Source organism: Myxococcus qinghaiensis, from assembly GCF_024198215.1.
GTDB classification, from domain to species: Bacteria; Myxococcota; Myxococcia; order Myxococcales; family Myxococcaceae; genus Myxococcus; species Myxococcus qinghaiensis.
The window spans coordinates 461,374-517,834 of the sequence record NZ_JAKCFA010000004.1; the positions used below are offsets into that span (position 1 = coordinate 461,374).

The 56,461-nt window shown below is 65.5% G+C and carries 44 protein-coding genes, 11 tRNA genes and 2 pseudogenes (1 of these 57 cut by a window edge); 10 read left to right on the forward strand and 47 right to left on the reverse strand.

The features are described 5' to 3' along the window. The 7 genes from LZ199_RS09475 to LZ199_RS09505 all read right to left on the reverse strand — a co-directional run. Window positions 1-414, reverse strand: the 5' portion of a protein-coding gene (locus LZ199_RS09475; RefSeq protein ID WP_253993314.1) for a DUF5063 domain-containing protein. The gene continues 57 nt to the left of window position 1, outside the view; only the first 414 of its 471 coding nucleotides appear in the window; the start codon lies at window positions 412-414; its stop codon lies off the left edge, out of view. 130 nt (window positions 415-544) lie between these two features. Then, the gene (gene rimO / locus LZ199_RS09480; protein WP_256568981.1) at window positions 545-1,942 is read right to left on the reverse strand and encodes a 30S ribosomal protein S12 methylthiotransferase RimO; all 1,398 of its coding nucleotides are present in this window, start codon (window positions 1,940-1,942) and stop codon (window positions 545-547) included. Window positions 1,943-1,974: 32 nt separating this feature from the next. After that, complete coding sequence (locus LZ199_RS09485) at window positions 1,975-3,087, reverse strand: DOMON domain-containing protein (protein WP_253993316.1); 1,113 nt, start codon at window positions 3,085-3,087, stop codon at window positions 1,975-1,977. 8 nt (window positions 3,088-3,095) lie between these two features. Further along, on the reverse strand, window positions 3,096-3,593 hold the full coding sequence (locus LZ199_RS09490; protein ID WP_253993317.1) for a YajQ family cyclic di-GMP-binding protein: 498 nt from the start codon (window positions 3,591-3,593) through the stop codon (window positions 3,096-3,098). A gap of 24 nt (window positions 3,594-3,617) precedes the next feature. Continuing rightward, the gene (locus LZ199_RS09495) at window positions 3,618-5,258 is read right to left on the reverse strand and encodes a ribonuclease J (protein ID WP_253993318.1); all 1,641 of its coding nucleotides are present in this window, start codon (window positions 5,256-5,258) and stop codon (window positions 3,618-3,620) included. 90 nt (window positions 5,259-5,348) lie between these two features. After that, entirely contained in the window at window positions 5,349-5,648 is a 300-nt protein-coding gene (locus LZ199_RS09500) for a hypothetical protein (RefSeq protein ID WP_253993319.1), read from the reverse strand. A 202-nt stretch (window positions 5,649-5,850) separates the two neighbouring features. Continuing rightward, window positions 5,851-8,616 (reverse strand): serine/threonine-protein kinase, encoded by a 2,766-nt coding sequence (locus LZ199_RS09505; RefSeq protein WP_253993320.1) that lies wholly within the window; start codon window positions 8,614-8,616, stop codon window positions 5,851-5,853. An 82-nt stretch (window positions 8,617-8,698) separates the two neighbouring features. Here LZ199_RS09505 and LZ199_RS09510 point away from each other — a divergent pair, with 82 nt between their 5' ends. Beyond that, window positions 8,699-8,944: a hypothetical protein gene (locus LZ199_RS09510; RefSeq protein ID WP_253993321.1), complete on the forward strand. Its 246-nt coding sequence runs from the start codon at window positions 8,699-8,701 to the stop codon at window positions 8,942-8,944. 1,056 nt (window positions 8,945-10,000) lie between these two features. Here LZ199_RS09510 and LZ199_RS09515 read toward each other — a convergent pair. Beyond that, window positions 10,001-11,221 carry a polysaccharide deacetylase family protein gene (locus tag LZ199_RS09515; RefSeq protein ID WP_323389412.1) on the reverse strand — a complete coding sequence of 407 codons (1,221 nt, stop codon included), beginning with the start codon at window positions 11,219-11,221 and terminating at the stop codon, window positions 10,001-10,003. A 207-nt stretch (window positions 11,222-11,428) separates the two neighbouring features. Here LZ199_RS09515 and LZ199_RS09520 point away from each other — a divergent pair, with 207 nt between their 5' ends. Further along, window positions 11,429-12,001 carry a hypothetical protein gene (locus LZ199_RS09520; protein WP_253993323.1) on the forward strand — a complete coding sequence of 191 codons (573 nt, stop codon included), beginning with the start codon at window positions 11,429-11,431 and terminating at the stop codon, window positions 11,999-12,001. 322 nt (window positions 12,002-12,323) lie between these two features. Next, window positions 12,324-16,379 carry a CARDB domain-containing protein gene (locus tag LZ199_RS09525; RefSeq protein ID WP_253993324.1) on the forward strand — a complete coding sequence of 1,352 codons (4,056 nt, stop codon included), beginning with the start codon at window positions 12,324-12,326 and terminating at the stop codon, window positions 16,377-16,379. Window positions 16,380-16,443: 64 nt separating this feature from the next. Here the strand turns inward: LZ199_RS09525 and LZ199_RS09530 are convergent, their stop codons facing one another. The 14 genes from LZ199_RS09530 to LZ199_RS09595 all read right to left on the reverse strand — a co-directional run bounded on the left by LZ199_RS09530 (window position 16,444) and on the right by LZ199_RS09595 (window position 21,987). Continuing rightward, window positions 16,444-19,263, reverse strand: a complete 2,820-nt coding sequence (locus tag LZ199_RS09530; protein WP_253993325.1) for an AAA family ATPase — start codon at window positions 19,261-19,263, stop codon at window positions 16,444-16,446. A 221-nt stretch (window positions 19,264-19,484) separates the two neighbouring features. Next, a tRNA-Ser gene (locus LZ199_RS09535) sits at window positions 19,485-19,569 on the reverse strand. A 255-nt stretch (window positions 19,570-19,824) separates the two neighbouring features. Then, the gene (locus tag LZ199_RS09540; RefSeq protein WP_141646017.1) at window positions 19,825-20,367 is read right to left on the reverse strand and encodes an HNH endonuclease; all 543 of its coding nucleotides are present in this window, start codon (window positions 20,365-20,367) and stop codon (window positions 19,825-19,827) included. A 20-nt stretch (window positions 20,368-20,387) separates the two neighbouring features. After that, a tRNA-Leu gene (locus tag LZ199_RS09545) sits at window positions 20,388-20,461 on the reverse strand. 55 nt (window positions 20,462-20,516) lie between these two features. Continuing rightward, window positions 20,517-20,590: transfer RNA gene (locus LZ199_RS09550), tRNA-Leu, on the reverse strand. Window positions 20,591-20,694: 104 nt separating this feature from the next. Beyond that, window positions 20,695-20,765: transfer RNA gene (locus LZ199_RS09555), tRNA-Met, on the reverse strand. A gap of 19 nt (window positions 20,766-20,784) precedes the next feature. Then, window positions 20,785-20,859: transfer RNA gene (locus LZ199_RS09560), tRNA-Arg, on the reverse strand. Window positions 20,860-20,880: 21 nt separating this feature from the next. Then, window positions 20,881-20,954: transfer RNA gene (locus tag LZ199_RS09565), tRNA-Arg, on the reverse strand. A 6-nt stretch (window positions 20,955-20,960) separates the two neighbouring features. Then, window positions 20,961-21,032, reverse strand: a tRNA-Ala gene (locus tag LZ199_RS09570). Between the two features lie 26 nt (window positions 21,033-21,058). Further along, window positions 21,059-21,132, reverse strand: a tRNA-Thr gene (locus tag LZ199_RS09575). 107 nt (window positions 21,133-21,239) lie between these two features. Beyond that, window positions 21,240-21,312, reverse strand: a tRNA-Phe gene (locus LZ199_RS09580). A 10-nt stretch (window positions 21,313-21,322) separates the two neighbouring features. Then, window positions 21,323-21,392 (reverse strand) — tRNA-Cys (locus LZ199_RS09585). 254 nt (window positions 21,393-21,646) lie between these two features. Next, window positions 21,647-21,732 (reverse strand) — tRNA-Tyr (locus LZ199_RS09590). A 96-nt stretch (window positions 21,733-21,828) separates the two neighbouring features. Further along, on the reverse strand, window positions 21,829-21,987 hold the full coding sequence (locus LZ199_RS09595) for a hypothetical protein (protein WP_253993326.1): 159 nt from the start codon (window positions 21,985-21,987) through the stop codon (window positions 21,829-21,831). 580 nt (window positions 21,988-22,567) lie between these two features. Between LZ199_RS09595 and LZ199_RS09600 the strand changes: the two genes are divergently transcribed. Beyond that, a complete protein-coding gene (locus LZ199_RS09600) occupies window positions 22,568-24,136 on the forward strand; it encodes a hypothetical protein (protein WP_253993327.1) in 1,569 nt (522 codons plus the stop codon). A gap of 196 nt (window positions 24,137-24,332) precedes the next feature. Next, window positions 24,333-25,600, forward strand: a pseudogene (locus tag LZ199_RS09605) (IS3 family transposase). 460 nt (window positions 25,601-26,060) lie between these two features. Here LZ199_RS09605 and LZ199_RS09610 read toward each other — a convergent pair. From LZ199_RS09610 to LZ199_RS09620, 3 genes are all read right to left on the reverse strand, one after another. Further along, window positions 26,061-27,218 carry a hypothetical protein gene (locus tag LZ199_RS09610; protein ID WP_253993328.1) on the reverse strand — a complete coding sequence of 386 codons (1,158 nt, stop codon included), beginning with the start codon at window positions 27,216-27,218 and terminating at the stop codon, window positions 26,061-26,063. A gap of 158 nt (window positions 27,219-27,376) precedes the next feature. Then, window positions 27,377-29,032 carry a DUF262 domain-containing protein gene (locus LZ199_RS09615; protein ID WP_253993329.1) on the reverse strand — a complete coding sequence of 552 codons (1,656 nt, stop codon included), beginning with the start codon at window positions 29,030-29,032 and terminating at the stop codon, window positions 27,377-27,379. 196 nt (window positions 29,033-29,228) lie between these two features. After that, entirely contained in the window at window positions 29,229-29,696 is a 468-nt protein-coding gene (locus tag LZ199_RS09620) for a hypothetical protein (RefSeq protein WP_253993330.1), read from the reverse strand. A 156-nt stretch (window positions 29,697-29,852) separates the two neighbouring features. On the opposite strand from LZ199_RS09620, the gene LZ199_RS09625 reads away from it, so the two are divergent. Then, window positions 29,853-31,145, forward strand: coding sequence for an exodeoxyribonuclease VII large subunit (locus LZ199_RS09625; protein ID WP_253993331.1), 1,293 nt, complete (start codon window positions 29,853-29,855; stop codon window positions 31,143-31,145). Between the two features lie 84 nt (window positions 31,146-31,229). Here LZ199_RS09625 and LZ199_RS09630 read toward each other — a convergent pair whose 3' ends face one another. From LZ199_RS09630 to LZ199_RS09635, 3 genes are all read right to left on the reverse strand, one after another. Beyond that, window positions 31,230-31,460, reverse strand: a complete 231-nt coding sequence (locus LZ199_RS09630) for a DUF2188 domain-containing protein (RefSeq protein WP_253993332.1) — start codon at window positions 31,458-31,460, stop codon at window positions 31,230-31,232. 499 nt (window positions 31,461-31,959) lie between these two features. Then, the gene (locus LZ199_RS46945; protein WP_407667183.1) at window positions 31,960-32,247 is read right to left on the reverse strand and encodes a transposase; all 288 of its coding nucleotides are present in this window, start codon (window positions 32,245-32,247) and stop codon (window positions 31,960-31,962) included. 1,065 nt (window positions 32,248-33,312) lie between these two features. Then, window positions 33,313-34,176, reverse strand: coding sequence for a GIY-YIG nuclease family protein (locus tag LZ199_RS09635; protein ID WP_253993333.1), 864 nt, complete (start codon window positions 34,174-34,176; stop codon window positions 33,313-33,315). Window positions 34,177-34,846: 670 nt separating this feature from the next. Here LZ199_RS09635 and LZ199_RS46950 point away from each other — a divergent pair. Next, a complete protein-coding gene (locus tag LZ199_RS46950; protein ID WP_407667184.1) occupies window positions 34,847-35,887 on the forward strand; it encodes an HNH endonuclease signature motif containing protein in 1,041 nt (346 codons plus the stop codon). A 177-nt stretch (window positions 35,888-36,064) separates the two neighbouring features. Here the strand turns inward: LZ199_RS46950 and LZ199_RS09640 are convergent, their stop codons facing one another. Further along, window positions 36,065-37,522: a hypothetical protein gene (locus tag LZ199_RS09640; protein WP_253993334.1), complete on the reverse strand. Its 1,458-nt coding sequence runs from the start codon at window positions 37,520-37,522 to the stop codon at window positions 36,065-36,067. A gap of 184 nt (window positions 37,523-37,706) precedes the next feature. On the opposite strand from LZ199_RS09640, the pseudogene LZ199_RS46955 reads away from it, so the two are divergent. Continuing rightward, window positions 37,707-37,916, forward strand: a pseudogene (locus LZ199_RS46955) (hypothetical protein); the annotation flags it as partial. Here the strand turns inward: LZ199_RS46955 and LZ199_RS09645 are convergent. The 6 genes from LZ199_RS09645 to LZ199_RS09670 form a co-directional block, all read right to left on the reverse strand. Further along, window positions 37,904-38,656 carry a hypothetical protein gene (locus tag LZ199_RS09645; protein WP_174465578.1) on the reverse strand — a complete coding sequence of 251 codons (753 nt, stop codon included), beginning with the start codon at window positions 38,654-38,656 and terminating at the stop codon, window positions 37,904-37,906. The pseudogene LZ199_RS46955 and the gene LZ199_RS09645 sit on opposite strands and share 13 nt — an antisense overlap. A gap of 750 nt (window positions 38,657-39,406) precedes the next feature. Next, window positions 39,407-39,637 (reverse strand): hypothetical protein, encoded by a 231-nt coding sequence (locus LZ199_RS09650; protein ID WP_253993411.1) that lies wholly within the window; start codon window positions 39,635-39,637, stop codon window positions 39,407-39,409. A 5-nt stretch (window positions 39,638-39,642) separates the two neighbouring features. Then, the gene (locus LZ199_RS09655) at window positions 39,643-40,032 is read right to left on the reverse strand and encodes a gamma-glutamylcyclotransferase family protein (protein WP_253993335.1); all 390 of its coding nucleotides are present in this window, start codon (window positions 40,030-40,032) and stop codon (window positions 39,643-39,645) included. Further along, the gene (locus tag LZ199_RS09660; RefSeq protein ID WP_253993336.1) at window positions 40,029-40,469 is read right to left on the reverse strand and encodes a gamma-glutamylcyclotransferase family protein; all 441 of its coding nucleotides are present in this window, start codon (window positions 40,467-40,469) and stop codon (window positions 40,029-40,031) included. Before LZ199_RS09660 ends, LZ199_RS09655 begins: the two co-directional genes overlap by 4 nt. Window positions 40,470-40,555: 86 nt before the next feature. Beyond that, complete coding sequence (locus tag LZ199_RS09665; protein ID WP_253993337.1) at window positions 40,556-41,509, reverse strand: amidoligase family protein; 954 nt, start codon at window positions 41,507-41,509, stop codon at window positions 40,556-40,558. Window positions 41,510-41,799: 290 nt separating this feature from the next. Then, on the reverse strand, window positions 41,800-42,138 hold the full coding sequence (locus LZ199_RS09670) for a hypothetical protein (RefSeq protein ID WP_253993338.1): 339 nt from the start codon (window positions 42,136-42,138) through the stop codon (window positions 41,800-41,802). A 360-nt stretch (window positions 42,139-42,498) separates the two neighbouring features. Here LZ199_RS09670 and LZ199_RS09675 point away from each other — a divergent pair, with 360 nt between their 5' ends. After that, a complete protein-coding gene (locus tag LZ199_RS09675; protein ID WP_253993339.1) occupies window positions 42,499-42,735 on the forward strand; it encodes a hypothetical protein in 237 nt (78 codons plus the stop codon). A 105-nt stretch (window positions 42,736-42,840) separates the two neighbouring features. Here the strand turns inward: LZ199_RS09675 and LZ199_RS09680 are convergent, their stop codons facing one another. The 5 genes from LZ199_RS09680 to LZ199_RS09700 all read right to left on the reverse strand — a co-directional run bounded on the left by LZ199_RS09680 (window position 42,841) and on the right by LZ199_RS09700 (window position 46,665). Beyond that, window positions 42,841-43,470, reverse strand: a complete 630-nt coding sequence (locus LZ199_RS09680; protein WP_253993340.1) for a DUF2924 domain-containing protein — start codon at window positions 43,468-43,470, stop codon at window positions 42,841-42,843. A gap of 105 nt (window positions 43,471-43,575) precedes the next feature. Beyond that, the gene (locus LZ199_RS09685; RefSeq protein WP_253993341.1) at window positions 43,576-43,800 is read right to left on the reverse strand and encodes a DUF6900 domain-containing protein; all 225 of its coding nucleotides are present in this window, start codon (window positions 43,798-43,800) and stop codon (window positions 43,576-43,578) included. Window positions 43,801-43,871: 71 nt separating this feature from the next. Then, window positions 43,872-44,168, reverse strand: a complete 297-nt coding sequence (locus LZ199_RS09690; protein ID WP_253993342.1) for a hypothetical protein — start codon at window positions 44,166-44,168, stop codon at window positions 43,872-43,874. Between the two features lie 138 nt (window positions 44,169-44,306). Next, entirely contained in the window at window positions 44,307-44,744 is a 438-nt protein-coding gene (locus LZ199_RS09695; protein ID WP_253993343.1) for a hypothetical protein, read from the reverse strand. Window positions 44,745-44,754: 10 nt separating this feature from the next. Continuing rightward, on the reverse strand, window positions 44,755-46,665 hold the full coding sequence (locus LZ199_RS09700) for a hypothetical protein (RefSeq protein ID WP_253993344.1): 1,911 nt from the start codon (window positions 46,663-46,665) through the stop codon (window positions 44,755-44,757). Window positions 46,666-47,101: 436 nt separating this feature from the next. Between LZ199_RS09700 and LZ199_RS09705 the strand changes: the two genes are divergently transcribed. Beyond that, window positions 47,102-48,826, forward strand: a complete 1,725-nt coding sequence (locus tag LZ199_RS09705; RefSeq protein WP_253993345.1) for a hypothetical protein — start codon at window positions 47,102-47,104, stop codon at window positions 48,824-48,826. A gap of 178 nt (window positions 48,827-49,004) precedes the next feature. Here LZ199_RS09705 and LZ199_RS09710 read toward each other — a convergent pair whose 3' ends face one another. From LZ199_RS09710 to LZ199_RS09740, 7 genes are all read right to left on the reverse strand, one after another. Then, entirely contained in the window at window positions 49,005-50,342 is a 1,338-nt protein-coding gene (locus tag LZ199_RS09710; protein ID WP_253993346.1) for a phage tail protein, read from the reverse strand. Between the two features lie 9 nt (window positions 50,343-50,351). Then, entirely contained in the window at window positions 50,352-50,747 is a 396-nt protein-coding gene (locus LZ199_RS09715; RefSeq protein WP_253993347.1) for a hypothetical protein, read from the reverse strand. A 4-nt stretch (window positions 50,748-50,751) separates the two neighbouring features. After that, the gene (locus LZ199_RS09720; RefSeq protein ID WP_253993348.1) at window positions 50,752-51,447 is read right to left on the reverse strand and encodes a hypothetical protein; all 696 of its coding nucleotides are present in this window, start codon (window positions 51,445-51,447) and stop codon (window positions 50,752-50,754) included. Between the two features lie 7 nt (window positions 51,448-51,454). Further along, the gene (locus LZ199_RS09725) at window positions 51,455-51,985 is read right to left on the reverse strand and encodes a hypothetical protein (protein ID WP_253993349.1); all 531 of its coding nucleotides are present in this window, start codon (window positions 51,983-51,985) and stop codon (window positions 51,455-51,457) included. A gap of 1 nt (window position 51,986) precedes the next feature. Continuing rightward, on the reverse strand, window positions 51,987-53,516 hold the full coding sequence (locus LZ199_RS09730) for a baseplate J/gp47 family protein (RefSeq protein WP_253993350.1): 1,530 nt from the start codon (window positions 53,514-53,516) through the stop codon (window positions 51,987-51,989). Between the two features lie 120 nt (window positions 53,517-53,636). Continuing rightward, a complete protein-coding gene (locus LZ199_RS09735) occupies window positions 53,637-55,196 on the reverse strand; it encodes a hypothetical protein (protein ID WP_253993351.1) in 1,560 nt (519 codons plus the stop codon). Then, complete coding sequence (locus LZ199_RS09740; protein WP_253993352.1) at window positions 55,193-55,978, reverse strand: hypothetical protein; 786 nt, start codon at window positions 55,976-55,978, stop codon at window positions 55,193-55,195. Before LZ199_RS09740 ends, LZ199_RS09735 begins: the two co-directional genes overlap by 4 nt. Between the last annotated feature and the right edge of the window lie 483 nt (window positions 55,979-56,461).

Consider the following 56,461-nt stretch of genomic DNA (forward strand, 5'->3'; position numbering starts at 1 on the left):
TCCCCAGTGCGACGTGAAGCCGAAGCGGAAGAGCCAGAGAGCTTCGGCTTCGCCGGCAGTCTCCCAACAGGTGACGACGGCTTGGATGTCCTTCACGATATCGACGAGGTCATCGAGCGCATCACCCACCACGAGCGGTGATTCACCCACGCGCTCGGCAAGCTCACTCGCGACGTTGTAGTAGCCGAGCCCGGGGAAGAGCGGCGCGATACGCGCGCGTAGGCTGTCGTCAGCGGGGTGGGGTGGGCTCCACGATGCACTCCTCCCGTCGAGGGGCGCTTCAGCGAAGTGCGAGGCCAGTGCGAGCCGGTCGAGCGCCTCTCTAAGCACCACCTCTCGGTGCTCGGGGCGCAGGGAGCGCTCAATCACCGAGAGGAAGCTCGTCATGGCTCCCAGAATCTCGTCGCGTGTCACGGGCGCTTCTCCCAGATACGGGGGGAACGGCGCGTGAGCTTCGCGCGGCGAATGTGCCTGGGCTCAGCTCGACAGGCACGAACTCCCGGGCCGCGCTCAAGACACACGGGCGGCGGCCCGGGAAGAACCCCTACTCCAGCCGAGTCACCGGCCGAGGCGCGGGCACCAGCGAAATCGGCGCCGGGTGCGCGTCACGCGCGGTGTGCTGACGCTGCTTCGGGTCCGGGCGCTCCACCACGCGAGCCACCAGGTCGTAGTCGTGCGCCTCCGTCACCTCCACGGTGACCAGCTCACCCGGGTACGCCAGGCCGTCGTTGATGTAGACGAGCCCGTCGATGTCCGGCGCCTGTCCCTGGTGCCGACCCACGAGCAGGTGCTCCGTCTCCGGCGCGGGGCCTTCCACCAGCACCTCCAGCCGCTTGCCGACGAGCTTCTTGTTCTGCTCGCGGTTGATGCGCTTCTGGATGGCCATCACCTCGCGCCACCGGCGCTCGATGGTCTTCTGCGGCACCTTGTCCGGCAAATCGAACGCCGCCGTGCCTTCCTCGTCGGAGTACTGGAAGACGCCCAGGCGCTCGAAGCGCTGCGTCTTCACGAACTCCTTCAACATCTCGAAGTCCTCTTCCGTCTCGCCCGGCAGACCGACGATGAGCGAGGTGCGCATCACCAGCCCCGGCACGCGCTCGCGCAGCTTCGTCAGGAGCCCCTTGAGGAACTCCGAGTTGCGGCCACGCTTCATCGACAGGAGCAGCTTGTCGCTGACGTGCTGCACCGGCATGTCCAGGTAGCGGGCAATCTTCGGCTCCGACGCCATCACGTCGATGAGCTCGTCCGGGAACACACGCGGGTAGGCGTAGTGCAGCCGAATCCACTTCACGTCCACCTGCACCAGGGCCTTGAGCAGGTCGTGCAGCTTCGGCCGGCCCGGCAGGTCATGCCCGTACGCCGTCAGGTCCTGCGCGACAAGATTCAGCTCCTGCACGCCGCTGTCCGCCAGCCGCCGGGCCTCGATCATGATGTCGTCGATGGGCCGCGAGCGCTGTCCACCGCGCAGCGTGGGGATGATGCAGAACGCGCAGGCGTTGTCGCAGCCCTCGGACACCTTGAGGTACGCGGTGTACTTCGGCATCGAGTTGATGCGCGGCGTATTCGAGTCGTGGATGTAGTCAGGGTCCGGAATCACCTGACGCGGAGACGCCTCGGCCGCCAGCAGGTCGCCAATCTGGGCGTAGGCGCTGGTGCCCAGGAAGTGGTCCACCTCCGGCATCTCCTTCGCGAGCTCCTCGCCGTAGCGCTGCGACAGACACCCCGTCACCACCAGGGTGCTGCAGCTGCCCGACTTCTTCAGCTCGGCCATCTCCAGGATGGAGTCCACCGACTCCTGCTTGGCGGGACCGATGAAGGCACAGGTGTTGACGACGATGACCTGGGCCTCGGACGCTTCCTGCACCAGCGTGTAGCCGCGGTGCTTCAGCGTGCCGAGCATCACCTCGGAGTCCACCCGGTTCTTCGGGCAGCCGAGGGTCATCATGTACAGGTTCTTGGTTGGTTCCACCGCGTCTACCTATTTCCAAGCTCGGTTCGCGTGAAGTGGTCACCACTCCAGGCAAAGTTCATGGTCGCGCCGTTCGAGTAACGGATGGTCAACCCGTCCTCTTCATCCAACTCCACCGAGGAGGCTCGCCCCAGGGCGCACGTAGCAGCCGGCCACTCGAGCACTCGAGCCGCCGTCTTCCCCGTCACGATGTAGAACCCCAGTCGAAGCTCCTTCTCGGCGTCACATTGACCCGCGACGGCATAGGGATTCTTCCCAGAGAGCACCGTAACGACCGGTCGCCCGTCCGGCAGGCTCAACGTGTCAGGCACGTTCACGTTCACCGACGCGGCCTCCAGCGCGTCCGTCACCACCAGCTTGCGCAGTGACTCCGGCGTCAGGTCCTCATCACCCTGAGCCCAGGCCGGATAGCTGAGCAGGTCCCAGCCCAGCCAGCCCGTGGCCGCGGGCTCCAGCGCGGTGACGTGCTCCGGCGGCTTCAGCTTGAGCGCCTTGCGCGGCTCGTCCGGCAGTCTCAGCGCGTCACCCACCATGGTGCCGCTCTGGCAGTTGGAGACGGGCACCGCCTTGGTGCCCGCGCCGTCCTGGTCCTCGTAGGTGATGCACACGTCCATCACCATCGGGTCCCGAGCCGGGAAGCGGGGCAGCGCGCGCACGGGCACCGCGGCCACCAGCGACAGCGTGTTGCCCCGGCGCTCCACCGCGCCATTGACCTTCTGCTGCGCGAACTCCGGCGTGCCGCTGTCCGCGCCCGACGCGCGCTTGCCGTCGAAGCCGAAGCGCCACGTGTAGCCCGTCGTCAGCGGACCGGTGTCCGGGAAGTAGACGGACACCGTGAGCACGTCGCCCGCGAGGAGCTGATCATCCTTGGCGTCCACGCCCACGTAGAGCGTGTCCTTGCGGAAGCCCACCTTGGCGGTGAAGGACGCGCTGGCGCCCTCGGTGTCCAGGGACTTGAGCGCCAGCGGCGAGGTGAAGCCCTTGAGGCCTCCCTGGAAGCGCGGCGGCTTGGTCATGTTGGGCACCGGCCGTGAAGGACGGGGCGCTTCTTCCTGGGCGGAGGCGACGGCCGGAACGCAGAACAACCAGCAGAGGGACAGGGCAGCAGCGGCTCGCATGGGCTATTTCAATCGCGGAAGTTGGTGAACTGCATGTCCAGCTTCAGTCGGTCCTGCTCCCCACGGAACAGGGCGATGGCGGCCTGGAGGTCATCCCTGACCTTGCCGGTGACACGGAGCTGGTCGCCCTGGATGGACCCCTGCACCTTCATCTTCGAATCCTTCAGCAGCTTCACCAGCTCCTTGGACTTCTCCACGGGGATGCCCTGCTGGAGCTTGATGACCTGCTTCACGTTGTGCAGCCCCGTCTTCTCGATGTCGCCGTACTCGAGCGCACGCAGGCTGATGTTCCGCTTGGCCAGCTTCACCAGAAGCACTTCCTTGGCGGCCTGGACGCGCTCCTCGCTGTTGGCCTTCACGGTGATGGCCGTGTGGTCCGGAGCGACGAGGACGTCCGCCTGGGCGCCCTGGAAGTCATAGCGGGTGCTGAGCTCCTTCTTGGTCTGATTGACCGCGTTGTCGAGCTCGGCGAGGTCGATTTTCGAGACGACATCGAACGAGGGCATGGGCAGCAGCGGCCCTTAACATACCTACACCCTGACGACCATGGGCACCACCAGGGGGCGCTTGGAGGTGTACAGCCGGAACGCACGGCGGACCACCCGGGTGAGTTCCTCTCGCACCAGGGCGTCGTCCCCCCGCAGCTGGATGGACAGCTCCTCGAAGAGCGCCCGGGCCTCCTGGGCCACCCGGGGGAGGATCACCTGCTCGTCCAGGGACAGGCCCTGTCCGGAGAGCTGCGGGCCCCCCACCAGCTTCAGGGTGTCGCGCTGGAGCACGATGACGGCGGCCACCAGGCCCGTCTCCGACAGGCGCACCCGCTCATGGAGTGTGTCCGCCGTCACCATCCCGCCTCCGAAGCGGTCCTTGAAGATGCGCCCGGAGGTCACGCTGCCGGTGAAGCGGCCGCGCCCCTCCTCGAAGCCGACGATGTCTCCGTCCTGGGCCAGCAGGCACTGCGCGGGCTCCATCCCCGACTCCCGGGCGGTGGCCAGATGTCGGTGGAGGTGGCGGCCTTCGCCATGGACGGGGATGAAGTGGCGCGGCTTCACCAGCTCCAGCACGCGCTGCTGCTGGGGGCGGCTGGCGTGGCCGGACACGTGGACGCCGGGCTCCACCTGCGCGTAGGCGACGCGCGCGCCGCGCCATTGGAGCTGGTCGATGAGGGCGCCCACGCCGCGCTCGTTGCCGGGGATGGCTCGGGAGCTGAGGACGACCAGGTCTCCCGGGCCCAGCTTGAACGGGCCGTCACCGGCGGCGAGCTGGGACAGGCCCGCGCGCGGCTCGCCCTGGGCTCCGGTGGTGAGGACCAGCACGCGCTGCTGCGGCAGCTGCGGCACCGTGTCCAGGTGCACGAAGAGCGAGTCGGGCACGTCCAGGTAGCCCAGCTCGCGCGCCATCTCCACGTTGCGCACCATGCTGCGGCCCTGGAGCGCGACCTTGCGGCCCAGTCGCTCGGCGATGGCCAGGAGGTGCCGCACGCGGTGCAGGTTGGAGGAGAAGAGGGCGACGACGATGCGGCCGGTGGCGTCCTTGAAGAGGCGCTCGAAGGTCTGCTCGACGACGCGCTCGCTGCCCGTCTCCTCCGTTACTTCGGAGTTGGTGGAGTCCGACAGGAGGCACAGCACGCCTTCCTCGCCCGCCTCGCCCCAGCGCTCCAGGTCCGTGCGCAGCCCGTCGATGGGGTCGGGGTCCAGCTTGAAGTCACCCGTGTGGATGAAGGTGCCCTCGGGCGTGCGGATGATGAAGCCCACCGCGTCCGGCACGGTGTGCGTCACGCGGCTGGCCTCGACCTTGAACATGGTGCCGACGGCGAAGGGCTCGCGCGGCTCGATTTCGCGAAGGTCCGCTTCGATGCCCAGCTCGTTGAGCCGGTGGCGCGCCATGGCCAGCGTGAAGCGCGTGCCGTAGACGGGGACGTTCACCTCGCCGAGCAGGTAGGGAAGCGCGCCCAGGTGGTCCTCGTGGCCGTGGGTGAGCACCACGCCCTTGAGCTGGGCGGCGTTCTGCTTCAGGTGGGTGAAGTCGGGGATGATGATGTCGACCCCGGGCATCCCCTCCGAGGGGAACATCAGGCCCGCGTCGATGAGCAGCATCTCCCCGCGACAGGCGATGACCAGGGAGTTGAGGCCGATTTCTCCCAGGCCGCCCAGGGGAATGACTTGAAGCATTGGGGAGAGTCTAAAGACTCGCCCCGTCTCGCGCGGTGGAAAGTTGCGCGGTGACCAGGTGGGTGGGGTCGGTTGACCCCGAACGGCTCGCTAGGTGATGCGGATGGGCAGGCCGCAGCCCATGGACGCTCCCCGGGGACAATGGGGCCCCCGGAAGATGTCCGGGCGATGGAGCCAGGGCTTGGTCTGGGTGCCGTTCCAGGGCTCCAGCTTCGTCTTGGGGACCCAGGGCTCGAGGGGCAGCCACGGCGACGGCGAGGGACACCGGCCGGTGATTCGGATGGGCAGCCCCGCGCCCTTCGCCCTGCGCGCGTCGAACTTGTCGGCCTGCGGGAGGTCCCGTTGTTCGCCTGGCTTGGGAGCCGCCGTGCGGGCTGACGGCTCGGACACGGGCGAGGCAGGACGCGAACCGGCTCTGGCGGCGGACTTCGGTGGAGACTCGATGCGCATGACACCCCCGGGCGCGGGTCCGACTTGAAAAGGCCCGCACCTGGAGTATCGGCCGCTGCGGCGAGAAGGTGCTTCGCCCCAGACGTGAGAGGGAGGTCTCGTACGGACGGGCGGTATGACGCGGAGCGTCCTGGGTGGGGCCTCAAGGAGACGGGGTGGTGCGCCCGCTCATCCACGCCTTGACGCGCTGGGCTTCGGTGGACCAACCGGCGGGCTCCGCGCCGTAGAAGCCCAGGGCCTGCTGGGCGAGGGCACGTGCGCGGGAGACCTCGTTGGAGGGCAGGGCGCGGGCCAGGGCGAAGCGGGTGGCCGCGAGTCCATCTCCCGGGCCGGGAGTGGCGGTGCGCAGGGCCAGCGCGCGCTCCAGGGTGGCGCGAGCCTCGCGCGGTTTGCCCAGGGCGAGCTGGGCGAGTCCGAGCGTGGTGAGCGGCGTGGCCTGGTCGGGATGACCCTTCTGGAAGGTCTCGTAGGCCTGCGCGCTGCGCAGGGCCAGGTCCACCGCGTCGCGGGTGCGGCCCTCGCTCAGGGCCAGCTGCGCCAGCAGTGCCCAGTCCGATGCGGTCTCCGGATGCGCGGGGCCATGCGTCTGGAGGTCCAGCGCCAGGGCGCGCTCGCGAAGCTTCCGCGCGTCGGCGTAGCGGCCGAGCGGTTCCAATGCGCTGGCGAGATTGTTGAGGGGATAGCTGAGCGTCGCGCTGTTCGCACCCATCGCCCGCTCCTCCAGCGCGATGGCCTGTTCGAGGAAGGGAATGGCCTCCTCGAAGCGGCGACTGGTGGTCAGGTGGTAGCCCACGGCGTTGGCGGCCATCGCCGTCTGGGGATGGTCCGGCCCCATGACCTCCTTCGTCGTCTCCAGCACGCGGCGCAGCAGGCGGGCGGTGTGCTCCGTCTCGGGCGTGCGGGAGAGGGAGGCGGCCTGATTGCGCAGGGACTCGAGCGTGAGCAGGTGCACGGCTCCGTGGGCCTGCTCACGCAGCGTCGCGGAGCGACCGAAGGCCTCGGCGGCCTGGGCGTACTGGCCCCGGAGGAAGGCGTTGCGCGCGAGGCTCGTGTGGAGCAGGGCCTCCAGGTCCGGGGTGCCACCCGCGCGCTCGATGCAGGACTTCGCCTGCGCGATGCTCCACTCCTCCAGCGCGGGCGACTGGGACAGGGTGGTGACCAGGCGCGCGGCGGCGCGTGCGGCCACCTCGTCGTGGCGCGTGGCCTGCGCGGTGAGCAGGGCCTCGCGCAGGGCCTTCTGCGCGCGAGCCTCGTCACCGAGCACCAGTCCGAGCCGGCCTTCCAGCTCCAGGGCCTCCGCGAGCACCGGGCGGTAGTCGAGCGCCCGAGCCTGCTCCAGTGTCGCCGTCAGCTCCTCGTTGGCCTGCTCATAGCGGCCGGCGTCCACCAGCGCGGTGGTGCGGTCCAGGCTGGCGCGGAGCTTCTCCACGCGCTGGCGCTGCTCGGGAGATTCAGGGAGCCCCATGCGCAGGGCGTCCACGTTCGCGCAGTCGGTGACGGAGGGCAGGCGCTGGGCCGCGTCCAGCGAGGTGGTGAGGGACTCCGCGTCGGTCTGCGCGAGCACGCCCACCACGGCATCCAGCGTGGAGCGACGGCGCTCCAGGCAGGCCATGCGCAGGGACAGCACGGCGTCCGACTGGTGGCCGTGCACCCGCGTGGCCTCGCAGGCCTCCTGGTGCATGCCGGCCCACTCCTGGGCGAAGGTGTCCAGGCTCTGCGCCACGCGCGAGAAGAACTCGGGGGCCTGGGGCTTGTTCGTGGCGGCGAAGGCCCGGCTCACGGTGTCCTTGCGCGAGGCATCCCAGATGCCGGCCAGTCGCGCCTCGGGGGCCAGGCAGGGGGCGTGGCGACGGTTGCCCATCCACCAGGTGACGCCCATGAAGCCGTAGATGAGGAGGAAGCCGGCGGCCAGGATGCTCCGGCGTCGCCGCGCCACGGACGGGTCCTTGCCGAGCTCCGCCAGCAGGGCCTCCATGGAGGGGTAGCGCGCGTCGGGCGTGGGCGAGAGGCCCCGGGTGACGGCGCGAAACAGCCAGGCGGGGACGCGGCTGCCGCGCGGGGGTTGGCGCACGCGGTTGGCGAGGGACTCCTGGAGGTAGGCGGTGGCTTGCTTCCCTTCGAAGGGGAGCTGGCCGTAGAGGGCCTCGTAGAGCGAGGCGCAGAAGCTGAACTGGTCGCCGCGCGCGTCGGTGCGGCCGTCCTCGTGTTGCTCGGGCGGCATGTACGCGGGGGTGCCCATGACGAGGCCGGCCTCGGTGAGGGGCGATTCGAGCAGGTCCTCCTCGCGCAGCGCGAATCGTGAGGGCGTGGTGGGACGCCCTTCCTCCATGGCGTCCTGGTCCGCGGTGTTGCGTGCGAGGCCGAAGTCCGTCACCTGGGCGCGGCCGTCCCGGTTGACGAGCACGTTGGCGGGCTTGAAGTCGCGGTGGACGAGCCCGGCGGCGTGGGCGGCGGCGAGTCCTCGTCCCGCCTGACGGAAGAGGTCGAGGACCTCGCGCCAGGAGCGATGTTCAGCGCGGAGCCAGTGACGGAGGGACAGGCCCTCGACGAGCTCCATGGTGATGAAGACGCGACCGGCGAAGGTGCCCGCGTCGTAGACGGAGACGACGTTGGGGTGGGAGAGGCGGGCCATGGCCTGGGCTTCGCGCAGCAGGCGAGAGGCGCCGTCGGTGCGGACCACGGTGTTGGCGTCCGGGTGGAGCAGCTTGATGGCCACGCGACGATGGAGGTCCGGGTCATAGGCGCTGTAGACGACGCCCATTCCGCCAGAGCCCAGCTTGTCGAGGATGTGGTAGCGCCCCACGGTGGCGCGCGATGCCGTCTCCCTCGCCTCGCCCTTGCGAGCGGCGCCATTGTCGGGATGACGGGAGCGCCCCTGCGCGTCTTGCGCGGGAGGCGGGACACGCACGCTGGTGCCCAGCGGAGGGGCGGGAGGAGGCGCCGCCCAGGTGCCCCCGCCCGCGGGTGGTTGTGGCGGAGGCGCAATCAGGGTGCCCACGTCAGGGGGAGGTGGGCGTGAGCCCGCCGCGCTGGCCGATGCAGAGGAAGGAGAGGACTGTGGCGGCTGTACGCGTGCGCTCGCCCCGATGGATGGCGAAGGTGGCGGCGCGGGCTGTGCGGATGCGCTCGCGGGTGGCTGGACGCGCGAACTCGCCCCGCTGGATGACGCGGGCTGTGCGGATGCGCTCGCGGGTGGCTGGACGCGCGAACTCGCTCCGCTGGATGACGCGGGCTGAGCGGCCGTAGTCGCGGGCGACTGTGCGTGCGAGTTCACACCAATAGATGACACAGGGACTGCCGGCTGAGCGCTCGCGGGTGGCTGTACGCGCGAACTCGCCCCGCTGGATGGCGCAGGCGGCGCTGGTGGTGAGGTCGTGCTGGAGGACGCCTCGGGTGTCTTGATGCGCGGACTCGCTGTGCCGGACGAAGGCTGGGAGGGGACGCTCGACTTGCCCGTCGCGCTCGCGGAGGGTTGCGGAGTCGCTGCGCGCGCACGTGCCCCGACGTCCGGTTGAACTCGCGGTGACGAGGCTCCCGCGCCAGCCAGGGATTGCTGCGCGTCCTCTTCGCCTGGACGACGTGGCAGAGGCGCAATCAGCGTCCCAGCGTCCGGGGGCGCGTCCTCCGCCGACTCGCTCGAACCGTCCGCGACCGCGAGGGATTGCGGCCCGCCCTTGTGACTCGTGCTCGCGCGCAGCCTCGACTCCAATGCCATATGGAGGTCGGAGTCCAACACGGTAGGGGCCCTGGGATTCGAAGTCAGCGGGTACGCGGAGGCATCCGTGTGTTGCTCGGCCTCCACGGGGACCGCTGGAGCACCAGGCTTGTGCGAGGACTGCGGAGGCGCCTTGGCTGACGCTGAGCTGTCATTGGAGGCCCGAGCGGCCTTGGCGGTCCGGACGGGCTCGGTGGGCAACTCGAGGTCCAACGCCTCTCCCAGAAGCGTGGCTCGGGGAATGGCCAGGTCCGTGGCCTCTTCTTGCACGACCGTGACTCGACGAGCGGCCGTGCCGGGTGGCGTCACACGGGCCAGGAGCGCCGCGCATTGACGGCAGCCCTCCGCGTGGCGCCGAAACCGCTGTGCCTCCACGGCGGAGAGCATTCCGGTGGCCAGCGCCCGCGCGGTCTTCTCATCGAAGCAGGACACGAACCGGGATGTTCCACCACGTGACAGGTTTCTGAGAAGGGGGCCCCGTCAAGAAGCCCGCAAGGTCTTGGCCTGGGCCCGCGAGTGTTCAGTCGGAATCGGGCGCGGCGCGGCGGAATCCCTCTCCGCCACGTCTCGAAGCCCTTCACCTGGGAATGAGCGAGATGTCGTCCAGGTACACCGCCGCCTGGTCATCCCCGGAGTCGTCCTGGAAGTACAGGTCGCGCAGCGTGCCCGACGTCGCACCCATCGCATCGAGCGACAGCGTCACCTTCCGCCACTCGCCGGCGACCAGCGGTCCGCCCAGGGCCTCATCCAGCCGCATCGTCCCGAGCACGTCGGTGCCGTCATGCAGGACGACGCGCACCGCTTGTCCCCCGGTGGTGCCGCCATGGACCCACAGCTCCAGGGACTGGTACCCCGCTACCTCCACGCCCGAGTGATGCAGGAGCACTCCTGCCCACGTGTCCGGCTCGAAGCGGATGGCGGCCGAGCCCGCGTGGACGATGCCCGTCTCGTCGAGAGAGTGCTCCGCCCAGCTCCAATCCGCGAACCCGCTCTCCAGCGCATCGCCGTAGACGGGCAGGCCCGAGGACGGCTCCGGGTCCGTGCGGCCCTCCATCAGCGCCAGCCCCTGGGACAGCGTCACGGTGCGCGCGCCGCGCGTCTGGAGGTGGTTCAGGATGGCCGTGAAGTTCGACGTCCGGTACTGCGTGTCGCGCGTGGGCGTGCCGTCCACGAACTCGTGGAACACGAGGATGAGCCAGCTCTTCTCCGCGAGCGCCTGGTCAATCCAGCCGCGCACCGTGCTCACCGGCACGGTGCGCGCCACGTCGTTGCCCCGCAGCTCGTAGACGATGGTGTCGCGGAAGTTGCGCCCGGCGTTCACCGTGCGGCTGCTGCCGTAGTGCTGTCGGATGGCCGCGAGCACGTTGGCGTCGTAGAGCCCATAGGGGATGACGAAGTCGGGCACCGACGTCAGCCCCAGGTTCGTCACCAGCCAGTCGCGCGAGTCCCCGAGCTCCGACTGCAGCTCGGGCGCGGACAGCGTGGTCAGGTCCGGATGGGTCAGCGTGTGGCTGGCGATGCCGTTGCCCTCGGCGACCAGCGTCTGCGCCTGCGCGATGCTCATGTAGCCACCCCAGCCCTGCGCGAGCGCCTGGGTGATGAGGGCATACGTGGCGGGGATGTTCCGCGCGTTGAGCGCGGGCCGGGCCTTTGTGTACTGCGTGGCCCACCCGTCATCCAACGTGATGGTGACCATTCCCTGTTCGAAAGGCTGGGCGGCGAACGCGGACGAATTCAGCGTCCCCAACAGCAGCGTGGCAATGAATGGCAACTTCCGGAACCGCTCAATCATGGACATCCCCCGCGCGCGCTCCGAGGCGCGGGCGAGGCGATAGCAGACGCGGTGCTGCCGAGCAACCGAGCGCGCGCGCAGGAGTCGTGTGGCCTGGTGAGCGGGTGGCCCATGGAGCCACCGGTGGATGTCGCCAGGGATTCGGGCCGGAGGCGGTGGTGTTCGTAGAAGCCGTCGCACCCATCACAGCGTCTTTTGAAAGGACACGTTCACATGAGGAAGTTCGCCGCGCTCGTAGGTCTGCTGGGCGTCCTGGGAGTCCTGCCCGCGCATGCCGCTGAGCTGAAGGACGTGTTCGGAAAGGAAGTCCCTATCGGGAAGGGGCGTCCCACCGTGGTGCTCTATGCGAACAAGGGCACCCGGGATGAGCTGAAGGAGCACGCCTACAAGTTCGTGTACGACGTGCGAGCGGTCAAGCCCATCGTCGTGGTCCGCGTGGACCTGCGCGACGTCCCGGGTCTCTTCAAGGGCATGGCGAAGGGAGAGATTCGCAAGAGCCACGCGGAGTCGCTCGACCTCATGCGAGACCTCTTCCAGCGGCACGGCGAGTCGCCGCCCCCTGAGCTCGACTCCTCGCTCTTCATGGTCGCCGACAGCAAGGGCGAGCCTCATCAGTCGGTGGGCCTGAAGAAGGGCTTCAAGACTGTCTATGCGCAGGTGCTGGACCCGGCGGGGCACGAGCTGGCGCGAGGCCCCTTCCCCCAGAGCGCGGGGACGCTCGGCAGGGCCGTGGCCGTCTCTCCCTCCGCGCCCGCGCCCGCGCGCCTGGCGGGCGTGGTTCGCTGACCCGTCCGTGAAACATCGCGGAGTCAGCACGCGACGCCCGACACATTTGGAAACAGTCAGGTGTCGACATCGCCCCGTTTGTTTCATGAAACCTCAAGCTCCGAGAGGCGGCTTGGGTTTGCTGGAGTCTTTTCAGACTTCATGAGGCTTTCCTGGGAGCAATACCTCCCAGGCACTTCGGTACTTTCAGTCTTCCTGCTACGCACTTAGAGCGCGTGCCTGGAGTCTGGCCCGGCGTCCGCCGTGTCACTCCGCATGTCATGCAACGGGAGACTTCATGAAGAGGCCGGAGTGGAGCGCGACCGCCACGAGGTGGCTGGTCATGGGCTTGTTTGTCGGAGTGAGCACGGGCTGTTCGGGCGGAGAGCCCGCACAGGAGCAACCCGCGCTGGAGATGGCGTCGAGTTCCCTGAACACGGGGCCGGACCTGGTGGTGACGGACGTACGAGGCCCCGCGAGTGTCACCTCGGGGAGTTCGTCGTTCCCCACGACGGTGACGGTCTGCAACCAGGGCACGGCGCCCGCGTACCGGGGCTCCACCGTGGCGGTGTTGCTGTCCTTGGACAACGTGTTGTCTCCGCTGACGACGATGCCTCCTCCGTCGGACCAGTCCCTGGCGGGGCAGGAGACGCTCCAGCAGGACCTGTCGGTGGGCCAGTGCGCGGATGTCCGTGTGCTCGGTACGGCCTGGCTGCCGCCCGCGGCGCAGGGTGACGGTGCCTACTTCCTGGGCGCCATCGTCGATGCGAATCAGTCCGTGGCGGAGCTGAACGAGACCAACAACACGCATGCGCAGACGCGCATCGGCGTGGGCAACCGGCCGGACCTCGTCATCACCGAGCTGTCGAGTCCTCCCAGCGTGCCGCAGGGCGGGTACTTCACTGTGGCGGTGACGGTGTGCAACCAGGGCACCGTGAGCGTCCCCTCGGTCCGCACGCAGCTCTTCCTGTCGACCGACACCGTGCTGACGCCGACCGGCCCGGGCGCTCCTCCCACGGACCAGTCGCCGATTGGCGAGGTGCTGACCCAGACGACGCTGAACGCGGGCGCCTGTGTCCGCCGCAGCGTCTCCGTCTTCGCGGCGCAGCCTCCCGCGTCGCCGGGCCCTGGGGCGTTCTACCTGGGCGCCATCGTCGATGACCCCGCCTCGGTGCAGGAGCTGCGCGAGGACAACAACGCCTATGCGAAGGAGCGCATCGGCGTGGGCAATCGGCCGGACCTCATCATCACCGAGCTGCGCGGCCCCGCCAGCGCGTCGGAAGGTCAGAACGTCGAGGTCCAGGCGCGCGTCTGCAACCAGGGGACGACCTATGCCAATGCGACGTCCGTGCGGCTCCTGCTGTCGCTGGACACCGTGCTGACGCAGATGGGCCCGGGTGCGCCCCCCACGGACCAGCGGGACGTGGGCATGGTGCAGGTCCCCCTGCTGAACCCGGGGCAGTGCGTGACGCGCACCGGTTCCGCCCAGGCCTGGCTGCCTCCCGCGGGCGTCAGCCCCGGCGCCTTCTACCTGGGGGGCATCGTGGACGACGGAAACTCCGCGCAGGAGCTGCGCGAGGACAACAACACCTACGCGAAGGAGCGCATCGGCGTGGGCAACCGACCGGACCTCATCGTCACCGCGTTGACGTCGCCGGCGAGCCTGAACTCGGGACAGTCCGCTCCGTTCACTGTGACGGTCTGCAACCAGGGCACGGCGCAGAGCAGCTCGACGATGGCGAACCTGTACCTCTCCCTCAACGCGACGGTGACGCCCATGGGGCCCATGGGGCCTCCTCCGAGCAGCCAGTCGCCGATGGGCTACATCTCGATTCCGGGTCTGTCTCCCGGCCAGTGTGTGACGCGCGGAGAGAACCTCTGGGCCTCGCTTCCTCCGTCGCCCACGGAGGCCACCGCGTTCTACCTGGCCGCCATCGTGGATGACCCGAGCTCCGTGCAGGAGCTGCGCGAGGACAACAACGTCTTCGTGAAGGGGCTCATCGGCATGGGCAACCGGCCGGACCTCATCGTCACGGACGTGAGCGTTCCGCCGACCCTGTCGCCCGGTCAGTCCTTCCCCGCGTCGGTGACGGTGTGCAACCAGGGCACCACCCCCAGCTCCTCGACGAACGCGCAGCTCTATCTGTCGACGGATACGACGCTGACGCCGATGTACCCCGGCCCTGGCGGCTCTCCTCCGACGGACCAGGCTCCGTTGGTGATGATTGGCCTGCCCTCGTTGAGCCCGGGGCAGTGTGCGACTCGTGGCATGAATGCCTGGGTGAGCTTCCCCATGGATGGGCAGGGAGAAGGGGCCTACTACGTGGGGGCCATCGTGGACGAGCCGGCCTCCGTGCAGGAGCTGCGTGAGGACAACAACGCCTTCGTGAAGGGCCTCGTCGGCGTGGGCAACCGCGCGGACCTCGTCATCACCGCGATGACCGGACCCGTGAGCTTCAACTCCAGCCAGAACTTCACCGCGACGGTGACGGTCTGCAACCAGGGCCTCCAGTCCAGTCCTTCGACGAACGCGCAGCTCTACCTGTCGACGGACACGACGTTGACGCCGCTGTCGTCCGGCCCTGGTGGTCCGCCGACGGACCAGCTGCCGCTGGGCTCCCTGCCCGTGCCCTCCCTGAATGCCGGAGCGTGCGTGACGCGCAGTGGCTCGTTCTATGGCAGCCCTCCGCCGCCGGATGGGACGGGCGACGGTGCGTACTACCTGGCGGCCATCGTGGATGACCCGAGCTCCGTGCAGGAGCTGCGCGAGGACAACAACGTCTTCGTGAAGGGGCTCGTCGGCGTGGGCAGTCGGCCGGACCTCGTCGTCACGGCGCTGAACGCGCCGCAGGCCCTCCAGAATGGTCAGTCCTTCACCGCATCGGTGACGCTGTGCAACCAGGGCACCACCGCCAGCACCTCGACGCAGGCGCAGCTCTACGTGTCGATGGACACCGTGTTGACGCCGATGCCGTACGGGCCCGGCGGCTACCCGGCGACGGACCAGTCTCCGCTGGGATACGTCTCCGTGCCGTCGCTGAATCCGGGACAGTGCGCGACGCGCTCGACGACGGCGTGGGTCGGACTGCCGCCCGATGCGCAGGGAAACGACGGGGCGTACTACGTGGGCGCCATCGTCGATGACCCGGCCAACGTGCAGGAGCTGCGCGAGGACAACAACAGCTTCGTGAAGGGCCCCATCGGCATTGGCAACAAGCCGGACCTGGTCATCACCGCGATGACCGCGCCCACGAGCGCGTCCATCAGCCAGCCGTTCACCGCCGGCGTGACGGTGTGCAACCAGGGCACCACCCCCAGCACCTCGACGCAGGCTCGCTTCCTCCTGTCGGTGGACACCGCGCTGTCGTCGATGTCGGGCCCTGGCTATCCCCCGGGAGACCAGACCGAGGTCGCGAACGTGAGCATCCCCGCGCTGACGGTGGGGCAGTGCGCCACGCGCTCGGTGAGCGCGACCGCGTGGCTGCCGCCGGATGGGACGGGCGACGGGGCGTACTACCTGGGCGCCATCGTGGATGACCCGGCCTCGGTGCAGGAGCTGCGCGAGGACAACAACAGCTTCGTGAAGGGCCTCATCGGAGTGGGTAGCCGCGCGGACCTGGTCATCACCGCGATGACCTCTCCCACGAGCGTGACGCAGGGACAGGCCTTCACCACGACGGTGACGGTGTGCAACCAGGGCACCCAGCCCAGCGCCTCCACGTACGTCGAGGTGGTCCTATCGCTGGACGACGTGCTCTCGCTGTCGACGTCGCCCACGGTGGCGGACCAGGTGATGATTGGCTCGGTGTCCGTGCCGTCGCTGCTCGCGGCCCAGTGCATGGCGCGCACCGCGAGCGTCAACGCGTACACGCCGCCCGGCGGTCAGGGGATGGCCTATTACCTGGGCGCGCTCGTGGACTCGAGCGGCGGGGTGCAGGAGCTGCGCGAGGACAACAACACCTTTGTGAAGGGCCTCCTCGGCGTGGGGACGAAGCCGGACCTCGTCGTCACCTCGCTCACGGGGCCTGCCTCCATCCTCCAGGGGAGCACCTTCTCCTCGACGGTGCGCGTGTGCAACCAGGGCACGCAGGCGAGCCCCTCCGCCTGGGTGTCGCTCTACACGTCCCTCGACGCGAACCTCTCCCCGGAGCCCTCCATGCCGAGCCCTGGGAACAACCCCAACTCGGACCAGCGGGAGCTGGGAGGCGTGAATGTCATCGCCCTGAACCCGGGTGACTGCATCACCCAGAGCCTGAGCGTGACGGCCTGGTTGCCGATGGATGCGATGGGGCAGGGCGGCGCCTGGTTCCTGGGCGCCTACGTGGACCCGTACCAGTCGCAGTCGGAGCTGCGCGAGGACAACAACTCCCGCGCCATCGCGCTCCAAATCAATCAATAGCGCGCTGAGGTCTTGATGAGGGGACGGGGTGGAATGGCCCGTCCCCTCACTGCTTTCCGTCGGCTCAGCTCCCCAGCGGGGGCTCCGACGGCGGGCGCGAAATCCACGCGGCGATGAACACATCCAGCTCGCCGCGCAGCACGTCCTTCACTCGAGGCGTCCCGGCTCCGGTGCGAGGGTCCTCCACGCGCGCGCTGCGGCCCAGGTAGTAGCGTCGCACCTCGTCCGTGCTTCCGCCCTGTCCGGCCACCACGCGAGTGGCGATGTCCTTCAACTCGTCCAGCTCGCCCGCGCCAGTGAGCGTCAGCACGCGGCCGGTGGACTCGTCCTTCACCGTCACCTCGGTGCGCACGCGCTGGAGGTAGGTGCCCTCATGGCTCTTCACGGGCCGGCCCAGCACCTCCAGCAGCTCCAGCTCCTCCTCGGAGAGAGCGCCGCCCCGGTGCACGCGGACATAGGCGCGCTGGCGCTTCTCGTCCTCCAGTCGTCGGTGCATGCCCGCTTCGCCAGCGAGGAAGCCGTAGGCCCCGGGGCCGGCGATGCGCACCACGACGCGAGCCGGCTCGTCGGCCTCCGCCACCGCCACCGCCTCGTAGCCGCGCCGCTGCGCCCAGCCCAGGTACATGGTGGCCAGCTCCTGCACCCACGCCTCCTGCGTCTCCGCCGAGTCGCTCGCGCAGATATCCACCAGGGCCTCGTTGTCCAGAGTGGTGGAGCCGGAGGCATGGAGCGCCTCCGCCATCTGTACCTCTCGCGCGACGTCCTCGACCTGCCGGGCCGCGGAGGCGAGCTGCACTTCGTTCTTCGCCTCACGCACCAGGCGCCGGCCGAAGAGACACGCGGCCTCCAGCCGCTCCAGTTCGTTGAGGTGGGCCTCCACCGTCCGGAAGGCCCGGATGACATCCGCCGCGTGCGTGGGGTCGTCCCAGAGGTTGGGCGCCTGCGTCTCCGTCAGCAGGGCCGCGCGGCGCTCCTCCAGCTCCGGCCGCCCCGCGGAGGCCGCCAGCGAGCGGGCCTTGCCCACCAGCCGGTCCATCTCGACCAACAGCGACTTGCGGTCCAGCCGCCGCTTCACCGGCGTCGCGCGCGCGGACGGCAGCAGCAGCTGCGCGGTGGGCGAGGGCAGCGGCGCGGCGGGCTCGGCCACCGCGATGACCCGGCCACCAGGACGTGCTTCCACGCGCACGGGGGTGCCAGGGGGCAGCGGCTTGCGAGCAATCTCCACGGCCAGCGCGGCGGTGAGCGTCTTCTCGATTTCCCGCTGGAGATAGCGCGCGCCGAACTGGGGCGAGTAGCCGCGCTCCACCAGCCGGTCGACGACCTCGGGCGTCACTTCGACGTCCAGGGAGCGCGCGCGGATGCCCTCTCGCTCCAGCACGCGGCCCACCTCGCGCTGCGCGATTTTGCGGATGTCCACCTTGGACAGCGGCTGGAAGTGACAGATGGCGTCGAAGCGGTTGAGGAACTCCGGGCGGAAGGCCTCGCCGATGCGGCGGTCGACCTCCGACACCATCTCGTCCGCGCGCTTGGTGCCCGCGAAGCCCATGGCGGGCTCCCGGTACACCTCCGCGCCCACGTTGGACGTGGCGACGATGAGCGTGTTGTTGCACGAGACGACCTCGCCCGCGCCGTTGACGAAGGTGCCCTCGTCGAAGAGCTGGAGGAAGCGGTCGTGCACGCTGCGCGCGGCCTTCTCGAACTCGTCGAGCAGCAGCACGGAGAACACCTTGCCGTCCAGGAGTGCGCTCAGCTCTCCGCGACGCGTCTCCAACGCCGGGGCCCAGGACGCGCCGAAGGGCACGCTCTCGTCGCCGTCGTTGGGGTAGTCCGCCATGTTCAGGCGCACCAGCCTGTCCGCCGAGCCGAAGAGGTACTCCGCCAGCAGCTTCGCGAGCTGCGTCTTTCCCACGCCCGTGGGGCCCGCGAACAGGAACACGCCCAGCGGCCGGCGCGGGTCGTTCAGCCCCGCCTTGAGCAGCGCCACCGAGCGCAGCACCGCGCCCACCGCGTCCGTCTGGCCGAGCAGCCGCTCTCCGAAGAAGCGCTCCGTCTCCTCCAGGTCCAACGGCATGGCGTCGTCCACCACGAAGCGCGGCAGGCGCGTGGCGGAACAGAAGCGGGTGAGCACGTCCTCGGGACCGACATGGTCCTTGGCCGCGCCCGCGGCCTCCGCCGCCGTCTCCTTCAAGAGCTCGATGGCCTTGCGCGGCATGCGCTGCGCCAGCAGGAACTTGGACGACAGCCGCAGGGCCAGATCACACGCGGCCGGGTCAATGGGCAGGCGCAGCTCACGCTCCAGCTCCTCCGCCACGCGGCCCAAGACCCAGCGTGCCTTCTCCAGCGGAGGCTCGTGCAGGGGGAGCAGGTGCAGCCGCTCCGCCAGCGCCTCGTCGGAGCGCAGCAGCTCCTGCACGCGCTTGGGTTCCGTCTCGAAGATGAAGCGCAGGCCGCCGGTGCGCAGCGCGCGCACGGCCACGGGGGCCAGGGGCCCTCCCAGCGCCGCGGGCAAATCCCGGATGTAGACGATGGGACAGGGGTGCCGCGCCAGGTGGGCCAGCAGCTCCTCGAAGCTCTCCGCGGCCTGTCGCTGAGTGCTGCGCGCGAGGATGTTGGCGACGGACACCTCCACCAGGCGCGACTGCGTCAGCTCGGCGTCAACCCGTCCTTCGGCGATGCGGCGCGCCACCTCCTGCACGAGCGCGCTCTTGCCCACGCCGGGGTCTCCCGCCAGCAGCGGGTGCTTGCCACCGCGCGTCAGCAGGCCCAGCACCTCCGTCACCGCGGCGTCCACGCCGTGCGCGGCCGGCAGCCGACCCTCTCGGGCCAACGCGGTCAGGTCCCGGTCGATGAGTCGCTCCTGGTCCTCGCTCTTCCTCGTCGCCATGTGTCGTCAGCCGCCCCCTCGCCGGAGCACGCACTCTAACCGCTGAACCGCCGAGGTGAGCGCGCAATCCCGGCGAGTGGCCGGAATCTCCTGGCCCAAGGCCGGAGGGAAGCGGAAGTCGGAGGACTCGAACCTCAAGCCGGCAAGCCGGCTCGCACCCGGTAGCAGCGGGGCCTGGCGCCATCGCCAGTCCAACTTCCAAACAGTTGTTGTGAAGCGAGCGGAACACGGTGGAGTCGAACCACGAGCCTCGAAGGGCCCTCCTGGTTTCCAGCCAGGCGGCCGGCCACCCGGCCTGCATGCTCCAAGACACAGCGGAAGACAGGGGACTCGAACCCCGAGCGCGTCATGCACCCGCACCGTTTTCGAAACGGGCCGCCGGCCTCCGGCGTCGGTCTTCCAGGAAAGTCGCCGGCAGCAGCGCACCCGCCTGCCGGCTCGCGGGGAGGTCCACGGGCGGGAGGCCGCCTCTGGCGGACCTCCTCATCCCCTCCAGGCGCACCGTCCTGGGACGGGCGGGGACGGGGGCCACCTCTGGTGGACCCCCTTCACCTCAGGACCTCATGCCTCCAGCTCGCCATGCCAGTACGCCACGTCCCTGAGGAACTTGGCCCACGACATGGGCATGCCCTGCTCGAAGACGAACGTCAGGTGCATCGCGTCCGGCAGCTTCTTGGGCTTCACCGGGGCGCAGCGCAGCGCCATCTTCGCGTGCTCCGGAGTCCGGTTGCCCTTCCTCTGGTTGCAGGGCACACACGCGATGACGACGTTGTCCCAGGACGTCCGGCCACCCTGGGCGCGGGGGAGGACGTGGTCATACGTCGCCTCCGCGCGCGACACCTTCAAGCCGCAGTACTGGCAGCGGCAGCGGTCTCGCAGGTAGACGTTCTCCCGGCTGAACTTCACGCCCTTGGGGCCCTTGCGCAGCCCGCGGAAGAAGCGAATGACGGAGGGCATGCGGATCTCCACCGTCACCGAGCGCACGAAGCGGTCCTCGTACTCCTCGACCACCTCGACCTTGCCCTGGAAGATGAGCATCACCGCGCGCTGCCAGGGAATCCGCGCGACGGGCTCGAAGGACTGACTGAGAACCAGCGTCTCCATGACGCAACGCCTTTCGGTTGTATCCGCGGCGAGAGTCGAACTCGCACTGTGCCGGGTTTGAGCCGGCGGCCTCTCCCGTTTGGGCTACGCGGACGGACTTCGGGATGTCCTGCTGACTTGCGACTGCGGGCTACGGACTGCGACGACAGTGCCGGTGGCGGGAGTCGAACCCGCATCCTCCAGGATCTCGACCTGGCACCTCTACCAATTGGGCTACACCGGCAATACTGACTGCGGCGATACGAGTGCACGCCCCGGGGATCGAACCCGGCGAAAACGGTGTGTGGGACCGTCGCCGTCTCCAGCTGGCTCGGCGTGCAGGAGAAGTTGCGGAGCAGGGAGTCGAACCCTGGAGGCCAGGCTTATGAGGCCCGGTGAGGCACCAGCCCCTCCCCGCAGAAAAGTGTGAAACGTGTGTGCTCCCGGCAGGATTCGAACCTGCGACCTCGCGCTTAGGACGCGCCTGCTCTGAATCCACTGAGCTACGGAAGCGGATGTCACCGCTGAAACGAGTGCCCCTGGCAGGGATTGAACCTGCGACCTCACGGTTCGGAACCGTGCGCTCTCATCCACTGAGCTACAAGGGCATGGAGTGGATCCGCCGGGACTCGAACCCGGAACCCCTCGGGTGCAAACCGAGTGCTCTCCCATTGAGCCACGAACCCATGTGACGACTGCGTGTTGCGTGAAGTGCCCCCGGTCGGGTTCGAACCGACAACCCCCGGTTTACGAAACCGGTGCTGCTACCAGTTGAGCTACAGGGGCGAAACGAGCAGGCCGCCAGGGAGTTGAACCCCGCGCGCTCGGATTTGGAGTCCAAGCTGCTCCCGGAGCGCGGCCTATGAAGTGAAACAGTGAAACGTGCTGTGAAGTGCCGACCCTCGGAATCGAACCGAGTCCTCCCGCTCTTCAGACGGGCGCGCGGACCACCTACGCCAGGTCGGCAATGAAAGTGAGGCCAATACGGGAGTCGAACCCGTCCCAAACGGTTTTGCAGACCGTTGCCACCCCGGGCGGAACTGGCCAGTTGCATGTGTTGCAAGCTCCCCGAATGAATCTCTGGGCGAACTCGTTCTCTGTTTTTCTCTAGAGAACTCGAACTCTCTGAGCGGCAAAAGGTGAGTGAAATTAAGTGGTTCAGGGGCGGGGCCTGCGGTTGTCCTTCGATTGGGGTCCGATTGGTGCTGTGAACTTCGGCCAGGGAGCCGTCTCTAAACGGAGTCTCTGCACGGGGAGAAGATGGTGCGCCTGCCTGGTGACGGACGAAGCTCGTGCTGCATGGGGACGCTGGGAGTTGAACCCAGCGGGCCCTGTCGGGCTCGGGCTCTACAGGCCCGCGCGCCTCCCCTAGCGCTCTACGTCCCCCGGGGGATTAGGAGCCCTGAAAGCCGAGAGGCCAGGTCCCCTGGATGGGAGCCCGGCCTCTGCGTGGCTTGGCGCGCCGATGACGGAGCGCGAGCTTCAGCAGGGTACGGGCGGAGAGCCGCCAAGCCGGTCAAAGCCCACGGGGGACTTCGAGGCGAAGCTCACAAGGGAGCAGGAGGCGGCGTCGAACTGGGGCCAGAGGCTGTTGCGATAGCTGCGCTTCATCGGGTTCGTCCGCACGGTCAACGTCGTCATGGTCGCTGCTCCTTTCGGGGAGACTCTACGGCGGGTGGTTTTCGTTCCTGACAAGGCCCGACTATTTGAGCTTCCCTGCTGGGGTTCGTGTGCCAGTGGTGGGGGGCGCTTGTGACAGGGATGCTGCCGCCCCTGAGGTGGCCGCCTCAGTCGCAGTGCAGCGCGGTTCGACGGGTGGGCGCCTGGGGTTTGAGGACGCGTAGACTGGCTCGGGATGAGTGGTCCCACCTCGCGCATCAGCTGCGGCCAGCGGGCCTTCGCGGCTTCCGTCATGTCGGACACCGTCCCTGACTCTTCCTTGGTGTACCGATGCGGATCAATCCCACGGCGGAGCGGGGGGCAGGTACCAAGGCCCGCAGGGGCCTCGCTGCGCCGCCGTGGGGGGCGACTGCCATGCCCCGGGGCGACGCCGGTTAACTGGCTGCGATGGCCTCCAGTGCCCCGCAGTCGTCAGCTTGAGGGCGACCTAGCGTCTTCTTGGGTTTGCTCATTAGAGGTACTGTCAGACGTAGCGACCAGTCCGCCAACCCGCGAGCGCCAGACGACTTGCGATGGGTACTTGAAGCGGCAAGGGGCGACGATGAGCGATGATGAGGACAACGCGTCGGACAACAAGACCAGGGGAGATTCTGGAGTCGCCGGACGGAGCATCCAGTTATCTCCGGGATTGGTGGAGAGGTTCGAAACGAAGGGCGGATCCATTCGCCTGCAGCTCTCGCCCGAAGCAGCGCGGGCGATTGAGCGGATTGCAGCCATTCGATTTCAGCTCTCACCTGAAGCCGCGCGGGCGATTGAGCGGATTGCAGCCATTCGCCTGAAGCTTGCGGCCGAAGCCGAGCGGGCGATTGAGCGGATTGCCGCCTCAACACAAGGCCTCGTCACCGCGCTCGGGCACTCCATCGAGTTTTCGGGTCAGCCGTTCCAGCCCGTGTTTCGCCCAGAGGTGGCCGAGGGCTGGGCGAGAACGGTTCGCGCCTTCGCTGAGGGGGTGAAGAGGGCCCAGGACCTCCTAGCCCGGTCCGAGGAGATGGGCAAGGCGGGCTGGACGTTGCCAATGAATGCGAGCTTCGGGGAGTACCTCAACCTCCTGAGCGAATGCACAAACCCGACCTCGGCGGACCGCGCGTTCAGGGCCTACTACGAAGCCAACGAGCGGAAGAACGAGGTGGAACTCTTCAACGTTCTATTGACATCCCCCCCGCTCGCTCATTTCGAGCCCTTACTGGAAGAGGTGCGCTTCTGCTTGATGAACGACAGGTGCCGCGTCGCTGTCCCAGCGCTCTTTACGCTGCTCGAAGGGGCGCTCCGAATCGCCTGGCACGATGATGCGTGGAACAGCGCAGGCCAGAATGCCTTCATCGAGGCACGGCTCGAATGCCACGAGCCCGGCGACCTTGAGCACATGTACTGGACGGCCATGCGGGTCTTCCTGAGAAGGCTCTATGCCCCTGCCGGCCCGACCAAGCCGCCTGCACTAAACCGGCATTGGATCATGCATGGACGCGAACCAGCGGACGCCGACCGAATCGATTGTCTGCGCCTCTTGCAGGCTGTCGATACAGTTCTGAGGCTCGCTGAGAGGCTTGCTGAGACTGAGAAGGTTCTTCACACGCTTGCCCTTGAGACGGCAACGGTCGATTCCACCAAATCCGCAGGGGCCTCGCAGGATGCGGGCATACACAGCGATGTGCGCCTTCTCGCGACGAGGCTTGCTGAGCTGCGCCTTCTCCGCCGAGCATCCGCAGACAACGGTGAACTGAAGAATGCGCTTATGCTAGCTGATGTGGCCCTGACTCCTTTCTTGCTTGAGCGACTACTTCGAACGCAGGTTCCCGACGCTTCCGAGAACGTGTCCGTACAGAAGCTGCTTGAGCAGGTCGCCAAGCCCAACGGTCCGTTGCCCGTACCGTACCCAGAAAGGAAGCGCGGGTCGGACGCCTACCGTGCGTTACGTGCATTTCTGGGGCGGGGTGCTGCTGAGCTCAGCGTGGTTGGAGGGATGGATGTCGATGCTCGCCTTGAGGCGGAGGTCGACGCAGTGTGTCGGTTGGTTGCCAAGCTCCTTGCAAAGCTGGCCCCTGACCTGGCGGAGGCTGTGCTGCCGACAATCCGAGGTTTGGCCGGTGGGGACGAAGGCCCCGCCGCCTAGGCTGCCGAAGCGCCGCGGGAGCAGCTTCACGCACGAGCCCAGAGACGCCGAGCCCTCGTCAGCGAGCCGGGAGTGGCGAAGTTCGAGTCTGTCCGCCTGGCTCGGGGCCAGACTTGGCTCTTGAGGAGGGCGAAGCCGTTGTGGTGTAGCCCCCATTTCGAACGGACAGGTCCCTACCGCAAGGACCCGCCTATGAATGGATACGAAGGCATTCGAAGTAGAGGTCATCCCCCGAGTCCGCCCTGGTCGCCGTCGGAGGTTCAGCGCGGAGGAGAAGAGGCGGGTTCCTGGCCGAGGCGGAGGTGGCCGGGCAGAGCATCTCCTCGGTGGCCCCTCGCTAGGGACTGTCGGCGAGCAGGTTGTTCCACTGGAGGCGACTGGCGGAGGAAGGGTCGATGTCCAGCCCAGGGGTCGACGAGGGGGTAGTGCCGGAGTCCGAGGTGAAGCGGCTGCAGGCGCAGGTGAGGGCGTTTGAGCGCCTGCTGGGCAAGAAGACGCTGGAGAACGAAATTCTGAAGGAGGCGTTGGAGCTGGCCCACCCCAAGAAACGGACGTCGCTGCCCGGCTTGCCGCCCAAGGTCGGTACCCGGTGAAGGCGGTGGCCGAGGCCCTGGACGTCTCCAGGGCAACCTCGTGCTCCGGGGGCAGTCCTCGGGCTCAGAGGCCCCTAGCAAGCCGCGTGGCCCCTATTTCAAGCGCACCGACGAGGCGCTGCTGGCGAGGATTCGCGCCGTCACCGACGAGCGGGCCAGCTACGGCTACCGCCGCGTCACGGCCCTGGTGAACCGGCAGCTCGTCTCCGAGAATCTGCCGCGGGTGAACGCTAAGCGGGTGTACCGAGTCATGTAGGCCGCAGGGCTGTTGCTGGCCCGCTACACCGGCAATCTGACGCGCACCCACGATGGCAAGGTGGCGACGCTCAAGAGCAACCTGAGGTGGTACTCGGACGCCTTTGAGATTCGCTGCTGGAACAGAGAGAGCGTCCAGGTGGCCTTCTCCCTGGATTGCTGCGACCGCGAGCCCCTGGGCTTCGTGGCCACCTCCAGAGGCCTCACCGGCGAGATGGTGCGCGACTTGATGGCCGAGACGCTTGAGGGTCGGTTCGGCGCGGGCTGCCGCCGGGTGCCGCACCCGATTGAGTGGCTCACCAACAACGGGCCGGCCTTCACGGCCCACGAGACGCGCGAATTCGGGGCGAGCCTGGGCTCCTCATCCGCACCACGCCGGCCTACTCGCCGGAGAGCAACGGCATGGCCGAGTCCTTCGTGAAGAGCTTCAATCGTGAAGAGCTTCAATCGCGACTACGTGTACCTGGCTCGCCTCGACAGTGCCGAGGCGGTCCTCCAGCAACTGCCCCGTTGGTTCGACGACTACAACGCCGTGCACCCGCACAAGGCCCTGAAAATGCGCTCCCCTCGCGAGTTTCGACTCGCGAACTCACCCCACTGGCCCTGTCCGATTTGACGGCTCTCCCGCACTTTGTGTGGAGGGAGTCCCGAGGAGGAAGCTGCGCGAATGGCCGTTCTGCCGCTCGCTCTCCGAGGGGAGCGTCAGCGGGGCGTGGATGACGACAGACCCAAGACCAGATTTCCCTGCTGGATGGGTCTGGTTGGCGGCTCGCCGTGTCTTCCTTTCGCCTTCGAGGGGAACCACACGAAGTGCGGGAGAGACGATTTGACGGGGGCAGCTCCAGCGCTTCGCTTGCCTTGCCATGCTACGGAACGCAGGGCTTGCACCTACATGTCGAGGCGGTCGCGTTTGCTGAGCACAGGGAGTCATGCTTTTTTGTGAACTCCTTTCATCTCGAGGAGTCGTGAGACGGCTAAAGTGGTTTGCAGTAATGACGACTTGCCGCTCCGTAGTGGCCATGTTGACTGAATGGCCGTCCTTGCTGCGTTGCTCGTCTGCGCGGCATCATGGATTGCTAGTCAAATCTATATCGTGGGGCAACCTCGACACGCGCTGTGCGGAGGATGGGGGATTCGCGCAGTGCTTGCTCCAGATCTGGGTCTGGCGCCCAAGGGAATTCGAGAAAGCAATGAGACATGTCGAGATAGGGCTTGTTGTATGAGATCGCGGTGCCGACTTCACGAGTCATCCTGTCTTCATATTTTGCGGCATGTGTGATTGAAATCAGGCCGGGCAGAGGGTTGTTCCTGTGTTCGGCAGGGACAGGGATGAAAACGAAGCCACAGTTCGTTCGCGGCACTGCGATGCGACTAGGCTTGGTGGCGTCTCCGGATTTGCAAGTTTCTATGCACCAAAGAAGGCGTTCCTTGAGTGCTCGCAGATCGGCTCTGTTGAGCTGCGCGAATTCTCTTAGGAACTTATAGTAGTCGAACTCGCCTTGTGTGGCGCCCTGGGCTGGCGTCAAGCGTTCGTGGAGTCCATTGAGGAATGGCATGACATTGAAGCTCTCAATGTCGTTGGCGTGGGACGTGAGGTAGGACTCGTAGTGGGCTTCAGGCCAGAAGTCCAACTCTCCTGAGAGGAACTGCCCAACCAATGCTTGCTCCCTAATGCGCGCGGTCCTCTCCGGCCATTTTCGAATGGCAGTTTCGCGAAAAACAAAATACTCCCATATCTCGGCGGGGGTAATGAGGTTCTGGCAGATGCCAATGTAGTCAATGATGTTGATTATGTGAATGAATCCCGAGGTTGAACTCTCGAGGTGCTTTGTGTCCCTGAATTCTCGCGGCGGATCGTAAGGGACTGCGTATAAGATGATTTTTGCTATTTGGGTGACTTGGTCTTTGGAGATTGTGAACGAGTGGTTTCTTTGGTTCTTGATGGCGATGCTGGTGTATGAATTCAGGTAGTTGAGTGTGTCTCGGATTTGCGTCTTTGCTTTCTTTAGCACCTTGTTCTGAAACCACCGAATCTCGGTCTCTTCGCTCATGGGGCCATCGGGGATTCGCTCCTTGAGTTGGTAGATGATGATGTGGTCTTTGATCCAGACGATGTGGTCGGCTAGTTCGAGAGACTTGTCTGGCTGAGGGGAGAAGTTGTTCTGGGCAAATGAGAATTCCTTGAGGAACAAGTTGGCGTTGGTGGATTCTAGAAATGATTCAAGTGTTTGCATGATGATGTCAGCTTGGCCGAGTAGAGATGGACGTTTGGGTCAGGCGCGACCGATGTGCGAGGCGGTCGCGCGTGCTGCATGTGAAGCAAGACGATTCGGACGGTGCGGTGCCTGACAATAATGGACGGGGCTGTGGCGGGCCTCATCCAGGGAAGGCATTACTCGGCAGGACGCGGCCAGATTTCCTTTGTCTTGGCGAAGACCAACTCCGTTCTCTCGCGGAGTTCGACTTCCGTCCACTTCTCCCTGCCCGCGATCCATTTGTTCATCTCGAAGTGGCTGTCGCTCAGTAGCTGCTTCTTCGTTGGAAATGGCGAGTTCGAGAGTTCACTGTTGTAGCCGGTGAGCGTCAGGTTCCCGAGAAGGTCAACCCATTGCTCGTGAATATCCGTCACGTTGTCGCCAAGCATCGAGCGCCACTCATCGGTCAGAGTCTGTGGCATCACATGCTCGATGGTGGCATTCACGAAAGCTGCTGGTTCCTTGTGGCCGTGGTGTTCCTCAATGCTCTCCAAGAGGAATTTGCAGCGTGCCGTCGGCTGCGCGTAGGCACGATATCGGAGGAGAGCGTCCTTGAACTCGTCGTCCTTCGGCCACCTCCTGCCACTCGAACCAGAGGCCAGCGTTTTCGACAGCCACTGCGGAATGCCCGAGGCGGGCATGTCCTTGGTAATCGACAGGAATATGCGCTTGAGCTGGTTTGTGGGAACGGCGCAGACGGCTCGGCGCACCACGAAAGACTCAATGAGCGCGATGGACGAGGCTACATCGGTCGTGCTGACTTCCGCCCTGGAGTGAGCCAAGAGTAGCTTTAGGATGAATGGATTGGCCGTTGCGATGTCCCAGCGTTGAAGTCGCGCCAGCCCTTTTCCGAGGGTTGCATCCGTCGGCGCGGTGAGGCCGACGATGTTGGCATACAGAACCGAGGCCTTTTGCATGCGGAGCAACTCGCCTGCGATAGCCGAGTCCTGCACATCGAGGAGCCGCTTCTTGAGGACGGTGTAGATTGCGGACTTCGCGACCTCCTCTCCGTTCATCATCAAGTACTGACGCATGAACTCGGTCAGGTGCTCGCCGGGCAGAGCCGCTTGCATTGGCAGCCAAGCCTCTTCATAGGCCTTTTGCTGCGCGTTTGAGTGAAGCCGTAGAAGGAGGTAGTTGCGAACGAGATCAGCTTGGGTGAGAGGGGTGCCCTTGGCGTTGAGACTTTCGAAGATGAGGTAAGGGTCGTCCGTGTCGCCGAGGTGGATGGCGACAACAGTGAGGCGGCTTTGAACCGCGGTTGCGAGTCGTTCAGAGTTAATTGGCGCTCCATCTGAATCGGTGCCGGCCAGCTTCTTCTGAAAGAACTCGAAGGCGTGGGTGAAGCGCGTGTCAGCCTGGGGCGTCGCTGCGATGAGGGCCTGAAACGCCGCTCGGTCGGGCTGTGTTGGGAGCAGTTTGAAGTGGTCGAGGCCATCGTCGTCCTCATTGACGAGGAGCCGGGTCAGCTTCCGGTACTCCTTCGTCCCGGGCTCGAAGAGGCTGCGCATCGCACAGATGAGGATGGTGACGGTCGTGAGCCGCTGCTGGCCATCAATTACCAGGTACTTCGAGACGCCCACCGGAACGGACCGTGCAGGAGCCGTGACGATGGCCCCCGTGAAGTGACTCGCGACGGATTCCTCCTCAGTGCGCTCGTACTGCTCAAGAAGGTCGGCCCAGAGGGTCTCCCATTCGTTGGGGCCCCACTCGTATGGACGCTGGAAGAGCGGCACGAGCATTTGCTTGGTGCCGTTGAAGAACTCAAGGATTTGGCTCGGGCGTGCTTCCATCGCAACCTCCGGACGTCGAAGGTAGGGAGGATGGCCAATCGCAGGGTGGTGCGTCCAGCGTTGTCACGTCCTCAACGTCCTGAGGTGTCCAGCGACATCCTTTGGGAGGAGGTCGCTGCCCATAGAGGCCTCGAATTGGAATGCGACGGCCCCCCGGACAGGACATGCTTTCTGCCCTCACGGGCGGCCCGTACTCCTACGGAATAACTTCCCAGCCGACCCGCCGATTCAGGATGTCGCGGAGGGCGCGCGCGTCCTCTGGCGTGGGTTTCCATTTGTACTGCTGGGCCTGGAACCGCGAGGTGGCATCCACCACTGTTTGTGGCTCAGTTGGAGTTTTCTTGCCGGACCACGAGTCGCCCATCTTCGCCCAGACGCCCTGCATGGTGACTCGCATCTCGACCAATTTCAGCTCTTCGCTGTGGACACCACGCTCGTCCACGCGGGACTTCCAGAAGTCCATCTGCCCGAGGCGCGCGACGTTCCGGTTCTCGCCCCACGCGATGACACTGACAAACCACACGAAGCCATCTTCACTGGGGGGCAGGGACGCCTTTCCGAAAACCCAGAGGTCCCACTTCTTGGTGGGGACGGGGTGAAGTTCACCTGGGGCCGAGCGACGGTAGATCCAGATTCGCGGGCGGAGCTGGGCGGTGTCGGTCACTGCGGGGGTGTACCAGCACAGGCCGGGCACGTCTGCTGAGGACTCACAGCACATATTTGGGGTTGTCACGACCCACCTCGCAACGTCATGTCAGCCCTATCTGGCATACCCCCACCCACAAGTCGGGTATATGGTGCCCGATGCGAGGGAGGGCGCATGCAGCAGGGGCTTCGAAAGCGGAAGGCGCAGCACTTCTCCATCCGGGCGGTCATCCAGCTCATCTCCGACGACGTTCAGCCGGTGGCGCGGAAGGCCCTGCCATCACGGGAGATGATTCTGGTGGGCGAGGTCGTGGAGGTTCGGGGGAGAAGGGTGTGCCTGGCAGACACTTTCAGCTTCGACAAGAGGGTCTGGGTGGTGTTCCCAAAGGACTGCACCTGGCGCCCCGGGTTGGGGCACATGGTGGAGTTCCAGGGCAGCACGCAGGCCTTCGTGGACGAGGAGCGCGGCGCCATCGACGTGCGCTTCATGGCGAAGAGCTGGGCGGACCGTGGCCCCTCAAGTCGGTACGTCCGGCAAAAGGCGGAACTCGACGCGATAGACGCTGGGCGCCTTGCTCCGCCTCCGAAGGTCTCCGGTCCCTTCACGCGCGTGGTGCTCGTCACGTCCGAGGGGAGCGAGGCCGTGGCGGACTTCTGCGGCCAACTCGAAGACACCGTCGGGACTCGCGTCCAGGTGGAACTCGTTCCGGTAGGACTTTACGACGAGAAGTCCATCGCCGAAGGGCTAGGCCGGGCGCAGGACTGCAGTGCGGAGCTCGTCGTCCTGGCCCGAGGAGGCGGCTCCCGCGTTGACCTGCAGCCCTTCAACTCGCCGGTGGTTGCCCGAGCGCTCAGTCGGCTGACGAAACCGTGCATCGTGGCCGTGGGGCACGCCAGGACGAGAGTGGAGGCGCAGCGCTTCACTGCCTATGGGGCGAGAACACCCTCCGTAGCTGCTCATCTTGTCGCTCGGTTATTCCGGCGAGGCGAGCCGCGTCCGAAGCAGGCCGGACCAGTGCGTCTTGTCACGCCGCTGCCTGCCATGGCTCAGGTTCCTGCTGCCCCGAGTCCTGTGGTCGGCTTGCCTGTTGATGCAGTCTCGCGCCATCCAGGCCCTGCAGAGGCTCCACGCGTGCGCAAGTTGTCCGTGCAGCTACCCCCGGCACCGCTGCACCATGAGGAAATGCGGGGTACGTCCCGATGGCTTGGGACTGCGAAGCGAGTGGCCTGGAAGGTCTACTGGGGACTCCTGGTAAGTCTCGCGCTCGGCCTTGCCTTCGTTGTGGGGTGGAAGGGGGCCTCGCGATGGGACTTCCTCGCTCGGCCCGAGGCTCGGTCAGTGCCAGTGGTTGGTTCCCCGGCAGTGGTTTCTCCTCCCGCCACGCCGGCTGCCGAGCCCGTGAAGAAGGAAATCCCGAAGCGCAAGCGGCGTTCAGCTCTGGCGGAGCCGGCAGGGGGCCGCGAATAGACGCAGTGACCGAGCCTTGGGTCGAGAGAGGCTGCTCGCGGCAGTGGGGGCGAGCCGCCCAAGGCCTCTGGTTGGGAGTGCCTGCTACCGCTTGTCCTTCGGCGGGTGAGGGTCATTCCCGTAGCTATTCTTCTCCTGAATCTTGCCGCCCTTGTCGTGAATGACGTGCTCGGACTCGTTGGTCCGTGCGGTGGACCTTCCCTGTTCGACCGCGGTCTCCTTTTTGTGGTGATGGCTGATGACCTCACCGTTGACCTTGTTGTCCCACCCCGAGCCTCCACTGGACGGGACGGTATGGACATTCTTCTTGGTCATTGCGGGCTTCCTTTTCCGGCCTAATTGGCGCGGAGAAATGGGTTCCCCTCATAGGTAACCAGGGCTGGAATACGCGTCAACCTGCTGGATTCGCTGCCATTTCTGCCATGTCAGACCCGCGTGGTAGGGGCGGACGCTCACCACGAGACGGCCGCTCTGCACATGATTGGCTTCGTGTCTAGAGCAGAGCTCGCAAGGGAGACTGCACACATTCTTGCACGCGAGCCCTTTCGTATTGAGCAGGTGCAGGAGTTGGTTGCGTGCTCTTGCGTGGGTCGGCACCGCATACTTGCGAGACTGCGGTGCGGGGAGCCAGCGATGATGGGGTAGGGAGCCCAACCCCGCCGTGTGCATGTCCTCATCGAGTGGATGCGACCCCAGGAGTGCGTGGGCGGAGGCTCAAGGCGGAATAGCCTCCTTGGTAGGTTCTCCCCTTCCGAAATGTCGATACAGGAGGCCGACGACCGTGCGCGCCTCGCTCATTCGCAGTGGCGCACTGTCACTGATGCTCTTGGCGTGCCCATGAGGCAGCGACCGAATATTGGGTGGGCACATCCCTTTTGGCTCCCGGACGGACGAGGAGGCAATGGAGGCGTGGGAGAAGTCTACCTTGCCGTGGCGGCCCAACTCGTTCCCAGGGGATGCCGTTCTGGAGCACGACCACGATGGCCTCCATCGCCGCTCGGTCGTCTGCCTGTGGGCGGCCCAGCTTCTTCTTGGGACGCGGTGGCGGCAGCAAGGGGGTGACACGCTCCCAGAAGGCGTCGGGAGCAAGTCCACGGACCATGCCCCTCAACCTGAAGAATAGCCCTTACCAACGACCAATTCTGCTCTGACTTCCGTTAGGGGCCGTTAGTCGCGCCAACTAGCACACTTTCCATCTGGCCTGCGCCAGCCAGGTCCACCGCGGCTTCCGCATCCTCCGCTGCCATAGCCTCCGTAACTGCGCGTAGAGCCTCCGCGATTGCCTCCATTGCTGCCCCGGGTATCCTGGCCGGGCCTGGAAATCGATTCTTGAATTGTTTGTCGTTCCGCCTCGGCGACCTGCGCATGCTCAGCCCTCGTCAGCAGCTCCTTGCGACAGAGACTCGGGTACCTGCCGTCAAGGCACCGCCTGAGGTTCTCGCGCCGTTCCGCCTCGGCGACCTGCGCATGCTCTGCCCTCGTCAGCAGCTCCTTGCGGCAGAGACTCGGGTACCTGCCGTCAAGGCACCGCCTGAGGTTCTCGCGCCGTTCCGCCTCGGCGACCTGCGCATGCTCAGCCCCCGTCAGCAGCTCCTTGCGGCAGAGACTCGGGTACCTGCCGTCAAGGCACCGCCTGAGGTTCTCGCGCTGCTTAGTCTCCAAAGTGGGTTGAGCGTATGCGACTGTCGAGACGGTCATTGTCAGGACTACGGAGAGCAATAGCTGAGACATCCGTTCCCCCTCGTTTGGTTCTTCAGTCTCTCGGTGCCTCTCGAGATATCTACCTCAGAGCAAGGAGCGTACACTCCACAGCGGTATCGCCAGAAGTGGTCGAGCGAGTAAGGTCGGGAGAGCGTGGGCAAGAAGCGTGCACCGTTCCAAAGATTCCGTGGCAGGTTCGTTTGTGGTCTGCCTCCCGCACCAATGCAGCACAAGGCGCGTCACTGAAGCACCGCATAATAGGTGGTTTTGTGCGCTCCCGTGTGGCAGGGAACTTGTCGCTTCGATTGGCCTGCCTGACGCGCGCCTCGCTCACTCGCATTGACGCATTACCTGGCGGGGTCTTGACGCACCCATGAGGGCGACCGAATGTTGGGTAGCGACAGCGGGAGCGCCACGAGATCGAAGCGCCTCCGCTCGTCGCGCAGGCCTTCGATTCGGAACCGGCTCAGTTCTCGTTCAGTCCATAGTGTGTGTGTGTGTGCAGCCGTCGCTTCCACGTCTGTTCGAGGGAAACCACCTCCCGCACCGCCATGTCGGGCGAAGTGCGCTCGAGCACGCTGAATCTGAGGTCGGCCGGTTGTGATTGCCGGAGCAGCTTGTTTCCGCCATGGCCGCTGGCAGCGTAGTCAAGCCAGCGGCCGAGCAAGTTCTCCGCCCCGGCCGCGGAGCCGACGTAGCCCAGGCGCCTGCGTTCGTCGTGAATGAAGTAGATCCCGCGCCACTGAGACAGCAGGGTTCGCCAGGACGTGGGAAGCAAAGCAAGCTGCGCCCACGTCAGCACCAGCTCCTGCCAGGGCGGAATTCTTCGCGTGATGATACTCTCCTCGACCAGCGCTTCAATCGGAAAGCGATTCCGGCCGGCGTGACGCCACCAACTGCGTGTGCCGCCGGGCCAGCCGAACACCAGCTTCCCTTTCCACGTCTCCATGAATGGACGCGCCTGGAGATCGAAAGCCCAAGCAGTGTCGGAGTCGGCGAGCATTCCGTAGCCGTTTCGGGCGAGTTCCTGATGCTCCGGAAGGGCGTTGAACTGCGCCGCATCGATCAGCCGGCCGCCCATGATTTCGTAGACACCGACGAAGACGGCGCGGTCTGGCGAATGCCCAATGCAGGAGACGATGTACTGCGCGCCCTTCATGGCGCCGGTGAGCTGCGGCCCTTGAGTGTGCTGATAGGCGCAGAAGAGTTCCGGACGTTCGTCAGCAATCCAGTAGATCGCCTCACCGAGTTCGGAGACGGCGTTCCTCAGCACGAGGGTTCGGGCGGGCGGCAGGTGCAGGCGCTCAAGCGCATCGTTCAACTCGAACATGCGGCCGTTTTCGCACACGCTACGCGTCTCCGTCCAACGACGGTCTGCTCGGCGTGACGTGCCTGGTCCGTTCGGCCCATTGATTACGAGAGAAGTGCAGCGTGGGTCGGAGCTGCCCTCCTCCGCTGCGGGGACGCAGAACTGGCCGCCCCAAATGAGTGGCTGGCCCCGGCAGGCGCCCAATGCAGCCTGGCTCTCGCCTCCGCCACCTCGGATGTTCGAGTGGTCGGAAGCCCGGCGCTCGAACCTCGAGGTTTTGCAGTGCCCTCGGTGTTTCCGACTCCGCTTCGGCCATCCCACGCAGAGCAAGGACTCTGCGCGCCTCGCTCACTCGTATTGACACGCAGCCGAACGTGGCTTTGATGCGCTCATGACGCAGCTGCCGTGTCTTGAGTAGGCGCAGCCGCGCGTTGAAGAAGTCGGCGTCCAATGGTGGTTGCGCGGCGTGCGCCGCGCCGAGTGGCCAGGATGGGCGCCACACCCATCGCTCATGGAGCTTGGTGTGTCACGCATGACCCAGGGACGTCACAGGACGTGTGCCCCGGCCTCACCTACGGCGGACTCATCACCAGGCACGTAGGCGAACTTGCCCCTGATGTCAGTCCTCCTAGGTATGTAGGCGGTGGCCGAGCATCAGCTTGGGCTGCGGTTCGTTCTTCGAGGTGACCGAATGGCGAAGAAGCGAGGAGAGGAAAGAGTGCCGCAGTTGGATGGCTCCCTTTTGGGCCAGCGTGCAGATGAAGCTCTGCGACCAGCAGCGGAGGGGCATCCATCAAGAGGGGACAACCTGCCCCGGAGATACACGCAAAGTACTGTGTCGCGTCTCTACGGCTTGTCTGGAAATAGATGCGCGTGTCCTGGTTGTCCAAATAAGATTGTCGCCAGCCCAACCGACTATGATGATGAGGCCGTTCTAGGAAATATTGCTCATATTTACTCGGTTTCTGCTGAAGGCCCAAGGCCATGGCCAGGTCCTGGGGTGCCTACCGTTAAAGAGATTAATGACATAGGGAATCTTGTTCTTCTTTGCGCCCACCATCACAGAGAGGTTGATGCCCAGTCCAACACGTTTACCGCCAAAGAGCTAATGCAATGGAGAGAGAATCACTTCGCGAGGACGCTCGCTAGGCGAACTTCATCTGTTCCTTTGGAGTGGCGAACCATAACGGTCAAGGGAGTGAGGTTCGATATAGTTACTACCGATGCAGTTCTTCGCGCGGTCAGTCACCCTCGCACAGACATTGTGAGCACAAAGGAGGCCCAAAGGGTGACTACTTCCGTAGACTACTTTTTCGAGCGAGACCGTGGTGGGGAGTTTTCGTATACCCTCACGGATTGTCGAAGCCTAGGGTACGTAGGGGGGAGATTTACGTTTCTCAGTGTACGCAGTGAGGGTGGGGTCTATTTTGATTTCAGTGTCTACTCTCATGCGACGAACGAGTGGGTTCGTCTGGATTCAAGAGTTCCGGCAGGATTGTTTGATGTGGAGAAACCAAGTCGATGGAAGAGGGGCTGGCTCATCGCAGTGCCGTTGTGGGTAAGTGGGATGGTGGCTTCTTGGGTGTTCGATTTTCATGTCACGCTGATTGGAGTGGGATCCTGTATAGCGCTGGGGGCTATTGGTCCTGTCTATTCGTTCGTGGGATTTGTTAGGGAGCTGGTCCTGAGAAGAGCCCTCAGTCGGGTTCAATGGGCCGTCAGCATTTCCTAGCTCGAGCACGACTGACTGGCGTCTGGCCTGCCTGCAGAGGCAGCAGACTCTTTGGGGCCGCCTGCTTGCGCGCGTTCATGTCGAGCATCCATCGAGCCTCTTTCGCGGCAGATGACACCACCACCACACGCAGTGAGGGCCCCCTCAGACCAGTAAATACGTCCCGTTACAGCTCGGTCACTTCAGGTCGAATGCCCTCATCTCACGATTGAACGTTCGATAGCTGATCGGGATGTTGAAGGTTGTCCTGAGGAGCCTCACATACGCCTGCTCATCCTCGTCAGCGAAGGCAGGAGCCACGACGATGAGCTCCGCGGAATCGTTCTGAGAAGAATGCTGCCGAAAATAGGAGTACTCGAGCAACTGCCCGAGGGCAGCTCTGACGGCAAGACGGGCGCTAGGCAAGGTCTTCAACTCGATGAAGACCGTCTTTCCAGGAAGGCGAACCTTCAGGTCTACGTGGTCCTCCTCCATCGTCACAGCGCTAGCGCCATGAGCCTTTTTCAGGATCTTGTACAACTCCTGCTGGAGGATGTTGTGCACTGGGTCATACGATGAAGGAGCAGTACCTGGACGGTGGACTGTGCCCGTGTTCTTGCCCGTGACCCCTGTTGGCCCTATCGGCACCAATCGCGCGGAGGACGAATCTTCGAAGTCGGCCGCAAGTTCGTCCGTCCAGTTGTAGAGCCGGTACCGGAGGTAGGCATCCTTCAGGAGTGACGACGTAGCCTGCTGATGGGGCACGAAGTATGTCGCGTCACTTGGGCGAAAGCGGAGGTTGAAGCGGCTGATTGGGTCGCCGAGGAGTCCTTTAGGCCTGCCTTCCACAGCCTCCACCTGCTCACGCATTTCATCAATCCAACCCCGCTTCTCGTACTCCCTTGCGGCAACCTCCGCCTGCTCTTCGGTCAGCACCTCACACGAGCGAAGCTCCCCAACGTAGAGACGCTCTCCACTCGGGGCAATTGTGAAGAGTCGAATATGAATCACCCGCCCCCTATGCCGTTCCCACGCAGAACGAAGGGGTTGCAGATACGCATAGTGGAAGCCATTGTCGAGCACCCACCCCAAGTTGAAGAGCCACTCCTCATGTCCGAAGCCGTATTCGGTCACATACGTTCCGGTCTCGAGCATTCGAGACTCCCCCGTTGGGCGCACCCAATGAGCTGAGTTCCAGCATATCCGGGCGAGGAAGGTAGGGGGCTGTCCCAAAGCGAGTGCATCCTCGATCGCGCCGAGGGATGAAAACGTCGTAGGTGGAAACGTGAGTGTGAGGCGCATCCGTTTATTTGGGTTGCCGCCCCCCTTGGCGCCGGGCTTCCGACCAACCCCCGTCTGAGCGCTCATGAGAGCAATGCGCAACTTGGCGACATCGCTTTCGGCATCGAGCGAGATGGGATAGCTGCGCCCTCGGGGATGTATGCGCCGTTCCGACTCTGAGAGTGAGTCCCGGGTGGCCTCAGTATCGATGACGGCATCTTCAATAGTCGCTCCGCCTATTGCACGAAGTCGCTCGAGGAGGACCTTCAGCCCATCCTTGTACTCGGTATTTCGCGTGCCTCCGCCGCGGCTCTCGAACACGAGCTCAACAGACTCAGCGCTGGATTCAGGATCGAGGTGGAACGTTGCGTCCATCTCCCTGCCATCTGCAGCGACAACCTTCCTCAAAGTCGGTCCGGATGTTGGCATAGTCTACCCCCGTTAGCGGAGAACCATACCTCGCTCCGCATGTCCGCAAAGCGCCCATAATGGAGCGTACTTCGGCCGATGCGCGCCGTATATCAACCTCCGCTACCAGCGTCCTCCCCCCTCGCCGCTGGCACACACGCTGGATGAAGCGGGGAACCTCGTGGTGGGGACGACGAATCAGCGACTCGATGAAGTCTTCTGCGGCCGAGCTGGCGCCTTCGCACCCGCCCACGTGCTGCGCGTCACGGCGGATGGGCGCCTGGCCCCCGTCGAGCCGGACGGCGCCCCTGACGCCACTACGCGGGAAGGGGTGCCCCTCCCGAGTCTTCATGGGCCGTGACGCCGGGTTGCTGTTGTTACCTCTGTCGCGGAGGTCTGCGTGACGGCCCGAGTCGGCAGGGCGCACCGGGCGAGGATGTGCTTCCACCCATTCCGCGCCGCCGCGGCTTCACGGACGAGTTCCACCATCTCGCTGACCGAGACACGCTCATCGGATGGCGCCGCGCAGGCCGCGTACTCCTCGGCGAGCGCTATGCGCGCCTGGCGGTTGCTGCCGGCCGCGAGGACGCGGCTATATGCCTCGCAGGCGTATGCGAACGTCTCACGCTTCCGGAAGTCGATGTCGAGGAGCCACTCGCGTCGGCGCGTCTCGGGCAGGCCCACCGTGCGGCGCTTGCAGTTGTGGAAGACGTGGGCCGCCTCGTGCACGAGGTAGTCGGCGAAGGGGGACGCCTCGTCGAAATAGGCGAGGGAGACGTAGCACGTGGTGTGTTCGCTGAGGCCCAGGAGTTGGGGAGCCTCTGGCCCCAGCAACTCGGCGCCGACGCTGAGGAGGTAGAGGTTGGCCAAGTCCCACGCCGTGCTCAGCCAGGAGGACTCCCGCAGGACTCGGGCAATATTGGCCGGCGTGAGGAAGACAACGGACTTCTCCAAGAGGGAGAGGACCGCGCCCTGTTCCGAGGCGGGGAAGAGGCCGCGCACCATGGGCTCCACCTTCAGCCGGGTGAGGGAGACGATGTCGAAGCCCCGGAGTCGCTCCTCGGCCCCCAATGCCACCGTGCGTCGCTGCACCTCCGCCACGAGGGACTGGCGAAGCTCTTCATGCGCGCGGCGCTCCCTCTCAATGCGGTCGCCTGGCCAAGCTCGGCAGTGCGCGTCGTGCTCACCTGTGCTCAGGAAGTGCTGAACCTCGTCTCCCGTTCCCATGAAGGGACGTAGTTCAGCCCCTCGCGACGAAGGTCGCAACTTTCGAAGCGAGGGTCCATGAGGCCTGTTGGCATGCCCCCTGCTTTGCGACGCCTGCATGGACATGGAGAAGCGGCGGGCGCTCTCGGAGCGATTGGGATGGGCGGAGATGGGGCTGCAACTCGCACGTGCGATGATGGACGGCAGTCCGGAGTCCCGGACGTTGTTGGCTTCGGCGAAGCGGGAGTATGGCGACGCGGAGGCGGCGGTGCTGGCGGAGCTGGGCGCCCGGGCAGCCCTTGCGCTCGTGGAGGAACGCCATGCCGCAGGCGAGGCGGCGCCGCAGGATGCATACGCGCTTGAGGGCTTCCTGGCTGGTGGACAGACCGGCACTTCACGCCGTGTCCATGAGGCCCAAGACGGACGAGGACCTCACGGCCATCGAGGACCGCTACCAACGAGGGGTGAGCGACGCCCCTGTGACGAGGAAGCCGCCGCTGCGGGTTGCAGGTGGAGACATTCTTTGCCTCCTGGGTGAGGTGCACCTGCTGAGGGAGGCCCTGCGTGAGCCCATTCGCCAGAACCGCGTTGGGCAATAGCGCACGCGCGAATGAGGCGGTGGTGGTTCGCTGGGTGGACCCACCCTCAGCCCTTCGTCGCCAGGCCCTCGCGCAGCATTTCATCCACGAGGGACGCGGCCTTCTCCTCGGCGGTCGCGCCCTGCACGCGCAGCGCGATGGATTCGAAGCGCTGGGTATTGGCAACCACCCAGTCGATGTACTCGGGAATGGAGAGGCGGTCCACGCCGAAGGCGATGTTCTGCATTCCCTTCACGATTTGGACGGCCGTGCCCTCGAAGACACGTCCGTCGCGCATGATGATTACCATGACTTCTTCTCCTTCAGGTGAGTGCGCCAGGAACCGGACTCGATGATGAGGCGGCCAGCCAACCGCCCCTTGGGAAACAGGTATGCCTCGACGCGGCCGGCACCGTCGAGGGCAATGGACGTGCGCTCGTAGAAGCAAGGGTGTCCCTCGAGCCTATCGAGCGCCGCCAGCATGACAGCATCGACTTCATACAGCTCCCCTGCGACAGCGTGCTTGCCCCCGGAGGCGAGGGCAGGGAAGGGCCCATAGTCATAGAGGGTAAAGCGGGGAAGAGTCCGCGCTGAGCCGACGAGGCGTGCGCCGCGCAGGAGTCCGTGGTTGGGCTCGCCGGACAGCAGCGTTCCGTAGACGAAGACACGCGTCGAGATTGAGGTGCGCTTCATGCCGCACCGCCCAGGGCTCCCGCGAGCGCGGCGCGGTTGAAGCCCAGGCACCCGTAGGCGTGCCAGAGGACGCGGAAGTAGCGGCCAGCGGGCGGCCAGGCCTCGAAGCCTGCTTCGGGCTGCAGGTACACCAGCGCGCGGCGGCGGTGGCCGGCCTTGTCCGTCACCAGTCGGGCAGCGCGCCGGTACGCGAAGGGGTGGCCCTCGAAGGTGTCGAGGGCGCGCAAGTCTTTGGGGGTGAGGCGATACAGCAGCCCCTCGACGTGGGCGCCGCGCACCCGCCGGAGGCTTGCGACTGCGCCGCCCCAGCGGCGGCTGTGTCCTCCAAACACCAAGGTGTGGCCGGGAAGGGTGGCCCGCGCTTCGACGGTGGCGCTGGGGCAGCGCGTGCGCATTTGGGCCCTGTCGAGGTTGGAGCCGTAGGCGAAGTAGAGCATGGGGTTTCTCGCGTTGAGGGCGGGCACGCGGCCCGACGTTGTCCGTGTCGGCCAGGGCCCTGCAGGGCCCTGGCGTGAAGGCCGCTTCAGGCGGCGAGGGCTTCGTGCGCGTTGCCCTGGGGGCTCCCGCTGCCGCCCTGCGCGTCCTCGCTGCCAGGGGTGCCGTCCCCACCCGGGCCGCGCCTGTCGCGGCGCTGGCCCTTCCAGGCGGCGCTGCCCTCCAGGTGCTTGAGGAGGTGGAGGCGGGCCGTCTTGAACTCCTCGCCGATGAGGCCGAGGTGGAGAAGGAACACCCGGAAGTCATACTTGGCGGTGGCGGGGTTGAAGTCGCGGCGCTTGCTGGAGGCGGCCTTCGAGGTCAGGGCGCGGGCGGCCAGGGCCAACACCAGTTGGACGTAGGCCTTCACCTCGCCCGCGTGCACCGAGCCGTTGAAGTAGCGGAATTCAATCGTGCCCCGGAAGAAGAGGCTGTTGAGGTTGAGGCCGTGGTAGCGGCTGGAGTCGTAGCGCTGCGGGGCGAGGTTGCGGCGCCCGTACCAAGCCTCATTCACCTCCTGCAGGGTGCGCGGGCGGCGGGCCTCCAGTCGCTGGATGAAGGCCGCGTCGATGGGCCGGCAGTATCGGGCCAGCCGCATCGCGCTCACCCCGAGGGCCGACTCCAGGAGGCGCTCCTGCTTGTGCACCATCTTCACGAGGTTGGTGACACCCTTGGCATCGAAGCGGCTGCCGTCGACGTGGATGTGGATGCCGGTGGAGGCGTCGGCGCGGGCGCCGGCCTCGCGCGCGGCGCGCACCACCTGCTGTAAGGCTTCCATGTCCTGGTAGGTGAGGATGGGGGAGACGATTTCGCCGCTGTACTCGCCCCCGCTCAGCGAGCCGTCTGGCACCACCTTCCAGGTGCGGCCCTGCGAATCCGTCACCTGCCAGCCCTGGTAGTCGCCGGAAACGCGCCCGCCCACCGCGCCCTGAATCGCGTGGGCCAGCTTCTGGCGGCTGGCGCCCACCGTCTCAATCTCAATCCCAAACCGGAGCGTCTTCATGGAGTTTGCCTCTCGCGTTCGCGCAGGGCTGTGGCGCCCGCCGCGAAACACATACACGCTCTTGTGTTTGGTTGAGGCAAGTCATCTTCGGCGGCCGGAAATGCGAATTTGGACGCCCGGAATACTCGCGAGAATACGCGGGGTTTCACGCCCATCCTCGGCGAGTGGGACATCTTCGAGGTGCCTAGGGTGCGGCGTGCGAGGGAATTTCAGTGTGTGTGATTGCCTCGACGGGGAGGGACGGGGCATCCGTGAAGTGTTCCGACGCGGATTCCTGCTGTCCTCTTGGCTCAGCCCAGCAGGAGGTTGAGGAGCATCATCCCGCGCATGGCTTCGGCATGGTCCCCCTCGGCCAACTCCAGGTAGATGCGGCCGTGGTGCGGCTCCTGGAGACGTTCGCTCTGCACAATCCAACGCTCGCTGGGGGGCGTGCTCAGCTCCAGGTTGGCTGCGAAGGCGTGGAGCACCGCACTCAGATGCCTGTGGGTGGAGCTGCGCGGGAGGATGATGTTCAGCTGCGGCTGAAGCGTCCCGTGTCGGCTCTTGCCGAGGTCCAGGCGCAGGGTGGCGATCTGGAGATCAAACATCGTTATCTGAACAATGCAGGGAGAGCGGGGTGGGGTCGCCATGGTGTGCATTCCTGTGGATTTGCGCGGCGCTTTGTTGTCCGTCGCGAAAGGCATACACGCCCTGGTCGACGGGCGTATCAAATCCGCTCAGTCGCTGTGGTGTCGTATCTTTCGACGGACCGGGCGCCTGGAGAGATGCTTGCGCTTCTGCCCGATGCGCAGCGAGGAGTGGGGGGTCGCGCCTCGCGCCCTCGCCGTGTCTTGACGCGGTAGACCAGTGGGGCGACGCAGAGCATCACGAATGAAGCCGGTCGGGCAAAGCCCTGGAGGTAAGAAGTAGGGGAAGTCTGAGCGGTGTTGGCGGATATTGACAGCGAGAGGGTGTTTGGGTTGGATGTGGCCTTAATCAAAGGAGGCCCAATGACCCAGCAGCAGTTGGAGAGTCTGCTTCGGCAAGTTGCTCCTGTGGCATCAGGCGTGGTGGAGCTTCCCTCCGATCGGAGGCCTGTCTTGGCTGCAGCGCAGATGCTCACTCGTGCCGAGATTGATGCTGCGATCGATGCAGTGTTCCCGGCGGGCAAGTTCGAAGTGTTCATCGAAAATGCTCGGCAGGATGCGAACGAGTTCTTCAAGTCTGTGCTGAAGCCAAAGAAGTAGAACGACCATCTGGCTGGCCTTGGGGATGGATTCGGAGGCCAGATGGTGTCTGTTCGGCGGACTGTTGCTTGAGCGCGACGTACGAAGCTTATGTTGCGCTCTCCTTCATGAGGGACTCTGCATTTCCGAGAAGAGAGCTGCGGCCTCGGTGGCTCCCATGGCAGTGAGTTCGCGGTGCACCGCGCGGCGGAAGAAGCGAGTCCGGCTCGGGATGCCCGCGTCGCGCCAGGCCTTGTCCAGGATTTCGAGTTCCTTCGCGTCGAAGGAGAGGGGGATGACGCGCTTGCCGTCTTCGCCCACCTTCACTTCACGCTCGGGGCGAGGGCCCACCGGCACGCGTCCGGCCTCCGCCTCCCGAATCTTCCACTGGAGGTAGGAGGGGTTGCTGCTGCCCGTCGGGCGCCCGACGGCTTGGAGGTACTTCGCTTGCAACTCACCAATCGTCATGGAAGCGAAACGCCCGCGCTGGCGGGCAGGCGGCGTGCCCTCGTCCGTCGTGGCGGCCCGTGCGGCAGGCGCCGGAGGCGCCGGAGGCGCGCTGGGGGCGGCGGCCGTCGCCCGGCGGGTGGGGCTGCGCCGCTTCTGGGCGGCGAGGGACTCCTCGATGCGGCGGATGAGGAACTTCTTGTTCAGGCTGCGCGTCTCCTCGCCCACCACTTCGCGGTAGCGGCCGCGCAGCTCCGTCAGGTTCATGGACTCCAGCTTCTTCGACTTCGGTGCGGTGTTACGGGGCATGGCGGTATTTTCCTTTTCGGGCCGTGGGTACACGTTTGCCGTTCACGAGGGCGGCCCTCGTGCGCGGCTGCCCCGCTGGGCGGGGCATCGGTGGTGAGTGAGGGACTACGTGCTGCGGGGGTTGTTGGCGGCGCGGATGCCGGCTTGGTAGGCCGCTTCGAGGGCGTCCCTCAGTTGCCACACCGCCACCTCGTAGAAGTCGAGGCTGCCGCTGTTGCGTGTCTTCAGCGTTTCGATGTTCATCTCCTCGCGCGCAATGCGCTCGAGGGTCTCTGCGGGCGCCTGGGCGGGCTTCGAGGCGTTGGCGGGGCGGGGCTTGCGGGGTGTCATTGTTTTGTCCTTTCGTGCGCCTTGGGCGGCGTGCGTGAGACATACGCGCTCTGTTTCGCGCGTATGGCAAGTCATTGTGCGCTGGGATTGCGCAGGTGCGCGAAGCACTCCAAGTCGACGGCGCGCGGGTCGACATGCACGAAGGAGGTGGTTCCGTCCGGGTGAATGGGAGCAGCGTCGATGCAGTCCTCGGCCGTGACGCCCCCGAGGCGCGCCAGCTTCTCGTCGTCATTCACGTAGTAGTCGTCCGCGTCCGGGTTGGCGTCTGGGCGGAGGCCGCCGCGCAACACCGCGAAGATGCGGACCTTCTGCCTCCGGAGGCCGGGGATTTCGTTGCCGAGGTAGGTGGTGTCGGTGCCGATAACCATAGGTGTCTCCCTGGCGCGCAGTTGGGCGGCGCGGAAGACATACACGCTCTGTCTTCGAGACATATCAAGTCGGGGAGAGAGGGATTCGGGACACCCCTGGGTATGGCGGCCGCAGGGGTGTTTGCTGGCAGTGTATGCCTATTGACTGGACTCTCCCGGGGCGCGGGGCTGCTCGTCGGCGGACACCGCGATGCACAAGCCCTGCGGAAACCAGCGCTCGCGAGCCTCCTGGGAAAGGGGCCGCATCAGCACCTTGCCGGCGCTGCCCCCCTTGGGCTTGAGCACCGTGTGCAGGCGCCCGCGCTGGACGAGTTCCGCGTGGATGTGGCCGACGAGGAGTCGGTGGAGATGGCCGAAGCTGCCTGGCGCCGGATGCTCCGGCTCGCTCTCGGCGGCGCGGATGAGAAACTCGGTGGAGCGGCAGGCGGGACAGGGAGGGAGCTGGACGAGGCCGTCGTCCACGTCCTCCCGACGGGCGACGCCGACCTCTAGGGTGTCGAGGGAGAGTCGATTGCCGCTGCCGCACCGGGCGCAGCGCTGAAGTACGTCCTCGCTGGTGACTTCGTGAATGGCCATGGGGGCGCCCTTACGCGACAGCGGTGTACGAGCCGAACCAGTACGTCGCGGCGAGGCCTGGGAGGGTTTGGTGGCTGTAGAAGGCGAAGCCGTCTCTGTCCGGCACCATGACGGTGGGGTTGCCGACGAAGCTTCCGCTGGTGGCGTAGGCGCTGAGGGTGATGGAGGAGGGCGCGGTGGGGAAGCGACTGCGGAACGTCACCGAGCCGCCTCCGGCCAGGCTGTCGTGAGCGACGGTGTCGCTGTTGCTGTACTGGAGGCCGAGCCGGCCCACCTCGCGCACGCTGCCCGCCAACTCGAAGGAGGTGTTGCTGGCGGTGCTACTCAGCGGGAGTCGCAACGTGCGCGTCCAGGAGGCGAAGGTGGCGGTGAGGCTGGCGTCATGGAGGAACTCGGCCTCGTTGCGTGAGAGGCGGAAACCGCCCGCCGCCGCCCCGGTGGTGTCGCGGGCCCAGGCGCTCCCATTCCAGGCGGCGTTGAGGGTGAACCACACCGAGTCGCCGTCAGCGTAGAGGCGCAGCCGCGCGGCTGCGCCGCCCGCGCCCTGGGTGTCGAGGAGAAGGACGCGACCGGCGCCCAGGACGGGCTGGAGGATGGCCTTGTGCTGGCCCGCGGACGTCTCATTGCCGCGGAAGTGCCCTCCGCTGAAGGCCCCGAGGACTTCGGCGAGGGCGGCTTCCACGGTGCCAGCCGTGAGGAGGTCGCCCGTGTCCGCGACGGAGACGGCGGAGGCCGCGTGGGCCCCAGCTCCCTGGGTGACGTGCCCATTGAGGAAGCCCAGCAGCGCGGCCACCTGCTGCCGCAGGCTGCTGGCGGGGAGGGCGTGGGGCGTCCCGGCCAGCGCGTCTCCTCCGACGCGAGAAGCACCGGGGCTTCCGGCCGTCGTCTCTCCGAGGCGGGTGACGACCTCCTGGAGTTGAGCCTGCACGCTGGTGCTGCTGACGTAGCCATGCGGCGAAGCGCCGATGGCGCTGGCGTGGTGAGCCCCCGTGGCCGCGCCCTGGTGAGTGTTGACGAAGCCCAGCAGCGAGGCGAGCTGCGCGTCCACGGTGCCCGCCGGCAGGAGATTGGGCGTGCCGGGCACCGCGTCTGCGCCCACGCGGGAGGCGCCCGGTGTGCCAGCGGTAGCCGAGGAGAGCTTGTCGACGACTTCGTCCACGGCCTCCTGCACGGTGGTGGAGGTGATGAAGCCGTGGGGCGCGTAGTCCACGGCACCGGCCCCGTGTCGCCGGGCGGCGCCGGAGAAGTGCCCGGCCAGTTCGGCGTCCACCGCGTCCAGTGTCGCCTGCACCGTCTGGGCGCTGGGGCTCAGGACGTCCCAGGTGCCGCTCTCCACTGCCACTGAGGTGCCCCTCGCGAAGATGAAGGCCTGCCGGCGAGAGGTGTCCAAGTCCGCGGCGAGAAGCTGCGTCTGCCCGGGGCGCCGACGGACGTCACACAGCAGCAACTCGTCGGGCTGGAGGGCGGGCTTGGGTGCCAGGCCGACGAGGCCCTCCGGCGCCTGGCGCACCACCAGTTCGAAGGACTCGTCGCGGCGGAAGTACACCTGCTGAGAGTTGCCGTCCGTCCGCGGCTCGGACAGCAGGCGGGTGAAGCGCAGGAAGATGCCCAGCCACCGCTCGCTGCCGGAGGTGGAGACGTCGGTGGGGATGCCCGACATGTCCACCGCGCAGTCCACCGTCTGCCCGGTGCCGAAGAAGATGCGCTGGCCGAGGTTGTCGTAGGCGCGTCCCGGGGCCGTCAGGTCGACGGAGAGGTTCGCCACGGGAGAATGCGGCGCGGGCACGGCCCCGGAGATGACGCCGTGGACGCCCAAGTCAGAGGCGAGGTTTCGGTCGGCCTGCTCCAACTGCGCGAAGGCCAAGTCGAGTTCGGCCTCCGTCACCTTCTGCCTGAAGAAAAAGTCCAGCCGGTTGCTCATGCCTGTGCCCTCCAGAGGAAGGCAAAGGCATGGCGCGAGAAATCGGGGACATGGTGAGCGACTATCAGCGCGGGACGGTGGCCTCCTCTTGCTCGCCGACGCCCAGCTCACAGTGCGCGGGGAGGAGGGGTCAGGGGCTCCACGAGGTCCACGAAGTGGGTGTGGGCGAGCTGCGCGCAGGTGCCGGGGGAATGAACGGCTCCCACGAGCCGTCCTTCATGCCGTGGCGAGGCGTTCAAGGAGCGGGGTGATTTGGACCTGGAGGAGAGCTCCGTCGACGCGTTCCTCGCCTCGGAGAAAGGGAAGGCTGCGTCGGGAAGGCCGAATGGGGCAAGGGGACGAAGAGCCTGGCCGCTGCAGACGGCGCTGGCCTTGCTCGCACCACGCGAGAATCGCGCTCTGTGCTTCAGGCGGGACCCAAGTAACATTCGGAAGCATGGACTCTCAGACGGCACTCCGCGAGTTGGAAGCTCAGCTGGACAAGGACGTCAAGGCCTTGCCGCTCCTGAAACTACCATTTCGGACAGTGCTCTCGGCTCTCTACGGCGTTGTGGATAACCGCTTTCACGGGCCACGGACTTCGCCAGAGAGTCGAGAGAACGAAGATGTTGGGTCCGCGATAGTCAATAGACTGTCCTATCTGCTCCCGCTACTCCTCGACTGCCCTGTGGAACCGCTGGGACTTAATTTGGCAGATGCCCTAAGCCCGATCACAGCACAATACGGAGTGGAGCTGGCATTCCTTCTGACATATGCCCACTTCAGTGAGCTAATGCCCGAGGTTCATCGAGGTTACTACGCGGTAAGCGGAGATGCTGCGTCCGGATTTAGGCTAACACACGCAAGCGACAGCTTTCGCTACTATGAAGCCCGAGATATCGCACTCACCGAAATCTCCATGCCGTACTATCTCCGGCCGAGACTGACCTTCGAAGCTCAACTGTTCGAACTCGTGAATAGCTTCATTAAACAAAAGTACAGCCATAAAGGAGGCCTCGTCACGACTGTCACGGTCATCGCAAAGCAGCTCTATGATGAGTTTAGGCTCGGGATTCGTGAGATTCCAATACTGACGGGCGAAGGTTGCAGCGCGGCGTTTGGGGTGCCGCTCGAGAAATTCAACCGCTTCCGATCAGCCTGGGCGGGCATCAGTGAGGCTTGCCTTCAGCTAGCTGAAGCATTTGCACACCGAGCTCGTTCCTCAACTGGCCGGCGTCAGCGCGAACTGTTCTTTGAATGCATGGAGTGGACAGCGCCACTGCTTGGTCGGAATTTTCTTGAGGGGTTGGTACTTGCTCTTACGGGACTCTCCGGCGCTGAGATTGACCACCTAATGCAGTTCTACTCATTCTCCCCTGCGGAGAAGCGTGCAAGCCAAGTAGGAGATGGTTTCTTTCCACCGATCGCTCGGCTCCCCGATTCTCTCCATTTCAATCCAGATGCCCTTCGATCAATGCTGTCTAGTCGGAATGTGCTGTACGCCTTAAACAGGGCGCACACTCAGGTTTTTGATGAACGTGTTTCCGGGCATCTTGAGCCAGCCCTTATCGAAATTGCCAAGCGGCCCCTATCCCGCCTTCCGGATGTCTTCCTGGCGCAGGAAATCGACTGGGGTGGAGGCGACATCGACCTCCTTGTGTATAGCGAGAGGGAGAATAGAGCTCTCCACATTCAGGCCAAAGCGGCAATTGCGCCACAAGGTGCACGCATGGTCGCGGCAACTGAAAGTCGAGTAAAGGAGGCTCTTCGTCAACTAAGTGCACTCCGAAAGCTTCCGCCTGCTCAGATTGATGCGATTGTCGAGAAGGCAATCGGTCGCCCTGTTCGTGACGTGGACTTGGTGGACGTAGTTCTCTGTCGGGCATCTTTCGGCACTGCGAAGATATGGGAACGGCTAGGAGCCGTCACCGTTGTCAATCCACCCCTTGTGGCAGCAGTTGTAGAGAGGCTCATTGCCACGTCCAACCCAAGCCCGATCACTGCATTCGCTGCGACCGTGAAGGAAGTTACTGACGACATTCAGCGTCGAGCCACCACGGGCTGGGAGGAAGCTACGATAGAGCTTGGCCGCACAACTCTCACAATACCGTTGCTCAGGCTGGATTCCGCCGTGATTTGGGCGGAGCGTAAACAGGCGTATGAGCGCCTCATGGGCAGGTGAAGGTGTCTTAGGGTATTCCAATTCTGGGTTGTCTGATGTCCCATCCCATCGTGGCCTCATCACAGGATTCTGTCTCCGCTGCGGTTAGCTGAAGAGGCCCAACCGGTTGCTCATGCCTGCGCCCTCCAGAGGAAGGCAAAGGCAGGGCGCGAGAAATCGGGGACATGCCGTAGGGCATTCAGTGCAGCGTCGTCGTCTCGCCCAGCTCGCTGAGTCCCAGCTCCCAGTGCTCCGGGAGAATGGGCGGCAGGGGCTCCACCAGGTCCACGAAGTGCGTGTGCGCGGGCTTGAGGTACTCGACGAGGGTGCGCAGGCGCAGGCGCTCCGCGGGCGAGAGGAGACGCTCAACCTCGACGTTGAAGGCGTAGCAGGCGAAGCGCTCCGAGGGGCCCAGCACCCAGTCCACGCCCAGCTCGGACTCGCCCAGCACGAGGGTGTGCGAGGCGAAGGGGGAGATGGCCCGCACTTCGATTCCGAGGAAGAAGCGGATGGCGTTGCGCAGGCCCAGCGCGGTGCCCTTCTGCTGGTACATGTCCACGAGGATGGCGGCCAGGCGGCGCCGGGCGAGGACGTCCAGTTCGAAGGCGAAGGGGTTGCCCAAGTCCTGGAGGATGGCGTCCAGGAAGGCCTCCGGCGCGCGCTCCAGGTCGAAGACGTCGGGGAAGGCGTCCAAGTCCGAGAGGAGCAAGTCCGTCACCTCCTGGAGACAGGAGATGAAGCGGTGCAGGTCGCCCGTCACATCGTCGCGGCGGTTGTGACGGGGCAGCATGTCCCAGAGCTGGAAGCTCCGGGAGGGCGGCCGGGCTGGCCGGAAGCCAGGAAAGGTGGCGCGGTGGTAGGGGGCGAGCACCGGGTTGCCGCGCGCGTCCGTCACGCCCTCCACGCGCACTTCGTACACCACGTCCGGCGTCAGTTCCGTGTCGAGGACGAGGTGGACGAGGGGGCCTTCCGCCGCGGCCTCGAGGGAAGCGACTGGGACGGCGGGCGCGCCGCGAGGCGTGAAGGTGAAGCGCGCCGAGGGCGGCACCCGGACGGACTCGTCGAAGGCGAGGCGCACCGACTTCGGCGCCAGGGCCTGGGCGCCCACGAGCCGGGGGGCCGTCCTGTCCTCCACGGTGAAGGTGTACGTCTCGTCGAGGAGGTGCTCGCCGCCGGCCGTGGCGGAGACGACGCGCACGGAGACGGTGGCCTGGCTGGCCAGCGGCACCGCCGGGTGGAGCACCACACGCAGGGTATCCGCCGTCTGCCTCACCTCCGCCAGAGGCCCTGCGAAGGCGGGCGTTACCTCTGCGCTGGCGCCGCCCTCGAATGCGAGGACTCCACCCACCCAGACGCGTGTGGCCGCCCGGGCGACGCCGTCCACGCCGACGTCCACCAGCTCCAGTTTCAGCACGGAGTCGACGGGGACGTCCTCCTCCCCTGGGCCCGGAGCGCGGTTGAGGAGGAGGGGGCGGCGCGTCTCGGCGAAGAGGGAGACGGTGTCGACGTAGAGGGTGGGCAGCTCAACCGTGGCCATGGGGCTTCCTCACGGGGAAACGAGCTCCAGGCGGACGCCCACCGTGTGGACGCCGGAGAGTTTCGAGACGTTGGCGGCTATGTCCGTGACGAGGCGCTCGCGGCCGGGGCGCCCGAGGCAGCGGGCGTACTTCACCCCGCCCACGACGAGGGACGCCTCCCAGGCCAGGCCCGCCGGGGCTGCTGAAGGCACACGGAGGCGCAAGGCGGCGCGGACCAGGTCCACGCCGGTGACGTCCACGGCTTGCGTCACCTCGGCGAAGTCCCCGGGGGCCAGCTCGAAGCGGCGCCCAGGCTCCTCGTCGCCGAGGACGAAGAGGTACTCGCCCGAGGCGGGCGTGGCCCGCTGGGGCCGGATGCGCCCCTGGCCCAGGCCGAGGCGACTGGTGAAGGCGGTGAGGGCCATGGCTTCACACCTGTCGGGACAGCTCGAGCGAGTCGAAATAGGCGCGGCGGGTGACGTCCTTCACCGTGAAGCCGAATCCTCCGCGGCCCGAGGTGAGGGGCTGGCTGCCGGAGTTGATGCCGAGGGCGTCGTCGATGAAGTCGGCCATGCCCGGCACCGGCTGCCAGTCGGGAGGCGTGCCGAGCGGGTGCGATGCCAAGTCGTTGTGGAAGGCCTTGAGGACGACGTCGCCGTTGGCGTTGACGATGACGTCCAGGCGCAGGTGCAGCCAGGTGCCCTGGGTGAAGCTGGCGGAGGACTTCAGCAAGACACCGGGCCCATCCGCGTCGGGCAGGCCCGTGGCCACCGCGCCCTTGCGCAGCACCACTCGGTGCGGCTCATCGTCGGAGAGGCCCAGGAGGTAGGCGGAGTCGTTGACGGAGGTGCCCTGGCCGCAGAGGAAGAAGAAGGGGGAGAAGCCGGTGGGGCCGCCGCCCGGCCCGCGCTGGACGCAGCCGCGGATGCTGCCTCCCTTGGCCATGGGGGCGAAGTCCGGCAGGTTCGCGAAGAGACCCACTGCGCCCTGCGCGGCGGAGAGGGAGTTGAAGGCGAAGAGGAAGGTGCCGCCGCCCGGGGGACGGGCGATGCCTGCCGTCACGCCCCTGTCCACGGTGGCGATGTCCAGTCCGCCGTTGAGGTAAGTCCAGTCTGCGAGTGCCATGGTGTCCTCACTGCGTGGCGGCCAGAGGCCACCCCGTGTCGAAGTCCTCGGTGGGCTGCGTGGTGTTGAAGAGGGCCACGCGGGCCGTCACGTCCTCCCATCGCCAGGCGTAGGCCTCGTTGGTGTGCCAGCGCTGCTCGAAGTCCTCCCGCGGCGAGTCGCTGAAGAGGCCCGCCGTGGAGGTGACGTCCATCCAGCTCGTGAGGAAGGGCCCCTGGCCCCACGTCTCGACGGCCTGCCCCTCGAAGCGGTGCGGGACGAGCTGCGCGGGCGGCAGTTCGAAGAGGAAACCGTCGTTGTCCCAGCCCCAGGAGAAGGACTCGAAGCCCTCGCGCTGGCCAGAGAAGAAGGCGAGGGCGACGGAGACGTCGGAGAGGGAGGCTCGCCACACGTACCAGCGCTCGAAGTCCTCGCAGGACTCCTCCGGCACACCGAAGCCCGCCAGGGCTTCGAGGCGCGTCACCGTCGTCAGCGCCCAGTGCTCCGCCTCGCCGGGTCGGGCGCCCGCATCCTCGAAGCTGGGGTTGAGGAGGGCCATGTCAGAGCAGTCCCCCGGTGTCGCCGTCCTGGAGCGTGACGCTACCCAGCGCCGGCAGCTCCCGCACCGTCAGCTCCACATCCGCGGGCAGACCGTTGAGCGTCAAGTCCATGCGCGCGTCGCCCAGCTTCCGCACGCCGGGCACGTCGCGGATGACGTTGAAGACGTCAGACCAGGCCACCTCGCCGGACGGGAAGCCCTGCGCGTCCTTGAGGTTGAAGCCGAAGTCGATGCGCGGGTTGGGCGTGCCATCCGGCTCGCTGACGCGGAAGTGGACGGCCAGCGCCTGGCGGATGCGCGCGGCGACGTCCTGGACCGAAGCACCCTGGCGCAGGAAGAGGCGCGCGGAGATGTCCACGCGCCGGTACACCGGCTCCTGGACGCTCACCTGGAAGGTGAGGGTGCAGGGGTAGACTTCCGTCACCTGCCGCAGCACCTGGGCCTTGAGCGCGGGCGTGGGGACTCCGCCGCCCCGGGGCACCACGTAGAGGATGCCGGCATTCTCCCCGATGGTGGCGTCTTCGTTGAACGTCAGCATGAGGGCACGTGCCACGCTGGGGAGGCGCCGTGCGTTGATTTCGAAGTCCTCACGGGAGACGGTGCGCGTCAGGGCCCGAAGACTCTCGGGGGCGAGCAGCTTCGCGGAGGCCACCGTCTGCCTGTCCGCGCCGCCCGAGGCGGAAGCGGGGTTGTGGACGGACACCTGCACCGCGTGGCCGTGGGCGTCCCGGAAGCTGCCCTCCACGACGACGAGGCGCCCCGCGTCCACGTTGCCGGCCGCGCCGCCACCCGTCTTGTACACCACCGCCACGGTGCCAGCGGGCGGTAGGCCGTTGGTGCCGGTGCCGAAGCGGACGGTGGCTTTGTCCCCCTGGTCGACGCTGACGAGGAGGTGAGCGTCGGAGGCGCGGGAGTTGAGGAAGGTGTCCACCTCGCTGAAGGCGCCCTGGGCGGTGGACACGCGGGTGGAGCCGTCGAGATAGGGGGCGAAGTCCAGGTGCGCTTCGAAGTCGGCGAGGCCGCGCGCGTCGAAGAGCTGGGTGTGCGTCTTCGAATGCTCCACCACCGCGAGGATGCGCGGCGGGTTGGCGCCGGCCGGAATGGTAACGGGCGAGAGGAGCTGGAAGCGGACGGCTTCCGTCACCTCCTGTGTGCGGACGACGGTGCCGGTGGGGAAGGTAACGGGGGCGGAGGGAGGCTGGGCCAGGCGCAGCTCCACCTCGGCCGTGGCCGCCTGGGCACCGTGAAGCCGGTAGCCCAGCATGCGCGCCAGGGCGATGACGTTGCGGCGCTGGGTAGCCGTGGAGAGGCGGGACTCGCGAGCGAGGTTGTCCTGGTACGTGCTGAGGACGTCGCCGACGAAGGCGTACATCTCCAGCAGGACATTGCCGAAGCTCGCGACGTCGAAGTCCGTCCAGTCCGGGAAGACACTCTTCACGAGTGCCATGAGGCGGGCGCGCAGTGCGTCGAAGTCGCGGTGGGTATAGTCGGTGGACGCGGGAAGAAGTGGCACGTCGGCGAAGGCCTCCACCAGGAGACAAAGGCCTTCGGCCCACTTCTTCAGGGGACACGGGATGTCGCTTTCGTTCCGTTGAGTTCGTTCAATTCTGAAGTGCGTCCCAACGAAATCGGAACAAGCCCATTAGTGAGGCTATTGTTTTGCTTTTTGTTTCATGATGGAGACCCAGGCAGGTTTGATGTCTTCCCACATCGTTCTCAGGTTTTTTACCATGGCTATGCCGAGCAGGCTAAAGGCCCGATCTTCGGGTGTCATGGTTTTGGGTAGGGATGTCTCCCATTGTGCGCGGGCCAGCATTCCTCTCGCCCAGTAGGGAGCATGGGATGCACTCATTCCGGCTGGTGGAGGGGTCGGCTGCTGTCGTGCTTGTTGCGTCTCGTTGTCGGGCTCGCTCTGGGCATGCTTTGAGTCTGAGCTGTCGTTGCCAGCCGAGCCCGCTAATAATGCTTCGGTCAGCGCTTTCAGCGTAGTGGCCCGCTCACTGGCGGAAGGTTCAGGAGGGAAGGTTGCATTTTTATGGATGTGTTGTGCCTCTTCGGCAATCTCGGCAATTTCGAAATAGAGGATGGGGCCAAGCATGCCAAGCTGGCTAAGGTCAGCATCGTCTTTGTTTTTCGCGACCGCGGATTTTTCCCGGATCAGATCGCCTGTCAGCATGTATCCGAAGACGTCCGCTGCCGCTTCTTGCCCCCAGTTTCGGTGGATGACGTGGATGTTCTTTTCGGCGCTGCTGTCGGGTATTCCGAGTGGTAGTGGTGTTAGTCCGCTGTTTTTGTGTTTTAGATATGCGTGTCCAAACTCATGGCCAACAATGAATGTCTCCATGGCATTTACCATCGTGCCGACTACTTTGTCGTGCAAACGGTCCGGTGGAAAGTGGCCCCGTACGCGGCGGTTGTTCACAATGTCTTCGAGGGCCATTGAGAAACGCCTAAGGAGCTCGGGATCCCTGCGAGGCCCCTTGTTGAACGTCTCCTCGCTGAAGTCGATGGAGAAATGCCCGTCTCCAGCCGGAGCAAATTGCACCGACATTAAGCCTATTTTGGTTAGTTCGTTGCAGAGCGAGAATAGCGATGAGTTCACTACTATGAGGTAGGGCTCCGGTTCCGGCAACGGGATGGCTTGAGCTTGTAGGGTCCCGAGTGGGAGGGTGCCGATGCGCGGAGATCTCCATTCTGAAGACTTGGCGCTCAGTTGGGCGTCGAGCCACTGGACTACGTTCCTGAGTATCCAAATGGAGACGGCATCTTCGTAACGCGTCGGGAGCTTTTCGCCAAGGCTTGCCTTGATTGTAGATAGGTTGCTGATAAACGTATTGTCTGGGTCTTTTGGGGGCGAGATATGTGCGTTGTTAAAGAGGGTTGGTCGCTTGTCGAGCGTTTTTAAGAGGTTGGCTAATTTGGCTAGTTCGGCCGGATCGTTTGTCCATCGAAATGCGTGAGGAGTGTTCTGGTACGCCGCCCTCTGTAGAGCTTCGAGAAGTGAATAGCCAGGGTCCGTGTCGGAGAGGTACTCCAGTTTGCCATCCTCCGCTACATCGGCTCGTGGTGGTGTTGTTGAGGCGATTGGAGTGCTCGTGGCCCTCGAGCCGAGGCATGAAGCCGCGAGTGTTGCTGTTGCGAGTATTGTGAGCGTGCGTGGCAAGGGAGTGTGCCAGCATTTTGAACTCTGATGCGTCGTGGGCGAGTTCATGGACTCTGCTCTTGGGCAGGAGTAGTTGCGCTCTCAAACCCCACGATTCTCTCGATATGGAACCCATCGGCATGCGACGCCTTGAGAAAATCTGCTGGCGTCTGAGGGCTGAGCTGAGGAGCCGCCTTCAATAGTGCCATCCGGTCGATGTCGATCAGCAGGAGTGAAATTCGAAAGTCGCGGCCGACTGTTTGCTGTTCATTGAAGACACTGCCTTTGGCGCCGAAGGTGTTCCCGACGACTCCGGATGCATCTGTCTTGATTGTTGCTCCATAGCGAGTGGTCACGGAGGCCAGGAGGACCCCCTGGATGTAATAGCGCTTAACGCCCTGTGGGGCTTTGGTCTCCGAGATTTTGGCTAAGTCAGTTACTGGGACATCCTCGTATGGGATGAGCACTTGTGCCGTGTCGATAATGCTAACGTCGGCTGTCTGGTCGTTACTCATGGTGGCGGCGAATGCGAGGTAGCTCCCCTCTGCTTTGGCGGCGTTGTCAATCTTGGAGTGGTATACTTGTCCATTGTCGATGAGCTTGAAGGTCGGGGACTTCCCGCTCGTGGTGAGGCGTGGTCCGCGATCATATTCGCCGGTGCTCGCCTTGGAGTAGATGACGTGGCCGGCGAGTTGCTCAAGGTTGTACTTGAAGATGTCAGTCTCATTCCAGAGCACTCGACGCTTGAAGTCTTCCGGAAGCCCTTTGTTGAACTCGGGAGTGTTTGAGAATGTGACGCCACATCCACTGAGCAATAGTGCAAGTAGGGGAAGCCAAGCGCAGCGATCCATAGTTGCCTCCTTTGAAGCCCTAGGTGTGTGGGCTGTCGCGTACGCATCCTTGCTAAGATTGACTAGCAGCGCAAGCCTCGTCGGTAGGTTGATGAAGGACATCTGACAAGGAGGGAGCAGGTATTGAGAGCCGGACGCGCTTCGAGAGTTGGGAGGGGCACTGAGAGGCCTCTTCAGCCGATTGTCCTGACATGCGGTCTCAAGACGTCCGGTTCGGCATTAAGATCTCTATGCGAGGACCGCTTGAGCTAGGCCGTCGTCTGGTGGCCCAGATCTCCGCTCACCAGCCTCAATCTCACATAACTGTCTGGGTTGTTGCTGACCCAGGGCTGTAAGGTATCGGGTTTTCATGAACTCGCCGACCGAGGCTGTGCACATGCCTTACGACTCTATGTAGGGGTTGGTATGGTCACTGTTGCGCTTGTTTGACGTTCGCGTACGCGCAGGTGGAGCGATAGCGTCGCCTCCTGTTGCTCGAAATCA

What these genes read in the sequence shown, in the direction of transcription:
- LZ199_RS09725 (WP_253993349.1), bottom strand. Translation starts at nt 51,985, where the DNA reads ATGGCCCTCCTCAACCCCAGCTTCGAGGATGCGGGCGCCCGACCCGGC.
- rimO (WP_256568981.1), bottom strand. Translation starts at nt 1,942, where the DNA reads ATGACCCTCGGCTGCCCGAAGAACCGGGTGGACTCCGAGGTGATGCTC.
- LZ199_RS09635 (WP_253993333.1), bottom strand. Translation starts at nt 34,176, where the DNA reads ATGTTCGAGTTGAACGATGCGCTTGAGCGCCTGCACCTGCCGCCCGCC.
- LZ199_RS09700 (WP_253993344.1), bottom strand. Translation starts at nt 46,665, where the DNA reads ATGAGCAACCGGCTGGACTTTTTCTTCAGGCAGAAGGTGACGGAGGCC.
- LZ199_RS46950 (WP_407667184.1), top strand. Translation starts at nt 34,847, where the DNA reads ATGGCGAAGAAGCGAGGAGAGGAAAGAGTGCCGCAGTTGGATGGCTCC.
- LZ199_RS09690 (WP_253993342.1), bottom strand. Translation starts at nt 44,168, where the DNA reads ATGGTTATCGGCACCGACACCACCTACCTCGGCAACGAAATCCCCGGC.
- LZ199_RS09515 (WP_323389412.1), bottom strand. Translation starts at nt 11,221, where the DNA reads ATGTCCATGATTGAGCGGTTCCGGAAGTTGCCATTCATTGCCACGCTG.
- LZ199_RS09675 (WP_253993339.1), top strand. Translation starts at nt 42,499, where the DNA reads ATGACCCAGCAGCAGTTGGAGAGTCTGCTTCGGCAAGTTGCTCCTGTG.
- LZ199_RS09695 (WP_253993343.1), bottom strand. Translation starts at nt 44,744, where the DNA reads ATGGCCATTCACGAAGTCACCAGCGAGGACGTACTTCAGCGCTGCGCC.
- LZ199_RS09740 (WP_253993352.1), bottom strand. Translation starts at nt 55,978, where the DNA reads ATGGATCGCTGCGCTTGGCTTCCCCTACTTGCACTATTGCTCAGTGGA.
- LZ199_RS09595 (WP_253993326.1), bottom strand. Translation starts at nt 21,987, where the DNA reads ATGACGACGTTGACCGTGCGGACGAACCCGATGAAGCGCAGCTATCGC.
- LZ199_RS09540 (WP_141646017.1), bottom strand. Translation starts at nt 20,367, where the DNA reads ATGGAGACGCTGGTTCTCAGTCAGTCCTTCGAGCCCGTCGCGCGGATT.
- LZ199_RS09735 (WP_253993351.1), bottom strand. Translation starts at nt 55,196, where the DNA reads ATGAACTCGCCCACGACGCATCAGAGTTCAAAATGCTGGCACACTCCC.
- LZ199_RS09490 (WP_253993317.1), bottom strand. Translation starts at nt 3,593, where the DNA reads ATGCCCTCGTTCGATGTCGTCTCGAAAATCGACCTCGCCGAGCTCGAC.
- LZ199_RS09625 (WP_253993331.1), top strand. Translation starts at nt 29,853, where the DNA reads ATGCAGCAGGGGCTTCGAAAGCGGAAGGCGCAGCACTTCTCCATCCGG.
- LZ199_RS09655 (WP_253993335.1), bottom strand. Translation starts at nt 40,032, where the DNA reads ATGAAGCGCACCTCAATCTCGACGCGTGTCTTCGTCTACGGAACGCTG.
- LZ199_RS09600 (WP_253993327.1), top strand. Translation starts at nt 22,568, where the DNA reads ATGAGCGATGATGAGGACAACGCGTCGGACAACAAGACCAGGGGAGAT.
- LZ199_RS09525 (WP_253993324.1), top strand. Translation starts at nt 12,324, where the DNA reads ATGGGCTTGTTTGTCGGAGTGAGCACGGGCTGTTCGGGCGGAGAGCCC.
- LZ199_RS09670 (WP_253993338.1), bottom strand. Translation starts at nt 42,138, where the DNA reads ATGGCGACCCCACCCCGCTCTCCCTGCATTGTTCAGATAACGATGTTT.
- LZ199_RS09710 (WP_253993346.1), bottom strand. Translation starts at nt 50,342, where the DNA reads ATGGCCACGGTTGAGCTGCCCACCCTCTACGTCGACACCGTCTCCCTC.
- LZ199_RS09660 (WP_253993336.1), bottom strand. Translation starts at nt 40,469, where the DNA reads ATGCTCTACTTCGCCTACGGCTCCAACCTCGACAGGGCCCAAATGCGC.
- LZ199_RS09715 (WP_253993347.1), bottom strand. Translation starts at nt 50,747, where the DNA reads ATGGCCCTCACCGCCTTCACCAGTCGCCTCGGCCTGGGCCAGGGGCGC.
- LZ199_RS09705 (WP_253993345.1), top strand. Translation starts at nt 47,102, where the DNA reads ATGGACTCTCAGACGGCACTCCGCGAGTTGGAAGCTCAGCTGGACAAG.
- LZ199_RS09680 (WP_253993340.1), bottom strand. Translation starts at nt 43,470, where the DNA reads ATGCCCCGTAACACCGCACCGAAGTCGAAGAAGCTGGAGTCCATGAAC.
- LZ199_RS09665 (WP_253993337.1), bottom strand. Translation starts at nt 41,509, where the DNA reads ATGAAGACGCTCCGGTTTGGGATTGAGATTGAGACGGTGGGCGCCAGC.
- LZ199_RS09530 (WP_253993325.1), bottom strand. Translation starts at nt 19,263, where the DNA reads ATGGCGACGAGGAAGAGCGAGGACCAGGAGCGACTCATCGACCGGGAC.
- LZ199_RS09495 (WP_253993318.1), bottom strand. Translation starts at nt 5,258, where the DNA reads ATGCTTCAAGTCATTCCCCTGGGCGGCCTGGGAGAAATCGGCCTCAAC.
- LZ199_RS09640 (WP_253993334.1), bottom strand. Translation starts at nt 37,522, where the DNA reads ATGGACGCAACGTTCCACCTCGATCCTGAATCCAGCGCTGAGTCTGTT.
- LZ199_RS09610 (WP_253993328.1), bottom strand. Translation starts at nt 27,218, where the DNA reads ATGCAAACACTTGAATCATTTCTAGAATCCACCAACGCCAACTTGTTC.
- LZ199_RS46945 (WP_407667183.1), bottom strand. Translation starts at nt 32,247, where the DNA reads ATGGTCCGTGGACTTGCTCCCGACGCCTTCTGGGAGCGTGTCACCCCC.
- LZ199_RS09685 (WP_253993341.1), bottom strand. Translation starts at nt 43,800, where the DNA reads ATGACACCCCGCAAGCCCCGCCCCGCCAACGCCTCGAAGCCCGCCCAG.
- LZ199_RS09615 (WP_253993329.1), bottom strand. Translation starts at nt 29,032, where the DNA reads ATGGAAGCACGCCCGAGCCAAATCCTTGAGTTCTTCAACGGCACCAAG.
- LZ199_RS09650 (WP_253993411.1), bottom strand. Translation starts at nt 39,637, where the DNA reads ATGCGCGACGGACGTGTCTTCGAGGGCACGGCCGTCCAAATCGTGAAG.
- LZ199_RS09630 (WP_253993332.1), bottom strand. Translation starts at nt 31,460, where the DNA reads ATGACCAAGAAGAATGTCCATACCGTCCCGTCCAGTGGAGGCTCGGGG.
- LZ199_RS09520 (WP_253993323.1), top strand. Translation starts at nt 11,429, where the DNA reads ATGAGGAAGTTCGCCGCGCTCGTAGGTCTGCTGGGCGTCCTGGGAGTC.
- LZ199_RS09720 (WP_253993348.1), bottom strand. Translation starts at nt 51,447, where the DNA reads ATGGCACTCGCAGACTGGACTTACCTCAACGGCGGACTGGACATCGCC.
- LZ199_RS09485 (WP_253993316.1), bottom strand. Translation starts at nt 3,087, where the DNA reads ATGCGAGCCGCTGCTGCCCTGTCCCTCTGCTGGTTGTTCTGCGTTCCG.